Annotated in this window: 49 protein-coding genes and 1 rRNA gene; 38 read left to right on the top strand and 12 right to left on the bottom strand. The window is 44.0% G+C overall.

The genetic code is table 11. The features are described from left to right. The first annotated feature begins 69 nt into the window (after positions 1–69). Positions 70–183 (top strand): 5S ribosomal RNA (gene rrf, locus H150_RS0106165). Positions 184–373: 190 nt separating this feature from the next. Here the strand turns inward: rrf and H150_RS0106160 are convergent. Next, positions 374–631 (bottom strand): DUF2513 domain-containing protein, encoded by a 258-nt coding sequence (locus H150_RS0106160; protein WP_019958185.1) that lies wholly within the window; start codon positions 629–631, stop codon positions 374–376. A 196-nt stretch (positions 632–827) separates the two neighbouring features. Here H150_RS0106160 and H150_RS0106155 point away from each other — a divergent pair, with 196 nt between their 5' ends. The 4 genes from H150_RS0106155 (at position 828) to H150_RS0106140 (ending at position 3652) form a co-directional block, all read left to right on the top strand. Beyond that, positions 828–1313 (top strand): Fur family transcriptional regulator, encoded by a 486-nt coding sequence (locus H150_RS0106155; protein WP_019958184.1) that lies wholly within the window; start codon positions 828–830, stop codon positions 1311–1313. Then, on the top strand, positions 1289–2230 hold the full coding sequence (locus tag H150_RS0106150; protein ID WP_019958183.1) for a CobW family GTP-binding protein: 942 nt from the start codon (positions 1289–1291) through the stop codon (positions 2228–2230). Before H150_RS0106155 ends, H150_RS0106150 begins: the two co-directional genes overlap by 25 nt. Before the next feature lie 128 nt (positions 2231–2358). Then, complete coding sequence (locus H150_RS0106145; RefSeq protein WP_019958182.1) at positions 2359–3297, top strand: 3-hydroxyacyl-CoA dehydrogenase NAD-binding domain-containing protein; 939 nt, start codon at positions 2359–2361, stop codon at positions 3295–3297. 145 nt (positions 3298–3442) lie between these two features. Beyond that, positions 3443–3652, top strand: a complete 210-nt coding sequence (locus H150_RS0106140) for a copper ion binding protein (RefSeq protein ID WP_019958181.1) — start codon at positions 3443–3445, stop codon at positions 3650–3652. Between the two features lie 64 nt (positions 3653–3716). Here the strand turns inward: H150_RS0106140 and H150_RS0106135 are convergent, their stop codons facing one another. From H150_RS0106135 to dnaA, 6 genes are all read right to left on the bottom strand, one after another. After that, on the bottom strand, positions 3717–4703 hold the full coding sequence (locus tag H150_RS0106135; protein ID WP_019958180.1) for a cation diffusion facilitator family transporter: 987 nt from the start codon (positions 4701–4703) through the stop codon (positions 3717–3719). 18 nt (positions 4704–4721) lie between these two features. Beyond that, positions 4722–7970, bottom strand: coding sequence for an AAA family ATPase (locus H150_RS0106130; RefSeq protein ID WP_019958179.1), 3249 nt, complete (start codon positions 7968–7970; stop codon positions 4722–4724). Next, positions 7967–9196, bottom strand: coding sequence for an exonuclease SbcCD subunit D C-terminal domain-containing protein (locus H150_RS0106125; protein WP_019958178.1), 1230 nt, complete (start codon positions 9194–9196; stop codon positions 7967–7969). Before H150_RS0106125 ends, H150_RS0106130 begins: the two co-directional genes overlap by 4 nt. 163 nt (positions 9197–9359) lie before the next feature. Next, complete coding sequence (gene gyrB, locus H150_RS0106120; RefSeq protein ID WP_019958177.1) at positions 9360–11747, bottom strand: DNA topoisomerase (ATP-hydrolyzing) subunit B; 2388 nt, start codon at positions 11745–11747, stop codon at positions 9360–9362. A 76-nt stretch (positions 11748–11823) separates the two neighbouring features. Then, positions 11824–12930, bottom strand: a complete 1107-nt coding sequence (gene dnaN / locus H150_RS0106115; RefSeq protein ID WP_019958176.1) for a DNA polymerase III subunit beta — start codon at positions 12928–12930, stop codon at positions 11824–11826. Between the two features lie 15 nt (positions 12931–12945). Then, complete coding sequence (gene dnaA / locus H150_RS0106110) at positions 12946–14595, bottom strand: chromosomal replication initiator protein DnaA (protein ID WP_155970445.1); 1650 nt, start codon at positions 14593–14595, stop codon at positions 12946–12948. 237 nt (positions 14596–14832) lie between these two features. Between dnaA and rpmH the strand changes: the two genes are divergently transcribed. The 25 genes from rpmH to H150_RS0105985 all read left to right on the top strand — a co-directional run bounded on the left by rpmH (position 14833) and on the right by H150_RS0105985 (position 38595). Continuing rightward, positions 14833–14967, top strand: coding sequence for a 50S ribosomal protein L34 (gene rpmH / locus H150_RS0106105; RefSeq protein ID WP_019958174.1), 135 nt, complete (start codon positions 14833–14835; stop codon positions 14965–14967). Positions 14968–14970: 3 nt separating this feature from the next. Further along, entirely contained in the window at positions 14971–15312 is a 342-nt protein-coding gene (gene rnpA, locus H150_RS0106100) for a ribonuclease P protein component (protein ID WP_026353519.1), read from the top strand. A 2-nt stretch (positions 15313–15314) separates the two neighbouring features. Continuing rightward, positions 15315–15524 (top strand): membrane protein insertion efficiency factor YidD, encoded by a 210-nt coding sequence (yidD, locus tag H150_RS0106095; RefSeq protein WP_019958172.1) that lies wholly within the window; start codon positions 15315–15317, stop codon positions 15522–15524. A gap of 26 nt (positions 15525–15550) precedes the next feature. Further along, positions 15551–17209 (top strand): membrane protein insertase YidC, encoded by a 1659-nt coding sequence (gene yidC / locus H150_RS0106090; protein ID WP_019958171.1) that lies wholly within the window; start codon positions 15551–15553, stop codon positions 17207–17209. 132 nt (positions 17210–17341) lie between these two features. Then, positions 17342–18337, top strand: a complete 996-nt coding sequence (gene dusB / locus H150_RS0106085) for a tRNA dihydrouridine synthase DusB (RefSeq protein WP_019958170.1) — start codon at positions 17342–17344, stop codon at positions 18335–18337. 34 nt (positions 18338–18371) lie between these two features. Further along, a complete protein-coding gene (locus tag H150_RS0106080; RefSeq protein WP_019958169.1) occupies positions 18372–18611 on the top strand; it encodes a helix-turn-helix domain-containing protein in 240 nt (79 codons plus the stop codon). 20 nt (positions 18612–18631) lie between these two features. Then, a complete protein-coding gene (gene purH / locus H150_RS0106075; RefSeq protein ID WP_019958168.1) occupies positions 18632–20212 on the top strand; it encodes a bifunctional phosphoribosylaminoimidazolecarboxamide formyltransferase/IMP cyclohydrolase in 1581 nt (526 codons plus the stop codon). 75 nt (positions 20213–20287) lie between these two features. Beyond that, a complete protein-coding gene (locus H150_RS0106070) occupies positions 20288–20665 on the top strand; it encodes a protease inhibitor I42 family protein (protein WP_019958167.1) in 378 nt (125 codons plus the stop codon). A gap of 55 nt (positions 20666–20720) precedes the next feature. After that, complete coding sequence (locus H150_RS0106065; protein ID WP_019958166.1) at positions 20721–21368, top strand: MBL fold metallo-hydrolase; 648 nt, start codon at positions 20721–20723, stop codon at positions 21366–21368. A 56-nt stretch (positions 21369–21424) separates the two neighbouring features. Then, positions 21425–22699, top strand: coding sequence for an OmpA family protein (locus H150_RS14750; protein WP_019958165.1), 1275 nt, complete (start codon positions 21425–21427; stop codon positions 22697–22699). Between the two features lie 141 nt (positions 22700–22840). Then, a complete protein-coding gene (locus H150_RS0106055; RefSeq protein WP_019958164.1) occupies positions 22841–24979 on the top strand; it encodes an AmpG family muropeptide MFS transporter in 2139 nt (712 codons plus the stop codon). After that, a complete protein-coding gene (locus H150_RS0106050; RefSeq protein ID WP_211206674.1) occupies positions 24976–25428 on the top strand; it encodes a hypothetical protein in 453 nt (150 codons plus the stop codon). The genes H150_RS0106055 and H150_RS0106050 overlap by 4 nt, the downstream gene beginning before the upstream one ends. A gap of 544 nt (positions 25429–25972) precedes the next feature. Continuing rightward, positions 25973–27187: an MFS transporter gene (locus H150_RS0106045; RefSeq protein ID WP_019958162.1), complete on the top strand. Its 1215-nt coding sequence runs from the start codon at positions 25973–25975 to the stop codon at positions 27185–27187. A 102-nt stretch (positions 27188–27289) separates the two neighbouring features. After that, a complete protein-coding gene (locus H150_RS13880; protein ID WP_019958161.1) occupies positions 27290–27997 on the top strand; it encodes a type 1 glutamine amidotransferase in 708 nt (235 codons plus the stop codon). A gap of 309 nt (positions 27998–28306) precedes the next feature. Then, positions 28307–29512 (top strand): cytochrome P450, encoded by a 1206-nt coding sequence (locus H150_RS0106035; RefSeq protein ID WP_019958160.1) that lies wholly within the window; start codon positions 28307–28309, stop codon positions 29510–29512. Positions 29513–29514: 2 nt separating this feature from the next. Next, a complete protein-coding gene (locus H150_RS0106030; RefSeq protein WP_019958159.1) occupies positions 29515–30765 on the top strand; it encodes an FAD-dependent oxidoreductase in 1251 nt (416 codons plus the stop codon). A gap of 14 nt (positions 30766–30779) precedes the next feature. Next, on the top strand, positions 30780–31241 hold the full coding sequence (locus H150_RS0106025) for a flavodoxin domain-containing protein (RefSeq protein ID WP_019958158.1): 462 nt from the start codon (positions 30780–30782) through the stop codon (positions 31239–31241). A 9-nt stretch (positions 31242–31250) separates the two neighbouring features. Continuing rightward, positions 31251–31991 (top strand): type 1 glutamine amidotransferase, encoded by a 741-nt coding sequence (locus H150_RS13875; RefSeq protein WP_019958157.1) that lies wholly within the window; start codon positions 31251–31253, stop codon positions 31989–31991. A 60-nt stretch (positions 31992–32051) separates the two neighbouring features. After that, positions 32052–33464, top strand: coding sequence for a glutamine synthetase family protein (locus H150_RS0106015; protein ID WP_019958156.1), 1413 nt, complete (start codon positions 32052–32054; stop codon positions 33462–33464). A gap of 88 nt (positions 33465–33552) precedes the next feature. After that, entirely contained in the window at positions 33553–34272 is a 720-nt protein-coding gene (locus tag H150_RS0106010) for a substrate-binding periplasmic protein (RefSeq protein ID WP_019958155.1), read from the top strand. 93 nt (positions 34273–34365) lie between these two features. Further along, positions 34366–35397, top strand: coding sequence for an NAD(P)H-dependent amine dehydrogenase family protein (locus H150_RS0106005; protein ID WP_026353516.1), 1032 nt, complete (start codon positions 34366–34368; stop codon positions 35395–35397). 241 nt (positions 35398–35638) lie between these two features. Further along, positions 35639–36925 carry a phosphopyruvate hydratase gene (gene eno / locus H150_RS0106000; RefSeq protein ID WP_019958153.1) on the top strand — a complete coding sequence of 429 codons (1287 nt, stop codon included), beginning with the start codon at positions 35639–35641 and terminating at the stop codon, positions 36923–36925. A 25-nt stretch (positions 36926–36950) separates the two neighbouring features. Next, positions 36951–37274, top strand: a complete 324-nt coding sequence (locus tag H150_RS13870) for a septum formation initiator family protein (RefSeq protein ID WP_019958152.1) — start codon at positions 36951–36953, stop codon at positions 37272–37274. A gap of 60 nt (positions 37275–37334) precedes the next feature. Beyond that, the gene (locus tag H150_RS0105990) at positions 37335–38195 is read left to right on the top strand and encodes a DMT family transporter (RefSeq protein ID WP_019958151.1); all 861 of its coding nucleotides are present in this window, start codon (positions 37335–37337) and stop codon (positions 38193–38195) included. A gap of 28 nt (positions 38196–38223) precedes the next feature. After that, positions 38224–38595, top strand: a complete 372-nt coding sequence (locus H150_RS0105985; protein ID WP_019958150.1) for a SpoIIAA family protein — start codon at positions 38224–38226, stop codon at positions 38593–38595. A 42-nt stretch (positions 38596–38637) separates the two neighbouring features. Here H150_RS0105985 and H150_RS0105980 read toward each other — a convergent pair whose 3' ends face one another. The 3 genes from H150_RS0105980 to ppsR all read right to left on the bottom strand — a co-directional run bounded on the left by H150_RS0105980 (position 38638) and on the right by ppsR (position 40728). After that, entirely contained in the window at positions 38638–39060 is a 423-nt protein-coding gene (locus H150_RS0105980) for a hypothetical protein (protein WP_019958149.1), read from the bottom strand. Between the two features lie 100 nt (positions 39061–39160). Further along, positions 39161–39898 carry a UDP-2,3-diacylglucosamine diphosphatase gene (locus tag H150_RS0105975; RefSeq protein ID WP_019958148.1) on the bottom strand — a complete coding sequence of 246 codons (738 nt, stop codon included), beginning with the start codon at positions 39896–39898 and terminating at the stop codon, positions 39161–39163. A gap of 8 nt (positions 39899–39906) precedes the next feature. Then, positions 39907–40728: a posphoenolpyruvate synthetase regulatory kinase/phosphorylase PpsR gene (gene ppsR, locus H150_RS0105970; protein ID WP_019958147.1), complete on the bottom strand. Its 822-nt coding sequence runs from the start codon at positions 40726–40728 to the stop codon at positions 39907–39909. Between the two features lie 316 nt (positions 40729–41044). Between ppsR and ppsA the strand changes: the two genes are divergently transcribed. From ppsA to H150_RS0105930, 8 genes are all read left to right on the top strand, one after another. Next, on the top strand, positions 41045–43432 hold the full coding sequence (gene ppsA / locus H150_RS0105965; protein WP_019958146.1) for a phosphoenolpyruvate synthase: 2388 nt from the start codon (positions 41045–41047) through the stop codon (positions 43430–43432). A gap of 184 nt (positions 43433–43616) precedes the next feature. Then, positions 43617–43973 (top strand): hypothetical protein, encoded by a 357-nt coding sequence (locus tag H150_RS0105960; RefSeq protein WP_019958145.1) that lies wholly within the window; start codon positions 43617–43619, stop codon positions 43971–43973. A gap of 160 nt (positions 43974–44133) precedes the next feature. Continuing rightward, entirely contained in the window at positions 44134–44490 is a 357-nt protein-coding gene (locus H150_RS0105955) for a hypothetical protein (protein WP_019958144.1), read from the top strand. A 203-nt stretch (positions 44491–44693) separates the two neighbouring features. Further along, positions 44694–45050 (top strand): hypothetical protein, encoded by a 357-nt coding sequence (locus tag H150_RS0105950; RefSeq protein WP_019958143.1) that lies wholly within the window; start codon positions 44694–44696, stop codon positions 45048–45050. Between the two features lie 484 nt (positions 45051–45534). Continuing rightward, complete coding sequence (locus H150_RS0105945; protein ID WP_019958142.1) at positions 45535–46968, top strand: solute carrier family 23 protein; 1434 nt, start codon at positions 45535–45537, stop codon at positions 46966–46968. 124 nt (positions 46969–47092) lie between these two features. Then, complete coding sequence (locus tag H150_RS0105940) at positions 47093–47509, top strand: DUF6232 family protein (protein ID WP_019958141.1); 417 nt, start codon at positions 47093–47095, stop codon at positions 47507–47509. Positions 47510–47574: 65 nt separating this feature from the next. Continuing rightward, positions 47575–47928, top strand: a complete 354-nt coding sequence (locus H150_RS0105935) for a hypothetical protein (protein WP_019958140.1) — start codon at positions 47575–47577, stop codon at positions 47926–47928. Between the two features lie 132 nt (positions 47929–48060). Then, positions 48061–49245: an MFS transporter gene (locus tag H150_RS0105930; protein ID WP_019958139.1), complete on the top strand. Its 1185-nt coding sequence runs from the start codon at positions 48061–48063 to the stop codon at positions 49243–49245. A 49-nt stretch (positions 49246–49294) separates the two neighbouring features. Here H150_RS0105930 and H150_RS13865 read toward each other — a convergent pair whose 3' ends face one another. Both H150_RS13865 and H150_RS13860 read right to left on the bottom strand, forming a co-directional pair. Beyond that, positions 49295–50383, bottom strand: coding sequence for an enoyl-CoA hydratase/isomerase family protein (locus H150_RS13865; RefSeq protein WP_019958138.1), 1089 nt, complete (start codon positions 50381–50383; stop codon positions 49295–49297). 171 nt (positions 50384–50554) lie between these two features. Continuing rightward, positions 50555–51664: an enoyl-CoA hydratase/isomerase family protein gene (locus tag H150_RS13860; protein ID WP_019958137.1), complete on the bottom strand. Its 1110-nt coding sequence runs from the start codon at positions 51662–51664 to the stop codon at positions 50555–50557. Positions 51665–51682: the final 18 nt, after the last annotated feature.

The raw sequence follows: 51682 nt of genomic DNA, 5'->3' as shown, positions 1-51682 counted from the left end.
TAGACAGTATAATACAGCCCTATTTCAAAGCTCTGTAACACAGACGGCTTTCTGATTTTAAAGTTTATGTTTGACGACCATAGCGAGTTGGTCCCACGCCTTCCCATCCCGAACAGGACCGTGAAACGACTTAGCGCCGATGATAGTGTGGATTACCCATGTGAAAGTAGGTCATCGTCAAACGCCCCATTCTAAAGCCCTGATGCAAACGCATCAGGGCTTTATTCATTCTTAAAGATAGCTTTAAATATAATACACATTCACATAAACAAGCGTCCTGTAAACTTTACAGGACGCTTGTTGGTTTAAATACAGATTATATTAATTCAATATTTTGGTATTTAATGGTAATGTAGCTGCATGCCTGTTTATTTCATATTGGTTCAGCGCGAAGGCTGTCTAAGAACTCATGTCCTTCCCATGTCATATTGATGATGTTAATATATTTTTCATTGCCATTAGACATCTTTTTACCGCTGATGAATTCCCGTTCGTATAATAATTGGCAATGATAATGAATTTGTTCAGTGCTAAAGTTCTCAATTTTAATTTGATTGGATGGAAGGGCGGCTGAGCCTTTCTCTTCGAGTATTAATAATATGGCATAAATTAAATTCCAATCACATTTCATATTGGCTCACTGGTTTAAAAATTAATGAAGTTAAAGTCTTTTTAAATTAAAATCAGATAGATTGATGGTTATTATAAAAGAAACAATGAGTCTGATATGTTGTTAAGTATCAAAATCATCCTTAGTGATTTGTCAGAGCAAGGGTGAAGCGGTATCATCTTTGGTTTGTGATCTATCTTGAAAAGGCTGTTTTGATTTGAATCCGAATCAGTTAAAGCAACAAATTTTGGCCAATTGTCGGCATCATAAAGCCCAAGTCACTGCATTGCGTGAGCAAGTCTTGGATTTGATTTTGGCAAAACATGGTGTCATTAAAGCATATGATATTTTGGCACAATTACAGGCTGCTGCTACTTCTATTGTGGCGCCGCCGACGGCTTACCGTGCTTTGGATTTTTGGGTCGAGCAAGGTGTTTTGCACAAAGTGGCAGCGGTCAATGGTTACATTGTGTGCCGCCATAGTGGTGAACACGAGCATCATGCCAGTGGACATTGTACACATGAGCCGCATGAGCAAGCGATTATTTTAGTATGCACACAATGTCATTCAGTCGATGAACAAAGAACACATGAATGGCAGCAATTACAACAAGGCCTGCAACGCACAGGTTTTCAATTAGATGACGAACACGTCGTATTAACAGGAATATGTCAGCAATGTCAGCAGCAAAACCCGAATTAAATACTATTGTCCATTTGTTCTCAGGATTCTTGGGAACGGGTAAAACTACCGCTATCAAATCTTTGTTGGCTCAAAAACCCGAACATGAAAAATGGGTCATTATTGTCAATGAGTTTGGAGAAATTGGCATTGATGGCGCGGTTTTGAGCGGAGATGAAGTGCCTGTGGCAGAGATTTCAGGCGGTTGTTTGTGTTGTGTGGCGGGACCACAAATGACTGTGACTGTGACCAAAATGTTGCGTGAAAACCGTCCTGATCGTTTAATCATTGAAGCGAGCGGTTTGGCGCATGCGGCCAGTGTGATTGATGAGTTGAACACACCACCATTGGCCAATTCTTTGACCGTTGGCGCGGTGTTTACGGTGGTGGATCCGAGCCAATTTATCGATTCTGATTTTAATTTGCAGGCTTTATACCAAGACCAAATTGGTGTGTGTGATGTGTTGGTGGCGAGCAAAGTAGATTTGTGCAGTGATGATGTGATGAACCGTTTTCGTGAACGTGCGGCAAAATTGTTCCCACCTAAGGCTTTTGTTGCTGAGGTGGACAATGCGCAAATGAAATTGGCATGGCTCGATACTGAAGTGATACAAAAACCACGTTATCGCATCACCTCTTTGCCTGACAATACGATGGGTTATCAAACTCAAGGTTTTACTTTCCCGCACACCAGTGATTTTGACGGTGAGCGTTTGACCCAATTTTTTGATGCGTTGCCAAGCATGACTGAAGGATTGGTACGTGCCAAAGGCGTGTTTCGCGTTTTGGGAACGCATGTATGGCTCAATTGGGTGGATGGTCATTGGGGTGCCAATCAAGTGTCGTGGCGACGAGATAGCCGTTTTGAGTTGATTGCCAAATCATTTGATGCGGATAAAATTGAAAAAGCGTTACAGGACGCTTTGGAACACCGTTAAATAAGAATCACAACAGGTCAGTGGGTGCTGACCTGTTTTTTTATGTCTGCGTTTTGAAACAAAATCATCATAAGGCTTTTCTGCAAGCCCTTAACAAAAATCTTTTTACATTTGTATGAGGAATTTCTATGCAATTTGAATCTATTAAAACAGTAGCGATTGTCGGTTGTGGTGTGATTGGAGCCAGTTGGGCGGCTTTTTATTTGGCAAAAGGTTTTGATGTGGTGGCCTATGACCCCGCAGAAGGTGCGCAACAGCGTTTGCAAGAATGGGTCAACACATTTTGGCAAGATTTGAGTGAAATGGGTTTGGTGGCAGGAGCCAGTTTAAACCGTTTGCGTTTTGAAACCGATTTGAGCCAAGCCGTACAGCATGCGGATTTTGTGCAAGAAAATGGTCCTGAACGCTTAGAATTGAAACAGGCTTTGTATACGCAAATGGACGCTGCCGCACCTACACAGGCGATTTTTGCGAGTTCTTCTTCAGGCTTGAAAATTTCAGACATTCAAAGCGTGTGCCAGCATCCTGAACGTGTGGTGTTAGGACACCCGTTTAATCCGCCACATTTATTACCGCTGGTAGAAGTCATTGGTGGTGCGCAAACCGATGCGGCGGTGGTGGAACAAACCATGGCGTTTTATCAAAGCTTGGGTAAAAAAGCGATTCGCATTCACAAAGAAGTGCCCGGACATGTTGCCAACCGTTTACAGGCCGCTTTGTGGCGTGAGGCGTTTTATTTGGTCGAGCAAGGCGTATGTTCGGCACAAGATGTTGATACGGCTATTACTGCAGGACCGGGTTTGCGTTGGGCATTGTTGGGTCCTTATTTGAATATGCAATTGGCGAACAATGCAGGTTTTGCCCATGCGATGGAACATTTGGGTCCACCGATGACCTCTTGGTGGAATGATTTGGGTTCGGTGACCGTGGATGAGGCTTTGATTGATACTTTGGATACCCAAGTTGGTGCTTGGTTAGAGAGTTTAGGCGGTGTGAATTTGCGCCAAGAGCGTGATACGGCTTTGCTGGGATTATTGAAATTGCGTGAAGCATCTCAGCTACCATAATAGTTTAAGATAATTTAATATATTGCTGGTATGCGTACCTCTTTATATGCAGTTATGATATGCTCAAAGCTCAAGAAGTCGCCATTCATATAATCAATGGTGATTGTCAATACACCACGTTAATGGCATTGTAAAGGATTTTAAAATGAGCAGTCGCATCTTGAAAGTACAAGGAATAACGTGCCAACATTGCGTTAAAGCCATTGAAAAACGTGTGAGTAAGCTCGATGGCGTGAGTGCGGTAGCTGTGAACTTGGCCAATGCGCAAGTGGATGTGCAATTTGATGAAAGCAAGGTCAGCTTGGCCAATATCCATGATGCGATTGTGGATGAAGGTTATGTAATCAATGATTAAATAAGTGAATGCCAAAGTTTGAACCATGAAAAAGCGACTTTTAAAGTCGCTTTTATTGATGGGGTTAATGTGTATGAGAATGTTCGTGTGTGGTTTCGTCATGTGAGTGGGAAGGGTTTTGGGATGCGGTGTGGCTGCAAAGAGCAGCTTCGTCATGCCCATGATGCAAGCTTTCGGCTTGCAAGGTCACATGTTGAACGCCTTGCGCTTGTAATAATTTTTCTAAACGGTGCAATACTTCTTGTACTTGGCTGATGCGTACATCTTCACGCATCACCAAGTGGCAAGTTAAAACGTGTTGACCGCTGGTAATGCTCCACAGATGCAAATCATGGATGTTGGCGATTTCAGCTTGGGACAATAAATTTTGGCGGATGACATCCATGTCCAAATTTTTGGGCGTGCCTTCCATTAAGACATGCAATGCCTCTTTCAGGATGCCATAGCCGCTTTTTAAAATCAAAATCGAGACCAACACACTGATTAATGGATCTGCCCAAGCCCAACCATAAAACTTGACTGCCAAAGCGGCAATGATGGCGGCTACCGAACCCAATAAATCGCCCAAAACATGTAAAAAAGCCCCGCGCATGTTCAAATTTTCTTCGGTATCACCACCTTTGAACATCATCCATGCCACAACAATATTGACGATTAAGCCGATAGTCGCGATGATGAGCATGCCTGTACTTTGTATGGGTAATGGATTGACAAAGCGACCTATCGCCTCGTAAATCACCCACACCGCGACCAAAATCAAGGTCAAGCCATTTAAAGCTGCCGCCAAAATTTCGAACCGTTGGTAGCCAAAAGTTTTGTTGGCATTGGCTTGTTTGCTGCCAAATTTAAAAGCCAATAAAGCGATGCCCAAAGCGATGGCATCGGACAACATATGTCCCGCATCTGACAGCAAGGCCAAACTGTTGGTCAATACGCCGCCTACTGCTTCAATCACCATATAGCCGCTGATGATTAAAAATGAATACCACAATATTTTTTGATTGTTGGTATGAGCGTGTCCATGATGGCTGTGGTCGTGGGAATGTGCCATAACAGCGTCCTGTAAAAGTTACGACAAATGGCTGATACCACTGCCTCGCAATGAGCTGACACCACCTTGACGTGGTTCAACCTGAATTTGGGTGCTGATGCGCTCTTTCAAAGCCGCAACGTGTGAAATGATGCCAATCATCTTACCGTCTTGTTGCAAGCTTGCCAAAGCATTCAAAGCCACCTCTAGCGCATCTTCATCCAAAGTGCCAAAGCCTTCGTCTAAAAAGAGTGATTCTATGCGAGTATTGTGACCTGAAAGCTGCGACAAGCCCAAAGCCAGTGCCAAAGACACAATAAAGCTTTCTCCACCAGAAAGATTTTTAGCCGACCGCACTTCATTGCCTTGAAATTGGTCAATGACATCCAATTGCAATAAAGCCTCGCTGTTTTGTTTGAGCAAATAACGCTCATTCATTTTTTGCAATTGGCGATTGGCTTGTTGCACCAAATGGTTGAAAGTCAGACTTTGCGCAAACACACGGTATTTTTTGCCATCGCTGCTGCCTATCAATTTGTAGAGATTTTGCCAACGTTGACACTCTTGCTGCATGGCTTGGATGCGTGCGTGGTGTTGGGCGAATTGCTGCTTGGCTTGCTCTTGTTGCTGTATTTGCTGCGCTAAAGCACCGATACGCTGGTTTTGGCTTTGATTTGCGTCCTGTAAACTTTTTAACTGTTGTTGTAACGTAGACAAATCCGTATTTTTGAGCGTCTCCATATTCAAAGCATCCAAAGCAGCTTGGTTGTGATGCATGCTTTGTTGCAATTGAATATGGGTATGCTCCCATTGTTTTTGTTGGGTGCGTAGCGCTTCCATCATATGCAAACTCAAGCATAAGCTTTGCCACTGCGCTTCGTCTTGAAATGCATGTTGTACCAGCAATTGTTGCCATTGATGCTGGGTTTGCTCCAATTCTTGTTGCCAAGATTGGGCTTGGGCTTGGGCATTGGTTAGGCGTTGTTGGGCTTGTGTGAGTTGATTGAGCGCCAGCTGCCAAGTTTGGTATTGCTGCTCTTGCTGCTTTTGAGCGTCCTGTAACATGGTTTGCCATCTATTTTGGGCTTGTTCTATGCTTTGCGTTCCCAATAATTGTTGGCGTTGTTGCTGTAAATCTTGTTGCTGATTTTGGCTGTCTTGCATCTGGGTTGCCAATTGTTGCAAGCGTTCACTATCTTTTTGCAATTGTGGCAATAAGTGTTCAAGGTCTTTGTTTAACAAAGCCAATTTTTCTTTGTAGCTTTGTTCTTTTTGAGCATGATTTTGATATTGTTCGATGCGTCGTTGTAGTTGCTCAAAAGCTTTATTCCAATCAACATGTTCAGGCAAGCCTATTTCTTGCCATGAGTGTTGCAATTGATTGAGCAGATGATCGGATTGTTGTTGGGTGTTTTGGATTTCTTGGTGAATACTGAGCAATTGGATACCCCACTCACGTTGCTCTTGTTGCAATTGTTGGGTTTGTATTTGTTTGAAATCGTATTGTTGTTTGAGCGTGGCATAATTGGTTTGTTTACCGTGAATACGGCGCTCGTGTTCTTGTAGATGTTTAAAAAAACTGTCTAATTCTTGTAAGCGTTCTTGGGTGGCAGACATGCTTGGAATCACATGTTCATTGTGAATATAAGGATGGCTGGTCGCACCACACAAAGGGCAGGCGTCACCATCGCTTAGATGCTGGCGTTCGGCTTCAAGTGATTCAATTTTGTGTAGCAATCTTTGCTGTTGTAATAATAAATCTTGCTCGGTTTGGTATTCAGAAATGGTTTTGTCGCCCAGTAACAGCGCAATGGCTTGCTCTTCTTGCGTAATTTCTTGTAATAATTGCTGTTTGCGATCAAATGTGTGATGAATGAATGTTTGCAATTCGTGTTGCGAACTTTCATGTCGGGCAATATTTTGTTTGAAAAAATTTTGTTGTTGTTGCCAAGACTCCAGTTTAGACGCCAAAATTTGAATGTCTTGCCATTGTTTTTGCCCTGTCGGCAGCCATTTTTGGGCTTGCGACAAATATGGATGTTCGTTTGCCCAATCATGAACCGCTTGCAATTGTTGCTGTGCTTGTTCACATTGTTGACGCAAATTGATTTCGGCTTGTTGCTGTTGTTTATGATGTGTTTTTAAATCTTGTTGCTGCGCAGTGATTTGGTTTTGTTGTTGTGCTTCTGATCGCAAAGCCGCATCTAAAACCGCTGCGTGTTGCCATTTTTTTTGTTGAGATTCCGTTTGTTGAGCATGTTCTTGGTATTGTTGCAGTGTCTTTTGGTAATGCGTCAGCGCAACATCAATTTGTTCTTGTAAAGGTGGCAATGCATTTTGTAATTGCGCCATATCGGTTTGAGCCGTATTTTGGCGTTGGCGCAAATGTTCTAGGTGTTGAAAATCCGCTTGCAACACTTGCGCTTTTTCAGCGACCTGTAAACGCTGTACATCTGCTTGCATCGCTTGTTGGGCTTGTTCGTGAGCTTGCCATTGTGCGGTCAATAATTGCTGTTGCGTGTGCAGTTTGGCGTGTTGTTCGTGGGTATGAATGTGTTGGCGTGTTTGCTCTAAGGCATACTCGGTTTGGGCATTGTCTTGTTGGGTTTGTTGCCATTGTTGTTGAATCTGTTGCAGCGCATCATCGTCGAGCAAAACCACCGCATTGGCAGCGGCCTGTAATAATTGCAACTGGCTTTCAGCTTCGCGCTTATTCATATGCACTTGCTTGGAAATGGTTTCGTAGATTTCTGTGCCTGTGATTTGCTGCAACATATCAGAACGTTCATCTACGCTCGCTTGTAAAAAAGCAGCAAAACTGCCTTGAGCCAACAAAACTGAGCGGGTGAAGCGTTTGAAATTCAAATGGGTGATGTCTTCGATGGCGGCAATGGTGCGGCTTTTCTTGTCTTCAATGATGTTGCCGCTGATGGCATCGGCCAATTCGTGTTTGCTGTCTTGCAATTTGCCGGTTTTGAGCTTGCGTGCGCGGGTTTGGCTCCACGTACTGCGGTATATTTTGTCGTCTACTGCAAAAGTCACTTCTGCCAAACATTGTGCTTGGTGGCGTGACATGATTTCATTTTCGCTTTTGCTGATATTGGCTAGGCGTGGTGTTTCACCAAACAAGCCTAAGCAAATGGCATCTAAAATAGTCGATTTACCTGCACCTGTGGGACCTGTAATCGCAAACAAACCGTTTTGTACATAATCTTCATGTTCAAAATCAATGTGCCACTCACCGACCAAAGAGTTGAGGTTTTGGAAACGCAAACGTAATATTTTCATGAATCAGCATCCTGTTGCTGAATTTGTTGTAACACCTGTTGGTGGCTCAGACGCAAAGCGGTTTTTTCAGTATCAGCAATGTCGTGTTGCTGCAAACAAGCATCAAACACTTCTTCTGGGGTCAAATCGGGTAGGGCGTAAACCTCGGTTTGGTGTGGTAAGACTTGGTGTATGAATTGGCGATTGTGTACACGTAAAATCGTCACCACACTGTTTTTCACCAAATCATGCAATTGTTGGCTCAAATCCGCCACCATTTCATTGCCTTGGTAAACCGCTTCAATATAGATAGGCTGCGCTTGGGCTATCAAATATTGTAATTGTTGGCGCAAGCTCGCTTCATTGCCGGTAATGCGTTTTAATACATGAAACACAGGAATGTCGATGCAATGAATTTGAGGTGAGCGTCCTGTAAAAGTCACTGACACCACTTGTTTTTGTTGTCCAGCCTCGCCAAAACCCATGGCAATAGGAGAGCCGCAATAACGAATGTGTTCGGTCTTGGCGACGGTTTGTGGCACGTGCAAATGACCCAATGCCACATAATCAAAACCTGCAAACACATCCACGCCAATATGAGCGAGCGTGCCCACATACAATTCACGCACACCATCGGCATCTATCGTCACGCCGCCTTGGGTGAACAAATGCCCCATCGCGATGATGGGAATGTCTGCTGCCAGTTGTTCACGTATGTTTTGGGCATGTAGATAAATGTTTTGGTAATGCTGACGTATGCCTTGTAATAAAGCTTGTTGTTTGTTGTCTATGCTTTGGTTTTCTAAATTCAAACGCACATCTCTATCACGCAAATACGGTACGGCGCATACAATGGCCATTGGTGTATGGTCGGTGTGCCGCAATACCAAGACTTCATCTTCCAAATGTTCGGTCGCAGCGCCAATCACCGTTACGTTCAAGGCGCTTAATAATGATTTGGGCGCATTCAAAAAGCTAGCTGAATCGTGGTTACCACCGATAATCACAATATGTTGACATAAATTTTCAGCGGCGCAATGGGCTAAAAATTGGTAATACAATTCTTGGGCAGCATGATTGGGTGTGATGGTATCAAACACATCGCCTGCAATGAGCAAAACATCGGTATGTTGAGCTTGCATGGTTTGTTGTAGCCATTGTAAAAAGGCTTGAAATTCAGCGTGGCGGTTTTGACCATACAATTGACGACCCAAATGCCAATCTGAAGTGTGCAAAATATGAAGCATGGCAGCCTTTGAAAATATTGAATAAAAATATTATGGGAGCATGTTGTATAAGCTTAACAGCATTATGCAGGCTGTCAAAGCTTACTTAAGCTTTTATCCTAAAAACATAAAAAGCGTCCTGTAAATGTTTTACAGGACGCTTGATGACAGTCTGAATAAAAGATTAGATATCGATTTCCGCGGTCAAAGCATTGTTTTCAATGAAGGCGCGGCGAGGTTCTACTTCATCACCCATTAAGGTGACAAAAACTTCATCAGCAGCAATGGCATCGTCGATTTTCACTTTCAACAAGCGGCGCACGTTCGGATCCATAGTGGTTTCCCACAATTGTTCAGGATTCATCTCACCCAAACCTTTGTAGCGCTGAATCGATAAACCACGTTGTGCATCGGCCAATAACCAATCCAAAGCTTGGGCAAAAGAATCGACAGGGATGGTTTTATCACCTTTGTGCAAAACCGAACCGCTTTGAATCAAGTCTTTCAAAGTGACCGCCATTTGTTTGATGGACTGGTAATCTTTGCTTTCCAAGAAACCTTGGGTCAAATAAGTGACCATGGTATTGCCATGTAAACGGCGGGTGATTTTGATTTTGCCAAAGTGTTGCTCATCGCCTGCAATCGCATCAAAATGGATATCAGGGTCGGTAACATGTTGCTTTAACAACGCCTCGGCCTGTACCAAATCTTCGTTGGTGGCAAAGGAAATCTCAGGCATGTAAACCAATTGTGTCAACACAGCATGGTCTACTGCACGGCTTTCGCGATTGATAGCGCCACGAGTGAGCATGAATTGTTTGGCAATAGTCGCCAATGCTTCGTCTTCTAAGACTTGTTCGCCTGAAACAATTTTGGCGTTTTGCAAAGCGGAATTGAGCAAAAATTGGTTCAATTCAAAATCGTCTTTCAAATAACGCTCTTGCTTGCCGTGTTTGGCTTTGTACAACGGTGGCTGAGCGATATAAATATGACCACGCTCGACCAATTCTGGCATTTGACGGTAGAAGAACGTTAACAACAAAGTGCGAATGTGTGCGCCATCGACGTCGGCATCGGTCATGATGATGATGCGGTGGTAGCGCAATTTTTCGATATTGTATTCGTCTTTGCCAATGCCACAGCCCAAAGCGGTGATTAAGGTCGCCACTTCTTGGCTGGCAAGCATTTTTTCAAAACGGGCTTTTTCCACGTTCAAAATCTTGCCTTTTAAAGGCAAAATGGCTTGGAATTTGCGATCACGCCCTTGTTTGGCAGAGCCGCCCGCAGAGTCACCTTCGACCAAGTACAATTCTGACAAAGCAGGGTCTTTTTCTTGGCAATCTGCCAATTTGCCTGGCAAGCCCAAACCGTCCATCACGCCTTTGCGACGGGTGATTTCACGTGCTTTGCGCGCTGCTTCGCGCGCACGAGCGGCATCCACGATTTTACCCGTGATGATTTTCGCTTCGTTTGGATTTTCTTCCAAAAATTCTTTTAAGGACGCATTGATGACTTCGTTGACCAAAGGACCAATTTCGCTGGAAACCAATTTGTCTTTGGTTTGTGAGCTGAATTTCGGATCTGGTAATTTTACCGATAACACGCAAGTTAAACCTTCGCGCATGTCGTCACCCGAAGTTTGTACTTTGGATTTTTTAGAAATGTCGTTGTCGTCAATGTACTGATTCAATGTGCGTGTCATCACTTGGCGCAAAGCGGTTAAGTGTGAGCCACCATCGCGTTGTCCGATGTTGTTGGTGAAGCACAAAACTTGCTCTTGATAAGAGTCGTTCCATTGCATCGCTACTTCCACGCTCATGCCATCTTCAGATTCTCCTGTGGCGTAGAAGATTTTTTCATGCAAAGCGGTTTTGGTGCGGTTGATGTATTTGACAAAGCCCGCGACACCACCTGAAAACGCAAAATCTTCATGGCGACCATCACGTTTGTCGAGCAACTCAATGGCCACGCCATTGTTCAAAAATGACAATTCACGGATGCGTTTTGCCAAAATATCAAAATTGAACACCACTTTGCCAAAGGTCTCTTCGCTGGCTAAAAAGTGCACGCGCGTGCCTTTTTTCTCGGTGTCGCCAATCATTTTGGTTGGTTGCACCGTTTCACCACGGTTAAACTCAACAAAATGTTCTTTGCCATTGCGATAAATATTGAGGGTCAACCAATCGGACAAGGCATTGACCACAGACACGCCCACGCCATGCAGGCCGCCTGAAATCTTGTAAGAGTTGTTATCAAACTTACCGCCTGCATGCAAAATCGTCATGATGACTTCAGCAGCCGAGCGGTTTTCTTCAGGGTGCATGTCGGTTGGGATGCCGCGACCGTTGTCTTCCACAGAAATGGAATTGTCTGCATGAATCGCCACAGTGATGTGGTCACAATGGCCTGCTAAGGCTTCGTCGATGGCATTGTCCAATACTTCAAACACCATGTGATGTAAACCACTACCGTCTTGGGTGTCGCCGATGTACATGCCCGGACGCTTGCGTACTGCGTCCAAACCTTTTAATACTTTGATACTGTCGGCACCGTATTCTTCTGGTTGAGTCATAAGTCACTTTTTCTCTAAATCAATAAACCACAAAGGCGTCCTGTAAAGGTTTACAGGACGCATGACTTCACAAAGTTTAGATGCGCATTGGCATTACGATGTATTTGAAGTCAGGATTGCCTGGAATGGTAAATAAAGTTGATTGGTTGGCATTGCCAAATGCCAATTGGAAATCTTCTACTTGTACGTTGCGCAATACATCCATCAAGTAAGTGATGTTAAAGCCCACTTCCAAAGCTTCGCCTTGGTAAGCAATTTCTAAATCTTCTTGCGCTTCTTCTTGTTCGTTGTTGCTACACAAAATGCTCAATAAGCCTGGTTTGACTTGCAAACGCACGCCACGGAATTTCTCATTGGCTAAAATAGCAGCACGCTCCAAAGCACCTAATAATAAAGTGCGATTGAGCAAGAAAATTTTGTTGTTGTCTTGTGGAATCACGCGCGTGAAATCAGGGAATTTACCATCAACCACTTTGGACACAATCACCGTGTCACCACTGATGATGCGCACTTGGTTAGACAACAATTCAATGCTGATTTGTGCATCAGGATTGCCCAATTGTTTGAACAATTCCAAAATGGTTTTGCGAGGGACGATGACTTCGGTTTTAGGCAAGTCAGCGTTTTCCAATGACACACTGGCCAAAGCCAAACGGTGACCATCGGTTGAAACCAAGCGCAATTGATTGCCTTCGGTTTGCAACAACAAACCATTCAAATAATAGCGAATGTCTTGAATGGCCATCGCGTATTGCACTTGTGACAACATCAATTTTAATTGGTCTTGTGGTATGTCAAAGCGTGCGCTGATTTCTTGCGCCACGTTCATGGTCGGGAAATCTTCGGCAGGCAAGGTTTGCAAATTAAAACGTGATTTGCCTGCAGTCAATGTCAAACGGTTGTCTGCCCAGTCCAATTTGATAATGGCACTTTCAGGCAAAGCACGCAAAATGTCTTGTAACTTTTTAGCGCTGGTGGTGATGCGAAAATCTTCGGCATTGGTTGCAGGACCTGAAGTGTTGATTTGGATTTCCAAATCGGTTGCCAATAATTTGGTTTGACCTGCTTGTGCTTCAATCAACACATTCGACAAAATCGGCAAAGTGTGACGGCGTTCTACAATGCCGGTCACGGTTTGTAATGGTTTTAATAATTCGTCGCGAGTTGCTTGTAAAATTAACATAAAGTCATCCCTGATTTATTTTTGTAACATGGCAGACAAGTAATCATAATCTTGTGCCAATTTGGCATCGCCGTGTTTTAAGTCGTGTATGGTTTTGTGGGCGTGCATCACAGTGGTGTGATCGCGTCCACCAAAGACATTGCCAATGGAAGGCAAGCTTTGTTGGGTCAAATCTTTGGCCAAAGCCATCGCCATTTGGCGTGGTCGAGCAATAGGGCGAGAGCGTTTTTTACCCACCAAGTCGGCAATTTTCAATTGGTAAAAGTCGGCAACGGTTTTCATGATGTGCTCGACGGTCAATTGGCGCTGTGCCTCAACCAAAATATCTTGCAAGGCTTCGGTGGCTAAGGCAATGTCAATCGGTTTATGCTGGAACAAGCTGTGTGCCGCCACGCGTTTGAATGCGCCTTCCAATTCACGCACGTTAGAGCGAATGTGTTGGGCGATGAAAAATGCGGCTTTTTCTTGCATTTGCACATTGGCCATTTCGGCTTTTTTTTGCAAAATCGCCACACGCATTTCCAATTCAGGCGGCTCTAATTCGACAGTCAAACCCCACGAAAAGCGGGATTTCAAACGGTCATCCATATTTTTGATATTGGCAGGCAAAGTATCACACGTCATCACCACTTGTTTTTTACCATCTAAAAGGTGGTTAAACAAATAGAAAAATTCTTCCATGGTGCGGTCTTTGCCTGAGATAAATTGCACATCATCAATCAATAGCAAATCCAATGAATGATAATGTTTTTTGAATTCATCAAACGAGCTAGAACGAAACGCTTTCATGATGTCGCGCACATAGGTTTCGGCATGAATATAGCGAATTTTGGCACGCGGGTTACGTTGGTAAATGCGATTGCCTATGGCTTGTATCAAATGGGTTTTGCCGTAACCTGTCGAGCCGTAAATAAAATACGGGTTATACATGCTTGAGCCTGGATTTTCAGCAATGGTTTGCGCGCCCGCATATGCCATGCGGTTGCCTTTGCCTTGTACCAAGGTTTCAAACGTGTAACTGGAATTCAAACGGGTTTGTTCGGCATGGCTGCCAATGGCTGGCATATGGTCACTGGCAGATTTAATGATGCTCGGTGCACTGGGAGTGACAATCGGTGCTTGCGTTGGCAAGATGATACCGGCATTGCTAAGCGAGGTGCTGCCGCTGACTTCATTGGCGCGAGGTTTGCGTGGGCGCTCTAAATTTCGCTGAATAATGTCTTTGGCGCTCATGCCGCGACCTGATGTGGGTGCAGGTGTTGGCATGGGACCATCAATCACGTCGTCAGGCAATAAATCATCGGCAAACAAATCGTCAGTAGCCGCTTTTGCATTGACCTTGGCAGGTGTTTTTGGGCTGGTTTTTTGTGGTTGAGGCGTGGCAATCGGCGCAGTCGTCATTAAAGGTGCGCTGGCGATAGCCACACTTTCACCTTGGCCAATTTTTAACTGTAAGCCTGGGCTGTCTTGAGTCAAAGCGGCGACGCTCGCCTCAATGTGTTGCCAAAAATGGCTTTTGACGAAGCCAAATACGAAGTTGTTTTTGGCATACACCGTCCAAGTGTTGTTTTCGTTGCCTATGGTCAACGGAGCAATCCACATTTGGTATTGCTGACTGGAGAGGGTGTCACGCAAAGCAAGCAGCGCATGTGGCCATACGGCCATAAATTGGCTTAAATCGGCTTGGAGCATAAGTGATTTAGAGTGTTCTGGATGATGTTACAGGACGCTACCCAAGAAAAAACAAGGGGTAGCAATAAGAGGCTATTATAGCTGATGAGACACTATTTATCCACAGGCGAATGTGGATAAATCAGGTATAAAAGCATTGACAAAGCTCATAAAATCCTTTGTAATAGCACGTTTATTTATCGTCAGATTCCATTTTTAAGGAAGCAACAAATGAAACGCACTTTCCAACCTTCTGTTACCAAACGCAAACGCACTCACGGTTTCTTGGTTCGCTCTAAAACCCGCGGTGGTCGTGCTGTATTGGCAGCTCGTCGCGCTAAAGGCCGTAAACGCTTGGCTGTGTAAGCTTTGAATCAAGGCTTTAGCAAGACAGAGCGACTGTTGAAAACGGATGAATTTTCATCCGTTTTTGCATTGCGCCGCTCGCGCCATGGGCGTTATGTGCAGGTTTTGCTTGGTGAAGCTTCACCACATCCGCGTTTGGGTTTGGTGGTGGCGAAAAAAGTTGCCAAGCGGGCACATGAGCGTAATTATATGAAGCGCGTGTTACGCGAATGGTTTCGCTTGAACAAGCAAAACCTCCCAGCGCAAGATATTGTGGTTCGGACCAAATTAAAATTTGAACATGCAGAATTTGATGCTGTGTGTGCCGAAATGCAACGTTTATTACGTCATAAGTCGACTGATTGAACATGCAAAAATGTTTATTGAAATGTGTTCGATTTTATCAGGTGGCCATCAGTCCGATGTTGCCACCTCGTTGTCGTTATACGCCGACTTGTTCGCAATATGCGATTGAAGCCTTACAAAAACATGGTGCCACTCGTGGCTCTGTGTTGGCATTGCGTCGGATTTGTCGTTGCCATCCTTTTGGTGGCAGTGGTTATGATCCTGTTCCTTAAACAATAGACTTAAAGATTGATATTCGATGGAAATCAAAAGACTTTTTGCCTTTGCCGTGATTTCGTTGTCCATTTTGTTTGGTTGGAATTATATGTTCCCTCCTGCCAAAAAACCGACACCGGATGTGGCACAAACTGAAGCAGGCAAGCCCGCTGCCCAAGCAGATGCAGCTGCTCAAGGCATATTGACTGCAACCGATCCGATTAAAGTCAAAACCGATGTGTTTGACATCGACATTGACCAAGCGACAGGTGACATTCGTCACATGACCTTGCTCAAACACGATGCTACCAGTGATGCCAGCAAAAATTTGGTGTTGTTGAATGATGCCAAAGATTACACTTATATCGCACAAGCGGCTTTGTTGAAAAAAGGTGAAGCGAGTTATTTGTTGCCTGAAGGCACCAAATTTGTCGCCGATCAAAAACAATATGATTTGGGCAACAATGACAAAATCAGCGTGCGTTTGACTGCACCTGAAGTCAATGGTGTTCAAGTCAGCAAAATTTATACTTTCCATCGTGATAGCTATGCCATTGATGTTAGCTTTGATGTGAAAAACAACAGTGGTCAGCCTGTGGCTTACGATGCGATGTATCGTATGTTGCGTGATGGTTCAACGCCAGAAGGTGAGAGCTGGTTTGTACAAAGCTATACCGGCCCTGTGGTTTACACTTCTGAAAGCAAATACCAAAAAGTACCGTTTAAAGAGTTGGACAGCGATGCTCAAAGTGGCAAAGACACCGCAGATTACCAGCGCAAAACGACCGATGGTTGGGTGGGCATTATCCAGCATTATTTCGTGTCATCTTGGATTCTGAATCGCCAAAATCAACCTAGCGTGTGTGGTACTCAAGCAGATGGTTGTAATATGGTTGTGCGCAAGCGTAGCGATGGCTTGTATGAAGCGGGCGTGCGTGTGAACAGCCCTGCGGCATTGGCAGCAGGTCAAAGCAGTGTATTGCCTATGACTTTGTATGTGGGTCCTGCTGAATATAATCGTATTACCCCGTTGGCTGACAACTTTGAGTTGAGCAAAGACTTTGGTATGTTGCACGTGTTTGCTTCACCATTGTTCAAATTGTTGAACTGGTTACATGGTTTTGTAGGTAACTGGGGTTGGTCTATCATTTTGTTGACCATCATTGTGAAAGCAGTGTTGTTCCCATTGACCAATGCTTCTTATAAGTCTATGGCTAAAATGCGTGCAGTTGCACCGCGCTTGAATGAACTCAAAGCGCAATACGGTGACGACCGCATGAAGATGCAACAAGAAATGATGGCCTTGTACAAGAAGGAAAAAATCAATCCTTTGGGTGGTTGTTTGCCAATGTTATTGCAAATTCCTGTGTTCTTGGGTTTGTACTGGGCATTGTTCAACTCGGTAGAGTTGCGCCAAGCGCCGTGGATGGGTTGGATTACCGACTTGGCACGTCCTGACCCTTGGTTTGTATTGCCGATTATCATGGCTTTGACGATGTGGTTCCAAACGACTTTGAACCCACCTCCAACCGATCCGATGCAAGCGAAAATGATCAAGATTATGCCTTTGGTGTTCTCGTTCATGTTCTTCTTCTTCCCAGCTGGTTTGGTGTTGTACTATGTCGTGAACAACATCTTGTCGATTGCCCAACAATGGTATATCAACAAGAAAATTGAAAATGGCATGAAAACAAAGTCTTAATTTAGACTGAGTTTGACTGGTTACAAGCGTCCTGTAAGTTTACAGGACGCTTTTTTTATGAGTAAAAACCTTTCGAATATTGCTTAAAAAATGTACAATTGCCACCCTATTTGTTTTGATTGATAAATCCTTATGCGCATAGGCAGTATTGAGCTAAACGCGCCTTTGGCATTGGCGCCCATGGCTGGTATTACCGACAAGCCATTTCGTATGTTGGCGCGGCGTTTTGGCGCGGGTTTGGCCAGCAGTGAAATGACCACATCAGACCCGAGTTTGCAAAACACACGCAAGACTTTGCAGCGCGCCAATCACGAAGGTGAAACGGGTATTCGTTCAGTGCAAATTGTGGGTAATATTCCTGAAGTGATGGCTGAAGCGGCACAATTGAATGTGGCCCGTGGCGCGCAAATCATCGACATCAATATGGGTTGTCCTGCCAAAAAAGTCTGTAATGTTTTGGCAGGCAGTGCGTTGCTGAAAGATGAAGGTTTGGTCAAAGCCATTTTGCAAGCAGTGGTGCAAAGCGTGGATGTGCCTGTGACGCTCAAAACCCGTTTGGGCTGGGACGATGAACATTTGAATGTGCCCAAAGTGGCAAGCATCGCTATGGATGCGGGCATTCAAGCTTTGGCAATACATGGTCGCAGCCGCACACAAATGTATACAGGTCATGCCCGTTATGAATTGATTGCTGAAGTTAAAAAGCAAATTGACATCCCTTTGTGGGTCAATGGCGATATTACTTCTGCGGCAAAAGCGGTACAAGTGTTGGAGCAAACCGGTGCTGATGGCGTGATGATAGGTCGTGGTGCGCAAGGGCAGCCGTGGTTGTTTCGAGATGTGAAAGCGGTGTTGCAAACTGGTGTGTTGCCTGAGGCTTTGTTGTTTCAGGACGCTGCAAATGTGGTTTTAGAGCATTTGACGGCGATACATGGGTTTTATGGCGAGCATGGCGTGAAAATCGCGCGCAAACATTTGTTGTGGTATTTGGGTGGTTTTGAGTGTTATCAGGGTCAGCGCAGCGAGTTAAATCAAGTGGCGCAAACGTCTTTACAATATGAAAAAGTGGCTGAGTTACTCCATCAATTGTCTTTTCAGCACGATACATGGCCGCGCCGCGAACAATAACAAGCTTGGGCGGCCGCTTTTTAGGAGCACTTGAATGAATGAACGCATCGATGTCATCGAAAAATGCATTCATGCCAGCTTAGATGAATATTTTGACACTTTGGGTGGCGAAGCTGCCTGTGGTGTTTATGATATGGTGATTTTGAAAGTGGAAAAACCACTTTTGATTCGCGTTTTGGCGTATTGCGACGGTAATCAAACGAAAGCCGCTGCAGTACTGGGTTTGAACCGTAATACCCTGCGTAAAAAAATGCAGTTACATGGCTTGATTTAATCAATAAAAGGAATAGCAAAATGGTGGCAATCAAACGCGCACTTATCAGCGTGTCTGAAAAACAAGGTGTGGTAGATTTCGCTCGTGCATTATCTCAAATGGGCGTGGAAATCCTTTCAACCGGCGGTACTGCATCTATGCTTGCAGCGGCGGACATCCCTGTAATCGAAGTGGCTGATTACACCGGCTTTCCTGAAATGTTAGACGGTCGTGTGAAAACTTTGCACCCGAAAATTCATGGCGGTATTTTGGGTCGTCGTGATTTGCCAGAACATGTGGCGAAAATGGCGGAATATGAAATTGGCAATATTGATTTGGTGTGTGTGAATTTGTACCCATTTGCTGCAACCATCGCCAAAGCGGGCTGTACAGTAGAAGATGCGATTGAAAACATCGACATCGGTGGTCCAACCATGGTGCGCTCGGCAGCGAAAAACTGGCGTGGTGTGGCGATTGTGACTGACAACAGCGATTTCGAAGCGATTGTGAACGAGATGCAAGCCAATGAGGCTGCGTTGAGCGACAAAACCCGCTTTAATTTGTCTCGCAAAGCCTTTACGCACACTGCGCAATACGACAGCATGATCAGCAATTACTTGACCAGCTTGGACGATGAAGTATTGACTGGCGAGCCTAAAATTGGTGAATTTCCACAAAGCTTGAACGCCAATTTTGTCAAAGTACAAGATTTGCGTTACGGTGAAAACCCGCATCAACAAGCCGCTTTTTACCGTGATTTGCAACCTGCACAAGGTTCTTTGGCACGTTACAAACAATTGCAAGGCAAAGAATTGTCTTACAACAATATCGCTGACGCGGATGCAGCTTGGGAAGCGGTGAAATCATTCGACACTACCGCTTGCGTGATTGTCAAACATGCGAATCCTTGCGGTGTTGCAGTGGCTAAATCTACTGAACAAGCTTATTTGAAAGCGTATTCAACCGACACCACCAGCGCTTTCGGTGGCATCATTGCGTTTAACCGCGAAGTCGATGCTCAAACAGCCGAAGCCATCACTTCTCGCCAATTCATGGAAGTATTGATGGCGCCTAAATTCACTGACGAAGCATTGGCAGTGTTGGAAGCGAAGAAAAACGTGCGTGTATTGGAAGTGGCTTTGAGCGAAGGCGCGAACCGTTTCGAAATCAAACGTGTGGGTGGTGGTTTGTTGGTACAAACGCCTGATTTACATGTATTGACTCGTGAAGATTGCAAAGTCGTGACTGAGCGTCAACCAACTGAACAAGAATGGAATGATTTGTTGTTCGCTTGGAATGTGGCCAAATACGTGAAATCCAACGCGATTGTATTCTGTAAAGATGGTCAAACTTACGGCGTGGGCGCAGGTCAAATGAGCCGTGTGGATTCAACCCGTATTGCTGCTCGCAAAGCTGAAGATGGCCAGTTCTCTTTAGATGCAGCCGTTGCGGCATCTGATGCATTCTTCCCATTCCGCGATGGTATCGATGTGATTGCTGAGCAAGGTATTAAAGCTATTATTCAGCCAGGTGGCTCTATGCGTGACGATGAAGTCGTTGCCGCTGCCAATGAGCATGGTATTGCCATGATTGTGACTGGCGTGCGTCATTTCCGTCATTGATTTGATTGAATGAAAATGGTCGCTGTTGAGAACAATGGCGGCCATTTTTGTTGATACAACAGAAAAGAGATTCAGATGAAGTTTGTCAATCGTTTGGCGGTTTTAACTTTAGCCACTGTGGCCGCAAGTCAAGCTTATGCTGCGGATGATGCAAAATGTCCTCAGACTATGAAAGTGGGGGATACTTTTGAAGTATCTTTGGAAACCAATGCTAGTACTGGGTTTCAATGGCAAATCCATGAAAAAACCGACAATGTGACTGTGGTTAGCAATCGGATTCAAAGCAGTCCATCTGATTCTAATATGCCCTTAGTCGGCGTACCAAACCAACAATTGTGGGTATTTAAAGCCGATGCTGCCGGGCATGCGAAAATTCAATTGGTATATGTTCGTTCTTGGGAAGCAGACCAAGTGGCCAAGCAATGGGTATGTCAAAATACCATAACAGGTTAAAATCAGCCCACAGCGTCAGTCAACATGACACGAGACATGAAATAGGAATGCAATAATGGCATTGAAAATAGAAATAATTCCTGTGACGGCATTTCAGCAAAACTGTTGTTTGTTGTGGGATGATGTGAGTTTGGATGCGGTTTTGACCGATGTTGGTGGCAATGCGGATATGTTGTGGCAACGTGTGCAAGATTTGGGTTTGAATTTGCAAGCCATTTGGTTGACGCATGGGCATGTCGATCATGCCGCTGGCGTGGCGGATATGTGTGCTTATCAAGAAATGCCTGTATTGGGTCCTCATATTGACGATGATTTTTGGTTACAGCAATTGCCAGAAGTGACGGCCAAATATGGTTTCCCGCATTCACCGATTGTGGTGCCAAGTCAGTGGCTCAATGAAGGGGATGTGTTAAGTGTGGGCAGTCACCAATTTAAAACCTTACACATTCCCGGACACACGCCGGGGCATGTGGTGTTTTATTCAGAAGAATATGGCGTCATTATTGGTGGTGATATTTTGTTTGCTGGCTCCATTGGCCGTACCGATTTTCCACGTGGCAATCATGCGGATTTGATTCAGAATATCCAACAAAAATTGTATATCTTGCCTGATGAAACAGAAGTGATACCAGGCCATGGACCGATGACCACCATCGGGCGTGAAAAAGTCAGCAATCCTTACGTACGTGCTGACAGTAAATAGTATTTAAAATCAGATAATCGTAGCGTAAAGCGTACTCATTTTAAAAGGAGAACTCAGTGGCTGCACACTTGCAAGAAGTGTTGGCGCAATATGTGGGACCAATTTTGGTTCAATATGCGCAAAACCATGTGGGCTTAGAACAAGCCGCCTCATTTAAAGCTGTTGAAAAAAGCATTCCTGCTGTATTAGCTGGTGTGATTAGCCATGTGCGTGACGAACATGCTGCCAAGCGATTTTTCAATTTGCTCACTGGCACCAATGTCGATACACAGTGGTTAAAACCAGAGATTTTACAGCACGAAGATGTGAAAAAAGTGGTGGCTGTGGGTCGTCAATGGATGGGTTTATTATTCGGTCATCAAGCAGCAGAAGTGCAAAATGCTGTGGCGCAAGACGCAGATTTGAATCCAGATCAAGCGGGCGATGTGTTGGCATTTGCCATTCCTGCTGTTTTGGCTTCGCTTAAGCAATATATTCAAAGCAATCAATATGGCCAACATCAGTTTTATGGGCAGTTGGTGGCGCAAGAGTCATTTTTTGCGAAGATTTTCAGCCCGAAATTGTTGGCAGCCATTGGTATTCCAAGTGCTTCGGCATTGGTCGCTGGCGTGCGTACTTGGGGTGACAGTTATTTCACCAGTCGTCCAAGTGGTGTGGCTGCGCAACAGGAAGAAATCATTGAAACTGCGGCACGTACGACGCCACCACCTGTGGAAGAAACCGTGGCGACTGTGTCTGAATCATCCAACAATGGCTGGGTGAAATGGTTATTGGCTTTGATGGTTGTGGGTATTGCAGCTTGGTTGGCTTATACCTATTTGTTGCCACAGCCGCAAAACAATCAAACAGCGACACCTGTGGCGGCTTCTGCGCCACAAATCGCACCAAAAACCATCGCCAGTGATGTGGTGGCAGCTTCTGCGGTAGCGGCATCTACACCTGTAGCGGCCAGTATGCCTGCAGCTGCCAGTGCGGTGGTGGACGAGCACAATCCTATCGATCGTGTGGTTGCTGAAGCTGATGTATTGAAATTTTATTTTGCAACAGGCAGCGCCAAAATAGCCCCTGAAGCCAAAGAAGCAGCAGCTGCAATGTTGGCAGCGGCTAAAGAAGGCAAAAAATTGGTCGTGAGTGGATTCAATGATGCGACAGGCAAAGCAGAAAGCAACGAATGGTTGGCGAAAAAACGTGCGCAAGCGGTGCGCAGTTTCTTGCGCAATTCAGGCGTGCCTGCAGCACAAATTGAATTGGTGAAACCACAAAAAATGGAAGGTCAAAGTGGTGCATCAGCAGAAGAGCGTTGTGTAGAAGTGCGTATTGCGGCTGAATAAGGCAGCGGTATTGATTCAAAGCGTCCTGTAAAATTTACAGGACGCTTTTGTTTTGTGTAAAAGTGTCGAGCATAAAAGATGTATTGACTGGTGTTATGGCTTACAATCGCAGCCTAAGTAATTTTTCTAAGACCGTGTTCAATGACTGTACAAACCAATCAATGGCGCAGCGCGTTTGCTGCTTTTTTAGACCGCCGTGCCATCATCATGCTGTTCTTGGGTTTTTCTGCGGGTATCCCGATTTTATTGATTTTTTCGAGCCTGTCATTGTGGTTGGGCGAAGCTGGTGTCAATAAAAGTGCGGTGACGATGTTTTCTTGGGCAGCTTTGGGCTATTCGTTTAAATTTGTGTGGGCACCATTGATTGATGCGTTGCCTGTGCCTTATTTGACCAAGACTTTAGGGCGGCGTAGGGCGTGGTTACTGGTGGCGCAACTTTTCATCATTGTTGCCATTGTGATTATGGCCATGACCGATCCCGCCGCAGGCACCAATGCTTTAATACAAATGGCAATTGGCGCGGTGTTGTTGGGTTTTGCTTCGGCGACGCAAGACATTGTGATCGATGCTTATCGGATTGAGTTGGCAGACACGAATATGCAAACCGTTTTGGCATCCACTTACAATGCAGGTTACCGCATTGGCATGATTGTCGCGGGTGCAGGCGCATTGTTTTTAGCCTCAGGGTTTGGGACGGCAAAAGGCAATTATGTCTATCAAGCATGGCAACAAACCTATTGGATTATGGCTGCGGTCATGCTCATTGGTGTGGCCACGACTTTGTGGATTCATGAGCCTGGGTCAAAACGTGTCCGCAAGCATTACCCAAAACGTGAATATGGTCGTTTGGTTGGCGTGTTTGCGTTGGCAGTGGTGGCGTTTGTGGTGTGTTTTATGTATTTGGGCAATTTGACTGCGCATTTCAATGTCAAAGACCCATTTTTAGCATTTTTAGTAGAGAGTGTGCGTTTTATTGGTGCGGCGGCATTGGCATTGGCTGCGGGTTGGGGCATGGTTAAGTTTGGTGCGGTCAACAAAGAGATGGCGCTAGAAACTTGGGTTGTACCCGTGAGCGATTTTTTCAAACGCTATGGCACCAAGGTGGCGTTGGCATTGTTGTTGTTAATTGGCTTTTTCCGCATTTCAGATATTATTGCGGGCGTGATTTCCAATGTTTTTTACCAAGACATGAATTTCACCAAAGAACAAATTGCCGAAGCGGTGAAAATTTACGGGGTAATTTTTTCGTTGGTGGGTGGTTTTTTAGGCGGTTTGTTGTCGCAGCGTTTTGATATTATGAAAGTGATGTTTGTCGGTGCGGTTTTGGCAAGTACCACCAATTTGGCGTTTGTTGGTTTGGTTCATTCTGGTAGCAAAACCACTGATGTTACTGTCAAAGTGGGCTCGTTTGAAGCCTTGGTGCCGACCGATGAAGTGGGTTTTTGGAAAGTAGATGTACCAAGCCAATATTTGTTGGCAGACACTCAAATACAGACCCACGTGGCTTTGCAAAATGGAGCAGTGTCTTTACAGCAAGCATTGCCGTATTTGAAAGCAGACAAAGACATGCCAGTACAATTGCAATTATTGCCATTGACACAAGACGGTGTTTTAACTCCTCATGAGCAAGCTGAAAAATTCATCGTGCTGGAAGGTCAGTTGTTAGGTCAAGGCGTTGCTACTGCATCTGGTATGTTGGACATTGTATTGGATGGCGAAGCCCATGCCGCTAAACTAGAGCCCAATGGGCGTTTTAGTGTGGCTTTGAGTGGTGAAACTTTGGCTACTGCCCAACACCCACAATTAACTGCTCGCTATCAAAATCAAGAAGGACAAGTGTTAGAGTCGTCATTGGCATATGAAGTCGCTGACAAAGCGCCGAGTGAGCGTTTAGAGCAACATCTGGATGCTTTGCCTTTGATTGAAGCTGGGGAGTATATGTATACCGTATCGGGCAAAGTGATTAAACAATACAGTGATGTGTGGTTGTATGCGGCAATCATTATTGATAATTTGGCAGCGGGTTTGGCAGGAGCCGCGTTCATTGCCTTTTTGTCTAGCTTGACCAGCGTGTCATTTACGGCGGTGCAATATGCTATTTTCAGCTCGCTAATGACGTTATTGCCTAAAATCATTGGTGGTTATTCAGGGGCGATTGTCAGCAATATTGGTTATCCGAATTTCTTTTATTTGGCGATGTTGGTCGGTTTGCCAGTATTGGTATTGGTATGGTGGGTCAATCGCTTGATGAAGCAAAAAACGGAAACTTCGGCATCGTGAACGTTGGGCGATGGTGGCAAGGTTTACAGGACGCTTTCAAAAGGAATAATGTGCAAACAATTTTATTGGATTTTGATGGTACGTGTGTGGCACACCAATATCCACGTGTTGGGCATGACATTGGGGCGCAGCAAGTATTGCGTGATGTGGTCGCTAATGGGCATCAATTGATTTTGTTTACCATGCGCTCGCCGATGAATTATTTGGACGATGCATTGGCATGGTTTGCGCAAAATGGCATTGTTTTGTATGGCATACAAACCCATCCTGAGCAATCGGCATGGACAGCTTCGCCCAAAGCTTATGGCAATATCATCATTGATGACACCATGTTGGGTGCAAAATTGATAGATGGATTGTATTTGGATTGGCAATGGGTGGCGCAAATATTGTGTCAACGAGGGGTCATTACGCAGACACAATTGGGCGCATATTCATTTGAGTGCTAAATTTATCCTACTTGCATGAAGATTACAGGACGCTTTGAAAGCGTCCTGTAATCATTTGGGCGCAATAGAATGTGTTTGCTTACATTAAGATGATAAATGATTAAGCTTGAAAATAAGATTAGCCGTTTCAAAGCATGATGTTTGTTATGGTTATAAGGTTGGTTTGATTTTAATGAAATCACAGGCATTTTAAGCCATACCAATTTTGAGAGTGATGGTGTTGAAGTATTTGATATTTATGTGATTTTTGAGATTAATTTGCGCTGTGTTGTTGATGCAACACCTGTGAAAATCGGCGATTTATGAAATAAATTTTCCTATGATGCAGCTTTTTTTCCATATGTGAAGCAAAAATCGGCGGTTTCATGGTGTTAAATAGCGTTAATTGACTTTATCCTATGGTACAAAAAAATGAGATTTAGCTTGTTTAAAGATTTTAGTTGCAGCGCTACCTTGAATTTAACAAAATGATTGCGTGGTATTTGTTTGTAATCATTCTTTTGGGTATTTAGAAACACGCACATCTTTGAACAAGGAGATCGCAATGTCACGCATCAAATCTTTGATGCCCAGTAGTTGGGGCATCGTGTTTGCAGCGTTTTCGGCTGCATATGGGGTGGGCTTGATTTGTTTGATTGCGCTGCCATTCATCATCACGGCCATTATCAGTGATTTGGGTTTGAATGAAGCGCAAGCAGGTTTTTTGGTGTCGGCTGAGTTTTTAGCCATGATGGTTTCGTCTTTGTTGTTAGCACCGATTATGGGGAAAGTGCCTAAGCGCAATTTGACTTGGCTCGCTGCGGTCATTGTATTGGTGGGCAATGTGGCTTCAGCCAATATTACGGATATTTATTTGCTGACTTTGGTGCGTTGTGTGGTGGGTTTTGCATGTGGCATTGCGTTGGCGTGTGGCAATGCATGTGTGTCTTTGTCATCAGACCCAGATAAAACAGCGGCATATATGAATGTGTTGTTTGTGGCTTTGATGATTATTGTGATGTTGTCGTTTTCTAAAGTGATGACTGCTTATGGTCTAAGTGGGGTGTATTACGCTTTGGCAGTGAATACTTTGGTGATGATGGCGTTCATGTTTGGTATGCCCAATCGCATTGAAGCGCTACAAGAAAATAGCGATGTGGTGGCAGAAGAGAAAGTCAAAATGATTACGCCTGTTGCCATCAGTATGATGATTGCGATGTTTTTGTTTTCGATGCGCGACACTATGGGATGGGCATTTTCATGGCAAGTGGGTTTGAATGTTGGTTATAACGATGAGCAATTGGGGCAATTGTTTTCTACGCAAGCGTTTATTGGTTTGGCAGGACCTTTTATTGCTGCATTGGTGGGGGCGAAATATGGGCTGAAAACGCCATTGATTATTTCGATTGTGACCACAGGTGCTGTCAGCTTGGGCTATGTTTTGGGTGAATATTCCAAAACCATGTATACCATCGCAGTATTGTTAATCGTTTTGACTTACTTCTATGCTTTGGCATATTTCACCAGCTTGGCAGCACAATTGGATAAAGAGGGCAAGATTGTGGCGGCCAGTAGCAGCTTTTTGACTTTGGGCATTGCTGTCGGTCCTGCATTTTCAGGCTGGTTGTTGTCTGTCGGTGGGTTTGCTGCTGTGGCGATGTCGATTGTGGTGTTGGTGATTTTGACGTATGCAGCTGTGTTGTTGCCGCTGCGCGCCAGAAACCAAAAACCACAAACCCAAATAGACAATTCAGCAGTAGCGGTAACACCTGCGGAGTAATGAGTGTTTTGGTCATACCGTGCCAACACTGATACGGCGTGTCAGTGTTGGTTGTTTTTTGATGTCAATCCATATCAATATGAAGAAAGTAGTAGGTTTTGAATGATGCAAACAGTCCATATTTTCAGACATGGCCCACAAGATTCTTTGGGTTTATTACCGCAAGCATTGGCGCAATTGGGCGTGAAAACCCATGTCCATGACATTACCGATTTGTCACAAGATTTACCGCCATTGCATGCTTTGGAGTGGGCGATGTTTTTGGGATGCACTGAAGCCGCTTACGATGATACTTTGCCATGGCTAGGGCGTGAGATGGCTTATATTCAGGCTTTACAGGACGCTCAAATTCCAATGTTTGGTATTTGTTTTGGCAGCCAAATCATTGCGCGAACTTTGGGTGGCAGTGTGCAAAAAAACACGGATTTTGAAAATGCTTGGGTGCAATTGAATGAGGCAGCACAAGCGCTGGGTTTGCCTTCAGGACCTTGGTTTTCATTTCACTTTGATGCATTTGAATTGCCGCCACAAGCCAAATTATTGGGCGCAACGTCATTGGCCAATCAAGCTTATGTATTGGGAAAAACCATGGCTGTGCAATTTCATCCTGAAATCAACAGCGATATGTTTGAGGGTTGGTTGAAAATTTGGCAACAAAGTCAAACAGGACAACATTTTTTAGAACTGTATCAAACGGAAATTTCTTTGTTAAAACAAAAATTTGTCGATGATGAAAGCATTGCTTTGGCACGTTTGGTGGCTTTGTTACAAGCTTATATGCACATGGTGAAGGCGGAAACTGTGTGTTGAAATTTGATAACAAATTATATTGTCGTGAAAATGAAACATTTCTCACAGTGAGTTTTTAAAAAAAATTCAAAAAAATAAAATGATGATTTTTCAGTAGAAAAATTATTCATTCTGTTAAAATAAGATTCCTAATGCGAAACTTTTTGCGAAAAACGCAGCAGTTTCGCATTTTTTGTTTCTTAAAGCAGGGTTTTATCTCTTTTTTAGAATAATGTCATTTTGCAATTTTTCAGTGCTCTCTTGTATAGTGAATTAACAAGTGGTTACGCAGTTTTCTGAACCAGAACCCAATACCAACGAGGTCATGACATGGATAACAGTTTGATTGTAGAAGTCCCGTTTTTGAATTTTGCAGATCCGAGTTTTTCTATTCGTTCTGATGCAGTCAAGCAAGCGCAAGATGCCAGTTGGTATGCCAAAACCCCTTATGGTTTGGCCATTTTACGTTATGACGAAGTCAATGCTTTGGTGCGCGATCAACGTTTGCGCCAAGGCAGTTATGCATGGCCCAAGCATTGTAATGCCACAGGTGCTTTTGCCGATTGGTGGACACGCATGTTGCTCAGTAAAGAAGGTCCCAATCATTCACGCTTGCGCCGTTTGGCCAATCCTGCGTTCTCACCAAAATTGGTTCGCTCGATGCAACCTGTATTTTTTCAATTGGCCAATGACTTAATCAATCAATTCATCGATCAAGGCAAATGTGAATTTGTGGGTGATTTTGCTGCGCCGTATGCCACGCAAGTGATTTGCTGCCTATTGGGGATTCCGCTGAGTGAAGCCAAGCGATTGGCTGAATTGGCGGTAGACATGGGTGTGGCTTTGGGTGTGACGTATGAGCGTGATCAAAACTTGGTCAATGGTGCTACTGACGAAATGTTTGAGTATTGCTACGAAGCTGTGCGCCGCTTGAAAGAAGAGGGTTTGGGTGACAACTTTTTGAGCATGTTGGTTAAAGCCAATGAAAATCAAGCCGATTTAAGCGATGAAGAATTGTTTGACATGATGGTTTTGGCGATTTTTGGTGGCATCGATACCACGCGCAACCAACTGTCTTTGGCGATGGACACGTTTGTACAAAACCCTGCGCAGTGGCAAATTTTGGGTGAGCAACCTGATTTGGCTGCCAATGCGGTGGAAGAAATCATGCGCTTTAGACCAACGGTGACGTGGGTGACGCGTGAGGCGTTGGAAGATTTTGAATTTCAAGGCGTGTTCATCAAACAAGGCACTACCGTGCATTTGATCAGCCAAGCGGCCGACAATGACCCGCGTGCGTTTGGCGATGTGGCGTTTGACATCACCCAAAAACGCAAAGCGCATTTTGGTTTTGGCGCAGGCGCACACCATTGTATTGGTCACTTTATCGCTCGAGGCGACATGAAAGAAGCTTTGGCATTGCTTGCACAGCGTTTACACAATGTGCAATACGCAGCCGAACCGAGCTATATGCCAGACAGTGGTAATACGGGTTTGAATCATTTGCACATTCGTTTTGATGCGGTGAAAGGTTAATCATGACTGCCGCTAAAATCGCCATCATCGGTTCTGGACCTTCAGGTTGTTACACGGCGCAATTTTTGAACAAGGCTTTGCCTGAGGCGGAAATTTGTGTGATGGATCGTTTGCCGGTGCCATTTGGTTTGGTGCGTTATGGTGTGGCACCTGATCATGTGGGTACTAAAAATGTCACCAAACAGTTTGAGCGTTTGTTTGCACAAGACAATGTGCATTTTATCGGTCATGTGGATGTGGGTGTTGATATCAGTTTGGCGCAATTGCAAGCGATGTTTGATGTGGTGGTGTTTGCCAGTGGCTTGTCACAAGACCGTGCACTCAATATTGAAGGTGAATCATTGCAAGGAGTCATCGGTTCGGGGGTATTGACACGTTGGAGCAATGACCATCCTGATACACCAGAATTCATTGATATTGGTGAGCGTGTGCTCATCATTGGTAATGGCAATGTGGCGATGGATGTGGCGCGCTTGTTAAGCAAAAATGCAGCGGATTTTGAAGGCAGCGAGATGCGTCCTGAAACGGTGGCACACATTCAAAAAGCAGCAGTGAAACACATTGACATTGTGAGCCGTTCCGAGATGGATGCAGCCAAATACGATGCGGTGATGGTCAAAGAATTGCTCAAAACCGAAGGCGTGCGTTTGGTGTTAGGGCACAACGCTCAAGGTGAGCATGAAAAAAGCATGTTGTTGACGCAATTGGCAGAACAAAGCCATGACCAACAAGGCACAGACATTGTGTTTCATTATGGTTTGACGCCGCAATATTTACAGGGCGATGCACATCTTCAAGCGGCAGTTTTTACCAATGCACAAGGTGAAGAAATCGTTTTTTCTGCCGATACTTTAATCAGCGCCATTGGTTTTGAAGCGTCCTGTAAACATCCTTTGCAATTGCGTGATTTGCATACGGATGACACCGATTTGAATTGTGGTTTCTTGCAACACAATGTGTATTGCGTCGGTTGGGCGCGTCGTGGTCCTGTGGGAACGATTCCTGAAAACCGCAAAGATGCAAAATTGGTTGCCGATGTGATTGTCGCGGCTTTGCAAACGCAAGACATTGGCAATAAAGGCGGCCTGAAAGATTTATTAAGCAATTTACACCAGCCTCATACTGATTTTGATGATTGGTTGCGTTTGAATCAATTTGAAATCAGTCAAGCGGTTACAGGACGCCACCGTTTGAAAATCAAGTCTACTGAGCAAGTTTTACAATGGCTGAATATTGCCAAGCAATCTGTATAAGAAAGGATATCGTCATGATACATGTGTTATTTGGAACAGAAACAGGCAATGCGGAGTTGGTTGCAGACGATATTGTCGATTGTTTGAAGCAGTCTGATTTGGATGCTGATGTGGCTGATATGGCTTATTTTTCAGCAGCTGATTTGAATGTTGGTGATACTTATGTGTTGGTTTGTTCGACCTATGGTGATGGAGAGTTGCCTAATAGTGCGCAGCCATTTTATGGTCAATTGCAAGAACAAATGCCTGATTTGAATGGCATTCGATTTGCGGTGTTTGGTTTAGGCGACAGTTATTATGCAACGTTCAATAATGGTGCCAAAATATTCAAAGAGCATTTATTATCATTGGGTGCACAACAATTGGGTCAAGTCGGTGTGCACGATGCGTCTTCTGGCGAAATTCCCACTGATGCGGCTTTAAGTTGGGCTGATGAGCAACTGATTCCTGCATTGACGGCATTGGCACAATCATAAGGTGAAATGATGAAGACACACATCCATATTGCTGTATTGGAAATGGGCATTTTGCCTGAAGCCTTAGAAGAAAAGCATGGTCATTTCTTTAGCATGATTCAAACATGGTTGGGCGCAGCAGCCCAAGAAGCTATGGTTGAAATCAGTTTTCAGCGTTTTAGTATTTGTAATCGTGATGATTTGCCGCAAGCGGAGGCATTCGATGCCTATGTGATTTCAGGTTCTAAGCACAGCGTGTATGAAGATTTACCATGGATACATGATAGCAAACTGTTTTTGAATGAATTAAGACACAAAAATATTCCGATGTTTGGTATTTGTTTTGGGCATCAATTGATGGCAGAAGCTTTTGGTGGCAAAGTCGAAAAATCATCTAAAGGTTGGGGTTTTGGTACCGATACATATCAATTTGCCGATGGTCAGTCACAAGAAGTATTGGTGGTTCATCAAGACCAAGTGGTGGTGTTGCCTGAAACTGCCCATGTCATAGGACAATCTGCGCATTGTGAATATGGGGCTTTGGAATATGATTTTGCGGCCAAATCGACCCAATTTCATCCTGAATTCAATCCAGCTTTGGTACAAGACTTATTGCTGCAATACCAAGACACCGTTGGCATCGACCAAGCCCAAGCCGCTTTGGCACATTTACCTAGTGCTTGCTTGAACAATCAAGCTTTCGCTCAAGAAGTTATCGCATTTTTTCAAACGAATCTGGCCAACTTAAGTTGTGCTAACCGCAGTCAGTAATGGAGCAGTATTTGATCGCATTGAGTTAAAACCACACACATCTATTTCGGAGGCAACACCATGAGTACCACCGTTTTGAATCAACCTACTTCTATATCCAACACCACTGCATTGGATGTACACAAACATCTGAATACCCAATCGCAAAAGACCGAAGACATTTTGAAAAAAGTCAAAGATTCGGGTGTGGACTATATTTACTACCAAGTAGTGGCCTTATCAGGTCGAGTGGTGGCGAAGGCTGTGCCAGCCAAACAATTGATGCGCAATTTGGAAAAAGGCATTCAGTTTCACCGCACAGCCATGAGTGATTTACAGGCCACTCGAGCGGGGGTGTTGTTAGGTGGTGGTGTGCAAGCTTCGGAATTGATTGCCTTACCTGATATTGATACCTTCAATGTTCTGCCTTGGGACAAGCAAATGGGTTCGTTTTTCTGTACCGCTTATGAGCCTGAGCATGTACCTGAAATCGGTGGTCAAATTTTGGGTACGGATGCGCGTGCCAATTTGCGTCATGTGCACCAACAATTCAAAAACAAACATGGGTTGACGTTGAAAACAGGTTGCGAGCCTGAGATGAGTTGGATTGGCGATGATATCAAAGTGCATGTGCGTCCAGGTGCGAGCCCAGCTTACCATATGGGCAGTTTTGAAATCATGCGTCCGATTTACAAAAAAGTGATGGAATATGCCAGCGCAATGGGTTTGGACATGATTGAAGGCGATTATGAAGACCCAACGCAATTGGAATTGAACTGGATGTTTGACGATTGCGAATTGACCGCAGACCGTTTGATTACCTACCGTTTGATTTGTCGCCAAGTGGCGCGCGAACATGGTGTGATTGCCAGCTTCATGCCAAAACCTTATACCAGCTCTATGGGCAATGGCTGCCACCACAACTTCAGTTTGTGGGATGCTCATGGTGACAATGTATTGATGGAAAAAGGTCGCCGTGAATTGCATTTAACCGATGTTGGTCATCATGCTTTGGGTGGCGTCCTGAACCATGCTTCAGGCGCGATGATGGTGATGGCTTCTACGGTTAACTCTTACAAGCGTTTTTGGGACACAGGTTTGTTTGCGCCGAGCATTGTCAATTGGGGCATGGACAACAAGAGTTGTACGGTGCGTTTGTCTGCCAACGGTCGATTGGAATACAAAACACCTGACTCTAGTGTGAACCCTTATTTGTCACATGCATTGATGCTTGCTGCGATGGATGACGGTATTGTCCATAAAATGGATCCTGGCATGCCTAGTAGCCGTGACAGCTATGCAGAATCAGGTCGCGTGTTGCCATTGACTTTGGGGGATGCAATCAAAGAGTTTGAAAATGACAGCGTGATGTTTGGCGCTTTGCCTGCTGAAATGGCGAATTTATACCGTGATTTGAAGGCGGATGAATGGGCACGTGCTTGTAGCGCGGTGACCGACTGGGAATACAATATGTACTTGGAATACTTGCCATAATTTGGATTCAAACTGCAACATCTAAAGCACATGGGTAAGCGTCCTGTAACTTACCCATGACCAAACCACACTAAAATAGGAGTCAAAAATGAGTGATTCATCTGTATTGAAAGTGATTTGTGCTGATTTGCCTGCGCCGCCGTTGTTTTGGCGAGAAGGCGAAACCCGTTTTGGTTATGAATCGGATGTGGCGCGTGCCATTGCGGCCAAATTAGGTTTGGAATGTGAGTTTGTGTACCAACAATGGGGCGATTTTTACCCAAGCTTGAACGAAAACAAAGGCGACATTTTGTTGTGTGGCCAAGGCATTTCTGAGTATCGCAAAACTTTGGCAAATTTCACTGCGCCTTATGGTGTGTTTGATGAAGCGGTGATGGTATTGAACGATTCGCCATACAAATCTATGGAAGATTTGAAAGGCAAACGCATTGGTGCCATTGCCAATAGCATGAATATGACGTTGGTAGAAACGTTTGATGGCGTGATTGCGGTGCCATTTGTGGGTACGACTGACGACATCATGGGTGAAATGGTGGCGGCGTTGCGTGCAGGCGAAGTGGATGCGTTTGTGGACGATGATGTGGCGTTGGTGCCTTTGGCCAATGAGCCTGATTTGGCGATTGTGTACACCGCGCCTACGCAAAACAAATGGGGCATTGCCATTTCTAAAGAGCGTCCTGAAACTTTGGAGAAAGTCGATGCTGCTTTAAAAGCTTTGAAAGAAGACGGTACTTTGAAAGCTTTATGGCAACAATGGATGCCGAATTTGCAATATCCGTTTGAGCACGACACGGTGAGTCCTGCTTGATTTGATTGAAAATCAGCCCTGATTGTGTTGGCAATGAGGGCTTTTTCATATGTTGATGCAGTCTTTTTAATGTTCACACAGAAGGTTACAAGCATGGTCAATGAAAAAGTACGAGTGGTGTTATACGGATGCGGCAAAATGGCGAAAGTGATGGCCAAATATTTGCATGATCACGGCGCAGAAATCGTGGGGGCGATTGGGCGCAATGCCAAAGTGGTGGGCAAAGATGTGGGTGAATTTGCCGAGTTGGGTTTCAAAACAGGTGTGATTGTCAGCAATAATGCTGATGAGGTTTTGGATGCGTCAGATGCGCACATTGCCATTGTCGCGATTGCAAGCTATATGGAAGACTGCACTGAATTTTTTGAAAAATGTTTGTCACGCGGTATCAACGTCGTGACGACATCGGAAGAGGCGATTTATCCTTGGAATACTGCGCCTGCCATTGCCAACCGTTTGGATCGTTTGGGCAAAGATTATGACGCAACCTTAACAGGCAGCGGCATGCAAGACATTTATTGGATACACATGCCGGTTTTGGTTGCAGCTGGCGTGAATAAAATCACCAAAATTCAAGGTTCAGCCAGCTATAACGTCGAAGACTATGGTTTGGCTTTGGCTGAGGCGCATGGTGCAGGTTACGATTTGGACAAATTTGAAACCGAGATTGCGCAAGCTGAAAGTTTGCCTTCTTATATGTGGAATGCTGCCGAAGCCATTTGTGCACGCATGAATTGGACGATTGCGTCGATTTCACAAAAAAATGTCGCCATCACTTTGGATGAGCCGATAGAGTCCTCGACTTTGGGACGCACCATTGAGGTAGGTCAAGCCATTGGCATGTCGGCAGTGACCACGATTCATACCCATCAAGGCATTGAATTGGAAGTGCAGTGCATTGGTAAAGTGTATAAGCCTGGCGAAGGCGATTTGTGTGAGTGGAAATTCACAGGTGAGCCAGACATGCATTTTCAAGTGCACAATCCTGATACGGTGGCGTTAACGTGTGCTTCTGTGGTCAATCGCATTCCAAGCGTGTTGACAGCACCTGCGGGTTTGGTGACCGTAGACAAGCTCGATGGCATTTCGTATTTGACTTATCCGATGCATTTGTATGTGAATTGATGGATTCAATCTTATCGAGCAGCCATGTTCATTCAAACATGGCTGTTTTTTTTCGTTACTCAAGAATAAATGTTGAGGAAGCGTCCTGTAAATTCAGTCTAGAAAATATATTTTTACTCAAATCATTCAATGTGGATTCTGAGCCTTGCCAATTTCTGCTAAAATGTCGCCCACGTATCTTTCAGGCCGCTTCCTCAGGGCACTCGCTTTTTGACTTTAAATACAGTAGGAGTTTGACGCAATGTCAGCCATTATCGATATTTTTGCGCGTGAAGTTTTGGATTCTCGTGGTAACCCAACCGTTGAATGTGATGTTTTGTTGGAGTCAGGTGTGATGGGCCGTGCAGCCGTTCCATCTGGTGCATCAACTGGTGAAAAAGAAGCTTTGGAATTGCGCGATGGCGACAAAAGCCGTTATTTGGGTAAAGGTGTTTTAAAAGCGGTTGAAAACGTGAATGGTCAAATTGCAGAAGCTTTGATTGGTTTGGATGCGTCTGAACAATCTTACATCGACCAAGTGATGTTGGATTTGGATGGTACTGACAACAAAGGTAACTTGGGCGCAAACGCGATGTTGGCAGTGTCTATGGCAGTGGCTCGTGCTGCGGCAGAAGATGCTGGTTTGCCTTTGTACCGTTATTTGGGCGGTGCAGGCCCGATGGCGATGCCAGTTCCAATGATGAACGTGATCAATGGCGGTGCGCATGCGAACAACAGCTTGGACATCCAAGAATTCATGATTATGCCTGTGGGCGCAGAAACCTTCCGTGAAGCTTTGCGTTGTGGCGCTGAAATTTTCCATCACTTGAAAAAATTGTGTGATGACAAAGGTTATTCAACCACAGTAGGCGACGAAGGTGGTTTTGCACCTAATTTGGAAAGCCATGAAGCGGCCATCAAATTGATTTTGGAAGCGATTGACGCAGCAGGTTACACCGCAGGCGACGATGTGGTGTTGGCTTTAGATTGCGCTTCTAGCGAATTTTACAAAGACGGCAAATACCATTTGGCAGCTGAAGGCTTGCAATTGACCAGCGAACAATTCGCGTCTTATTTGGCAAACTTGGCTGAACAATATCCTATCGTGTCCATTGAAGACGGTATGAGCGAACACGACTGGGCAGGTTGGAAAATCTTGACCGACAAATTGGGCAAAACCGTTCAATTGGTGGGTGATGATTTGTTTGTGACCAATCCTGCGATTTTGGCTGAAGGCATCGAACAAGGTTTGGCGAATGCATTGTTGGTGAAAGTGAACCAAATCGGTACTTTGACTGAAACTTTGAAAGCCGTTGATTTGGCCAAACGCAACCGTTACACTTCTGTGATGAGCCACCGCTCAGGCGAAACCGAAGACAACACGATTGCGGACTTGGCTGTGGCGACCAATTGCATGCAAATCAAAACAGGCTCTTTGTCTCGTTCAGATCGTATGTCTAAATACAATCAATTGTTGCGCATCGAAGAGGAATTGGGTTCAGCAGCTTACTACCCAGGTCGTGCTGCGTTTTACCAATTGACCAAATAATCACAGACGAATGGTTGTGAATTAAATGAAGTGGGTTTCACTGGTATTGATTGCCGCATTGGCATATGTGCATTTTCATTTGTGGCTAGGCAAAGATGGATGGGATCACCATCTGCATTTGCAAGAGCGTTTGAAGGTTCAATTAGCGACCAATGAAGACGCTGGTCAACGCAATGCTACGTTACAAGCTGAATTGGAAGATTTGGGCAGTGGTGGCGATGCGATTGGTGAGTTGGCTCGATTTGAGTTGGGTTATATTGGCGATGGTGAAGTTTTTTACCGTATCGTTCCCAAAGTCACATTGGAAGATCCACATGCTGATGATATAGATGCAACCACACAACCATGATATGAGAATCAAACAGCTTTCAGGGCGACCTGAAAGCTGTTTTTACATAGATAAAAAGGAATGACAGTGATAAAACGTTTGGGCTCAGGGTGGATGGTCATCGCTGCTTTGTTTTTTGCCATTATGGGCGCATTGGTTAAGATTGGCGCACCGTATTTTTCAGCGATGGAAATGGTGTTTTATCGAACCATTTTATCGGTTGTGGTTTTGGGTGGTGTGGCGGTGGTGACAGGTAAATCTTTGGCAACACCATACATCAAAGCCCATTTGGGACGTGGCGTGGCAGGAACCATGGGCATCATGTTGTTTTTTTACGCTTTAATCCATTTGCCTTTGGCAACTGCGGTCACATTGAATTACACTTCACCGATTTTCTTGGCGATTTTGTCGTTTGTGATTTTAAAAGAGCGTATCAATCGAGCAACGGCGGCAGTATTGTTACTGGGCTTTATGGGTGTGATTATTTTGCTGCGTCCGAGTATTGGTGGTGAGCAATTTGTCGCAGGATTGGTAGGCTTAAGCGCGGGTGCGTTTGCTGGTTGGGCTTATTTGCAAGTGCGTGAATTGGCTTTGTTGGGTGAGCCTGAATGGCGGGTGGTTTTTTATTTTTCAGCTGTTTCCGCATTCATTGCAGGCATATTGGCGTTTGTAGATGGTTGGCATATGCCACAAAATGGGCAGCAAGTTTTGATTTTATTGGGTATTGGTGTGACCGCGTTGATTGCCCAATTGAGTATGACGCGAGCTTATAAAGTCGGACGCAAATTTGTGGTCGCTTCGTTTTCGTATTTGACAGTGGTATTTTCGACTGTATTGGGTGTGTTGTGGTTTGCGGAAGTCCTACATTGGCAGGAACTTGTCGGAATTGCCATTATCATTATTAGTGGTATCCTTGGCAGTGTATTACCTAAGAAAAAATAACAAAATTTTGACAGAGGGAGGTGTGGCAATGATTTCAATCAGACAACAATCGTATGGTTTGAATGTGGCTTTGTTCAATGAATTCACCTTGGATGATTTCAAATTGTTAGAGCAAAGTGTTTTGGAAGTTTTGAAAGCCCAAGACAAGCCTGATTTGTTATTGGATTTGTCTTTGATGAAAGACTTCACCATCGACATGGCATGGGAACAAGTGCGCTTTACCCGTCAACACATTGGTGAGTTTGGTTTGTTGGCCATCGTGGTTAATGATTGGTGGATAGAGTTGGGCACTCGTTTGTCTAATTTATTGTCATTGCAACATGCCAAATACTTCAAAACTGCCGAAGAAGCTCAAAAATGGCTGCTTTCTAGCCCTGAAAAACAAATGGAAGATTTGTAACAAAACAAGCGTCCTGTAAAGCTTACAGGACGCTTGTTTGTATTAAGGTCTGTCGCTATATGACTTTTCAGATTGATAACAAATCTCACGATGACTTTGCATATCGCTATGCCAATAGCCCATCATGGTATTGAAATCCATGTCTTTGAAATGCTGATTGAATGCCGATTGGTAAGCGGTGTTGTTTTGAAACAAAGTATGCAATTGTTGAATGCGCACACAGACCCAATAATGGGCTTCATCGGCAATGTTATCGTCTTGAACCTCAGCACGGTCTTCTTCTAATAAGCTGCGCAGCCGTATGAATTGTTGGAAAAACCGCTCTACGCTGGCTTGTTTTTGCGTGATTTTCTGCTCATAAGCTTGATCGGGATGGGTGGAAACATAATGTGGTGGTGCGCTGTCGGCATGGGCCATGTTCATACTTAAACCCAATAAACCGATACTGATAATACGACGAACCATTCTGTATCCTCCTTGTTTTGATATTTTAATCAATACAATAGCATGAAAAAGCGTCCTGTAAAGATTTACAGGACGCTAATGAATTGGATGATGATTGGTGTTAAAAGTGCCAAGTGCTCAATTGTATCGGTGCTGGTTGTGTGGCTTGTGCATCTAGCCACAAAATTTGTGCCTCGCCTGTTTCTTCACGCCAATCACCCAATACTATGCGCACAGAGCCATTTTCAAAATATTCTATTTCAGGACGGTGTGTGTGCCCATGCAGCAACACATCCACACCTTGCATTTGCTCGCGCACATAAGCTTTGTTGACGTCCACAGGTTGGTAATGTTTGTGGGTTTGGCGTTGGCGACTTTTGCGGCGCAAAATGTGGGCAATGCGTTGTTTGATATGAAAAGGCAAACGTTTCAAACTGCCCAATAGCCAAGGATGGCGAATGATGCGTTTGAAACGTTGATAAGCAATATCATCCGTACACAAAGCATCACCGTGTTCTAAGCGCCAAATTTTGCCTTGGTGTTGCCACAAATAAGATTCTGGTAATAAAACACCGCCAAAACGGTCTAAAAAGCCTTGTCCCAATACAAAATCCCGATTGCCGACCAATGCAAATATTTGATTGCCTGAATGGGTGAAATCTTGTAATGCTGTCACGATGGGGATTAACCACTCATTATCGTCTTGGTCATCTAACCATGCATTGAACCAGTCGCCCAAAATATACAAATCGATGGCTTGGGTTTTGTAAGTATTTAACAAAGACAAAAATCCTCGAGTCAATCGAGGATGTTCGCAAGACAAATGCAAATCGGCAATGAACAAAACACTTCTGCTCATGGGCTTCATTAAGAGCGGCGCTTGATGCCGGTTTCAATCAAAATATTGGCGGCCAATTCTTCTACCGACTTGTGAGTGGTACTTAAAAACGGGATGCCATGTTGGCGGAACATCGATTCGGCTTCGCGTACTTCTGAGCGGCAGTTTTCGATGCTGGAATATTTGGAATTAGGGCGACGTTGTTCACGAATATGATGTAAGCGTTCGGCATCGATGGTCAAACCAAACAGTTTATTTTTGAATGGCTTGAGCATGCGTGGCAAGTCGGTGCTGCCCAAATCATCTGGTGTGAGCGGATAATTGGCGGCACGCAAACCATATTGCAATGCCAAATACAAACACGTTGGGGTTTTGCCTGAGCGAGACACACCGACCAAAATCACATCGGCTTTGCGCATTTCTTTGTCTGTTGCGCCATCGTCGTGTGCCAAGCTGAAATTCACCGCTTCCATGCGTGCATGGTATTTTTCTTCGTCAGTGATGCCGTGAATGTTGCCAACAATATGAGACGCTGCGGTTTGTAATTCTTCTTCTAATCTGCTGATAAATGCATCAAAAAAATCCAAATGCAAACCATTGCTTTGGTGTACGACTTCACGAACGTCTTTGTCTACGATGCTAGAAAAAATTAATGGACGCGCAGTAGATTCGGCAGCAGCTTGGTTGATGATGTCCACCATTTTGTCGGCTTTTTCGACTGTATCAATGAAAGGATGCATGCTGCGTTTGAATTCAATATGAGAAAATTGATTCAATAAGGCTTGTCCCATACTTTCTGAGGTAATGCCTGTGCGGTCTGAAATGATAAAGGCATAGCGAGTGTGGCTCATAAACAAAACTTCCGATAAGAGATTATGAACATAATATCACACTGTTTTATGGTAACAAATTGAATGTGGTTGTGAATTTAAACATTTTAAATTTCGTTAAACTGCGTATTAAATTCTAAAAAAATTTATTTTCGATTGTATAAGTTCTAATCCGTAGAAAAATATGTGGTTTTATGGCAAAATTATGGATAAGTGTCGGTTGTTTAAATAATAAAAGCTGACATGTTAGGGTTGTTGCGGCTAAAATACGCAGGAATTTTTAGGCCGTTAAAGGCACCTCAACTTTTTTTATCAATGTATTTGGAAACAATATATTATGTCCGGTAATAACGTAATCTGGTTCGAAAATCTGCGCATGACCGATGTGGAGCAAGTAGGTGGTAAGAATGCTTCTTTGGGTGAAATGATTAGCCAATTGGCTTCGAAAGGTGTACGCGTACCTGGTGGTTTTGCGACAACTGCTGATGCTTTCCGCAAATTTATCGCACATGAGGGCTTAGACACTCGTATCAATGCGGCTTTGGACGCTTTGGATGTTGAAGATGTGAATGCCTTGGTTGAATGTGGTAAAAACATTCGCCAGTGGATTATGGATACTCCATTTCCAGCTGAGTTAGACGAAGATGTTAAAACGGCTTGGGAAAAAATGGTTGCTGATGCAGGTACAGAAGAGATTTCTGTTGCGGTTCGTTCCTCTGCTACCGCAGAAGACTTGCCAGATGCTTCATTTGCCGGTCAACAAGAAACATTCTTGAACATTAAAGGTTTGGATAACGTTAAAGAAGCGATGCACCATGTATTCGCTTCTTTGTACAATGACCGTGCGATTTCTTACCGTGTACACAAAGGCTTTGCGCACGCTGATGTGGCTTTGTCTGCTGGTGTACAACGTATGGTTCGTTCTGATTCAGGTGCGTCAGGCGTGATGTTCACCATCGACACCGAATCTGGTTTTGACCAAGTGGTGTTTGTGACTTCGTCTTATGGTTTGGGCGAAATGGTTGTTCAAGGTGCGGTGAATCCTGATGAATTCTACGTACATAAAAACAACTTGCGTGAAGGTCGTCCAGCCGTTTTGCGCAAAGTGATGGGTTCTAAATTAATCAAAATGGTCTTCACGGAGGATGCTTCTGCAGGTAAATCTGTCAAAGTAGAAGACGTAGAAGCCAATTTGCGCAATGAATTTTCTATTTCTAATGCAGAAATCGAAGAGTTGGGCAAATACGCTTTGACCATCGAAGAGCATTATGGCCGCGCGATGGACATCGAATGGGGTCGTGATGGCATTGATGGCAAAATCTACATTTTGCAAGCACGTCCTGAAACAGTGAAATCACAAGAAGGTCGTCAAGACACTTTGCGCCGCTACCGCATCAACGAAAAAGGCACTGTATTGGCTGAAGGCCGTGCCATTGGTCAAAAAGTCGGTCAAGGTCAAGTTCGTTTGATCAAAGATGCTTCTGAAATGGACACCGTAAAAGCTGGTGACGTTTTGGTAACAGACATGACTGACCCAGATTGGGAGCCAGTGATGAAACGTGCGGCTGCGATTGTGACCAATCGTGGTGGCCGTACTTGTCACGCAGCGATCATTGCGCGTGAATTGGGTATTCCTGCAGTAGTCGGTTGTGGTAACGCAACCGAATTGTTGACCGAAGGCCAAGAAGTGACTGTGTCTTGTGCTGAAGGTGACACTGGTTTGGTATACGAAGGCAAATTGGAAGTGGAAATCATCGATTTGCAATTGGATTCTATGCCAGAAGCACCTGCTAAAATCATGATGAACGTCGGCAACCCTGAATTGGCATTTGGTTTTGCCTCTTTGCCTAATGAAGGCATTGGTTTGGCGCGCATGGAATTCATCATCAACCGTCAAATCGGTATTCACCCACGTGCGTTGTTGGATTTGGCTGAACAAGAAGCTGATTTGCAAGCGACCATCAAAGAACGCATTTCTGGCTACGCGTCTCCACGTGATTTCTACATAGACAAAATCGCTGAAGGTGTGGCGACTTTGGCTGCGGCAATGTACCCGAAAAAAGTCATTGTTCGTACCTCAGACTTCAAATCAAATGAATATGCTAACTTGATTGGCGGCAGCATTTACGAGCCTCACGAAGAAAACCCAATGTTGGGCTTCCGTGGTGCGGCGCGTTATGTTTCTGAAGAATTTAAAGACTGTTTCGCGATGGAATGCGAAGCGTTGAAACGTGTTCGTGATGAAATGGGCTTCACCAATGTGGAAATCATGATTCCTTTCGTGCGTACTTTGCGCGAAGCGGAAGCTGTGGTGAATTTGTTGCGTGAAAATGGTTTAGAGCGTGGCAAAAACGGCTTGCGTTTGATCATGATGTGCGAATTGCCAACCAACGCGGTTTTGGCTGAGCAATTCTTACAATTCTTTGACGGCTTCTCTATCGGCTCTAACGACATGACCCAATTGACTTTGGGCGTGGACCGCGACAGTGGTGGCCCAATTGCTTCAACATTCGACGAACGCGATCCTGCTGTGAAAGTCATGTTGAGCTTGGCGATCAATGCTTGCCGTAAGTTGAACAAATACGTGGGTATTTGTGGTCAAGGTCCATCGGATCATCCTGATTTGGCCAAATGGTTGGTTGAGCAAGGTATCGAAACCATTTCTTTGAATCCAGACACTGTGATTGAAACATGGTTGTACTTGGCTAAAGAATTGAAAAAATAATCACTTGATTTAAGCGATGAAATACAAAGCGTCCTGTAAGGTTTACAGGACGCTTTTTTATGCTTTTGTGGTATGAAAATCTTTTTTGATATGTCAGATGGAATATCAATCAATATTCTAAATCAATGGTTTGTGATGATGTTAGAATGAGGACTCTTATTTTTAAAATTCAAAGGGGAATGGAATGAAAAAATGGTTTTTAGCTTTGTTGTTGGGGGTTTCATTGACCATGCCTGTGACTGCATCGGCTAATGAAGTCAATGAATTGTGCCAATCTTTAGGTGAGTTTGCTGGTGAGATTTTAGATGGTCGTAAAGAGGGTTTGAGTCGGTCTGAAGCGATGGGTATTGTTCGTGAATCTGTTGCCGATTTGCGTGGCGAAGAGAAGCAAATGGTCAATGAATTGCTCACTGGGGTGGTACAAAGCGTGTATGAATTGTCATCATCTGAAATTTCAACCTCTAATGCATCTGAAGCCCGTATTTTCAAGCGTGAATTTGTTAAAGGTTTTGATTTAGAGTGCCGCAAGCAATTGCGCTAATTAAAAATTAATTTTGGTTTTTTAAAAGCATCTTATCAAAATGATAGGATGCTTTTTTCATGTTAAAAAAATATCTTACGTCATAGGAATATTGAAAAGGAATTTTTATGAAAAGACAGAAGTCAAAAGTCATTCAAAACGAATATGATGGGAGATTCAAATGAAAAAGTGGCTTTTAACTTTGTACGTCAGTATGTCGTTATTGATGCCTATGACAGCTTCTGCCAATGAATTGAGTGCTTTGTGTCGATCTGCCAGTGATTTTGCAGGCGGCATTTTAGATGCACGCAAAGCAGGCGTACATAATACAGATGCATTGAATGTTGTTGAGCAGATTACAGTGGGTTTAAATGGGTCTGAAAAGCAAATATTTGGAAATTTATTGAGAGGCATGGTGGGGATAGTTTATAGCTTACCTTCATCTCAAGTTCATTTTAAGCATAAAACCGATTCGGATACATTCCGACGTAATTTCGTCAACAGTTTGCATGTGGAGTGTATCAGACAAAATTCGTAATCCAATATTCTCCTGTAAAAATACCAATGAGCGTCTTGTGTCGTTGCAAGGTGCTTTTTATTATTGCTTTAAGGAAATGAAAAAGTAGATTGATGTAATAAACAGGTCTTATTGAAATATTTAAAAGGAATTTTTAAGCAATATGACATGTCCAAAATAATCATTTAGCATTGATTCAAAATGGGAAAATAAGGAGGAGTCAAATGAAAAAATGGATGATGGGATGTTTGCTTAGTACGATATGGATTTGGCCCATGATGGCATCGGCCAATCAATCTGTGCAATTGTGTGGCACTGTAAGCTATTTCGGTGGTGAGGTATTTGAAGCACGTCGGGCAGGTTATAGCCGTTTGCAATCCTTGGCAATGGTTAATAGTGCTGTGGCAAATTTACATGGTAATGAAAGAGCGGTGTTTACCAATTTGTTTCAAGGTATGGTGGCTGGTGTGTATGATTTACCTGAACAAGCCACCATGACTTCGGATGCTGAGGCGGCCTTGGCATTTAAATATACATTCATGCAAGATTTTTATGGGTCATGCTTGAGATATTTAAATTGAAATTGGGAAAAGCGTGTTAAAAAGCGTCCTGTAAATATTTACAGGACGCTTTTTATTGGTTATTTCAATTTGTGAATATATGACATTGATTTTTTGATTTAATTTTAATTGTTTAATAGCGTCAGTATTATTGGGAATGGACAAAAATGTCACATATTTTATGCAAATGATTTATTGGTGAATAAAAAGAATTTATTTTGGATTTTTTTAATATAAGTATTTGTTTTTAAGTGATTTAAATTGTTCAATCAAATGTTTTAAATTGATTGATATGGCATATTTTTAGCTATATTAAAATAGTGAATCTATAAAAAATAATTGAATTTAAATTCATGATTTGATAGCTTAGCTTGGTTGTTTGCATACGATACGATATTAAAAATAACAGTTGTTTCATTGAGATTGAATGTGCAGACAAAGAGGAGCGTCGCTGTGTGCCAAAAACATGCAGCATTTACGAATCAAGCTACAAAGGAAAACATCTATGCCATTAAAAAGAGAACACGGGCAAGAACATCCATATTGGCCATTAGGACCTTTTAAAGTCAGATTGCCATTCATTCATTACCGTTGGGAGTTCCCTGAAATGATTCAAGCATTCATCATGTTTGTAGTCAGTTTGGGTATGATTCCGCTATTGCAGCAATATTTGGGTTTGCCATACGAAGCGGCTTTGGCTGGTGTTGTGGTGTGTGGTATTGGTTTTATGTTGCCAGCATTATTAGGCGTGCCTATGGTGCCCGGTTGGATTACGCCAGCGATTCCAGTGACTTTGTTATATTTGCAAAGCTTTGAGCCAGGTCCTGAAGCCATCAAAGCGATGATTGCTTTGCAAGTGATTGTATTTTTGATTTTCTTGATTTTGGGCATTACTGGTTTAGGCAGTAAATTGGTTAATGCTATTCCCAATTCTTTGAAATGTGGCGTGATTATTGGTGCGGGTATCGCCGCCATGATGGGAGAATTGAAAGCGGGTGGTCGTGTGGAGGGTGCACCAATTTCGATTATTTTGGGTGCAATTATTGCCGCTTACATTTTATTTTCACTGTCGTTTAAAAATGTGGTGTTGCGCAATGCATTTGCCAAACAGATTTCCAATTTTGGTATGGTGCCCGGTATTGTGATTGCCATGATAGTTGGTTGGAGTTTGGGCGAATTTGCATTGCCGAATATTGAATGGGGTGTCACACAGCCTGATTTTGGTTTGTTGTATGCGCATTTGGGCTTTAGTGTGGGTTGGCCTACTGCCAGTATGTTTTTATTAGCAGTACCAACAGCAATCATTGCTTATGTGATTGCATTTGGTGATATTTTGGTGGGTTCTACTTTGATTAAGCGTGCAGAGCACCAGCGTCCTGATGAAACAGTTGAAATCAATGTCACTCGTGTGCATTTGGTAACTGCCATTCGCAATGCCATTCATGCTTTGTTTGCACCTTGGCCTGGTTTAGCAGGTCCGTTATGGACGCCTATTCAGGCTTCTACTGCTGAGCGTTATGCTTTGGGTCGCAAATCTATGGATTCGATTTACAGTGGTCAAGGTACGTTTTGGATTTCAGGTTTCTTGGCTTTGTTTGTATTGCCATTGGTAACCATGTTCAAACCTGTTTTGCCTTTGGCTTTGTCGTTGACCATGATTTTGACGGCTTATATTTGTATTATGGTTGGTATGGAAGAATTGAAAAATTCGGCGGAGCGTGGTGTGGCAGGTATTGTGGCGGTGACTTTGACCATGCCCGATCCACGTGCGACCATTTATGCAATTGTGGTTGGTGTGGTATTGTATTTGTTAATTGAGCGTACCAACGCAGCAGCGCGTGACGAAGGTGATTTGTCGATTATTTCTGACAATACCGCTGCCATTGAGGCAGGTTCTAGTGATGGCGTGGCAGCACCAAATCAAAAAACCAGTTCTTAAAACTTGGGTTTTTTAATTCAGACATCCTGTATGAATACAGGATGTTTTTTTATTTGCAAACGAGGTTTGGCGACAATGGTAACTTTTGTTAAAGTAGTAAGGGTTTGAATAAGATTGAAGAACAATGGAATTAGAAAAATTGAATGCCAGTTTGGCAAAATACGATGTGCAGTTTGATGCTGTGGCGATGACTGTGGCAGGGGCGCGTTATCCTTATGCCGATATTGCCAGCATTCATTATTTGAAACCAAAAAAGCGGGCATTGATTCGCTTTTTGACGACGCTGGCAACGGTTGCATTGGCAGCTTGGATTGTTTTGGCATCGCAACACCAAAGTGAATCGATTAAATTGGCTGTGGGTATATTAATCGGTTTGACCATAGCGCGGTTTTATATGTTGGGTAAGGTTTTCCCAAAATTAAGTGTGACTTTGAAAAATGGCGATAAGGTTGAGGTGATGAAGAAATTTGATTTGATTGCAGCAGATCGTATTTATGCGCAGCTGGTATATCAAATGCAAACAGATTCATTAAAAAAATAATCCAGTCCATTGTATTTTTACAGGACGCTTGATGACATCAAGTTACACTACAAAAGGGAGAAAAAATGAAAAAATGGTTAGGCGTGGTTGTATTGTGCTGCTCTATGTCGGCTATGGCCAATGAGATGCATGAAGTTTGTACCGATTCAGCAGAGTTTGGCGGCGAAGTTTTTGAATTGCGTCAATTGGGTGTGGGACGTGATACTGCTTTGAGTTTGGTTAAAGATGCGCTCAAAGATGTTCGTGGTGAGGAGCGCATTGTGGCGGGGCAATTGTTGAATGCGGTTGTGAATGGGGTATATGACATAGATTTGGATGCAGATGAATTGGCTGCTTTAAATGAGTCAGAAGTCGCCATGTTAAAACAAGTGTTTGTAGAGACGATGCGTGATGAGTGTCAGTCTAAAATGAATGATTGATGTTATCTTTTTAATCAGCGTCCTGTCATATTTACAGGCCGCTTTTTAATGGCTTGGTATCACCATTCATCATAAAAATAAAATGAGATTGAAGCACTGCATTTAAAACACAAGCATCAAAGGAGTCGTGGTTTGAAACAACATAAATTTGCGCCATGGTTAATCATTATGGCGGGCGTGGTTGCGGCCATGCACATTGGTAAATTGCCGCCGACCATTCCGATTTTGCAGCAACAATTGGATTTGAATTTGAATCAAGTGGGATTTTTACTTTCGGCCATTCAAGCAGCAGGTATGTTGTGCGCATTGAGTTTGGGCATGGCCGCTGGCAAAATTGGCTTAAAAAAAATGTTAATGGGCGGTTTGGGAATTTTGATGGTGGCCAGTACCTTGGGCGCTTTTTCTCAACATTTTTATGCGTTGTTTGCAGCAAGATTGTTAGAAGGATTTGGCTTTTTGTGTGTGATTTTGCCCGCACCGGCTTTGCTCAGACAATTGGTCTCTTTAGACAAACTCAAAGCCATGATGGCATATTGGGGCGCGTATATGGGTTTGGGCGTGGCTTTGAGTTTGTTAATCACACCACTGGGTTTGCAAGCGTTTCATTGGTCTTATGTGTGGTTGGGTTTTGCTGCGTTGGCTTTTGTGATGGGGCTGTGGGTGTGGCGGGTGGTTCCTGTGGTGCAGGTGTCTCATCATCAGCAACAATCGCTAGGGCAATTGTTCCGTCAGATTTTGTCTCATGCACCATCATGGTTATTGGGTTTGGTATTTGCTTGTTATACCAGCCAATGGTTTGCCATTATGGGCTTTTTACCATCTATTTATATACAAGCGAATGTTGCCGCAGCACATGCGGGTATGTTGACGGCATTGGTGTGTTTGAGCAATGTTTTGGGCTCGGTGTTGTCAGGTGTTTTATTGCAACAAGGTCGCCGTGCGTTGAGCTTATTAAGCACAGGTTTTGTTGTGATGATAGTCGGTACCATTATGATGTTTGCAGGCGTGAACGACTTGCCATTTATATGGCAATATGTCGGCGTCTTGGCTTTTTCTATGGTCGGTGGTTTGATTCCCGGGGTGGTATTCGCTTATGCAGGCGTCTTTGCACCAAGCCCACAATTGGTAGCAGGCAGCATCGGTTGGATACAACAATGGTCTTCGCTCGGACAGTTTTGTTTGCCACCATTAATGGGCGTGTTGGTGACATGGTGGGGCGGTTGGGAGCAAGCATGGATGGTGTGTGTGACTTTGAGCATTCTCGGTATTTTAGGCTCATTTAAAATCCAAAGCTTGATAGACAAAGTGAGGTTTTAAAAACCATTCAAGCGTCCTGTAAATGTTACAGGACGCTTTTAAATGTGTATTACAAAATCATCTCTATGCTTAATGGATTAAAAAATGGTGTGAGCCACGCATCATCTATTTCAGCTGCGGTTTTTTGCCATTTTGGATTTTTGTCTTTGTCGATGAGCAAAGCGCGCACACCTTCGCTAAAATCAGGCATCAACACACAATGGGTTGCAACCGTATGTTCTAAATTTAAAATGTCTTTGAGCGACAAATGACGGCATTTTTGCATCAATTCCCAATGCAAAGCGGCACTGGTAGCGCAACCTTGTTCGATAAAATGAGCAGCATTTTCCATCCAATCGCTGTCGTGGCGGTGCGCCAAAATCAGATTCAAAGCGTCCTGAAACGTTGCTTGCTGGGTAATTTGGGTAATGGTGTGTTGATGGGCGAGCAAATGGCCTTCAGGTAAGGTGGCTGCGGGTAAATCCAACAAAGCTTGTTTGATGGCAACCAACGGTTTTTGATGCCATTTGGCTTGTTGTAAAGTTTGTAAAATGCGCTCTTTACTGTCGCTGGCAAAAGCAAATTCAGCCAAATTGCCCAATATGGCATCGTTGCCATTGAATCGTGCGCCACTCAATCCCAAAAATACGCCACTTTTGAATGGGAATTTTTGTAAAAAAGCATTCGCGCCGGCATCGGGAAACAAGCCTATGCTGATTTCAGGCATTGCCATTTGTGTGGTTTCGGTGACGATGCGTACAGTGGACGCTGCAGCCAAACCCAAGCCACCGCCCATGACGATGCCGCTACACCAAGTGATGATGGGTTTGGCATAATGCGCCATGTAAGCGTACAAACCATATTCATGTTGGAAAAAATGGGCAACTTGTGCTGCGGCATCTTCTTGTCCGACACATTGTTGCAATGCACGAATGTCACCACCTGCACACAAAGCCCGCTCATTGCCTTCTAACCAAACTGCTACGATGTTGGCATCTTGCTCCCATGTTTGCAATTGTGCGCGCATGGCTTGGATGACTTCTAAATTCAAAGAATTTAAGGCTTTAGGGCGATTGATACTTAAAATGCCGATGTGTTTGCCATCGAATGTTGGCAATAATTGGCTTAAAACGACTGCTTGTGAAACAGGGTTACTCATGAAAACTCCTTGATAGATGGGTCAGCACACCGTTTTTTGTTCAGTATAGGTATGGTGTGGTGGTTTGAGGATAACAGTGACCCCATCTAAATGGCATGTTGCCGCTCACAAACAAGTAAAATTGTGTGTTAGCGGCAACAGTGAAGGCGTTTCAAGATGAATGGCATGGCTTTATGCCAAAGTGACAGATTCAATCGATGTTTTGGCTAAATATTCACTGCTCTCAAAAAAAGTATCCAACCATGCTCGATTCACTTGCGCGATGGATTTGACCCATTGCGGATTTTTATCTTTATCAATCAGCAACGCACGCACGCCTTCTAGAAAATCGGGACGGGTACAGCATTGTTGCGACACGATTAATTCTTGCTCGATGCATTCAGCGAGCGATGCATGTTTCAAATCTTCCATCAAACGCCAAATCAAACCCATGCTGGTTGGGCAACCATTTTGGGTATTTTCATGCGCTTGTGCCAACCAATTATTGTCAGCGTGATTGTGTGCCAAGATGGTTAAGGCGTCCTGAAAGGTAGCTTGGCTGACAATTTCTTGCAAAACGGCATGGTTGGCCAAAATCTGGCTCTCAGGCAATGCCGCAGCTTGCAATGGATTCAAGGTCTGGCGCACCACTTGATGCGCAGGCATAGACCAATCGGCAGCAATCAAAGCTTCTAAAGTTTCTTGGCGGCTGTCGCTTGGGCGTGAATAGGCGGCTAAATTGCCCAACAAGGCATCGCGACCATTGAAGCGCGCGCCTGTTAAGCCTAAAAAGCGACCACTGCCAAACGGGAATTTTTGCAAAAACCATGTGCCGCCTGCATCAGGATACAAGCCTATGCTGATTTCAGGCATCGCCATCATGGTCGTTTCGGTCACAATCGTGTGGCTGGCGGCATTGGCCAAACCCATGCCACCGCCCATCACAATCCCGCTTGCCCAACACACCACAGGCTTGGGATAGCGGCTCAAGTATTCACACAAATAATATTCAGCAGCAAAAAATTCATGCACATGTTCGTGCGCTTGTTGTTCATTTAGCGCATCCACCACACCTTGACGCAATTCACGAATGTCACCGCCTGCACAAAAAGCTTTGTCACCACTGCCATCTAACCAAATCATGGCAATACTGTCGTCATTTTGCCAAGTTTCTAATTGTTGACGCAGCTGAATAATCAACGCTGTGTTTTGCGCATTCAAGGCTTTAGGTCGATTTAATGTTGCGATGGCAATAAATTGATTGTGGGATGTTGGAATGGTTGAAAACAAGACTAATGGCATATCCACAGTGGTTTCCTA

It is taken from the genome of Vitreoscilla stercoraria DSM 513 (assembly GCF_000382305.1).
Lineage (GTDB): Bacteria > Pseudomonadota > Gammaproteobacteria > Burkholderiales > Neisseriaceae > Vitreoscilla > Vitreoscilla stercoraria.
This window is presented reverse-complemented; position numbering and strand designations above follow the sequence as displayed.

What these genes read in the sequence shown, in the direction of transcription:
- H150_RS0105980 (WP_019958149.1), bottom strand. Translation starts at nt 39,060, where the DNA reads ATGGTTCGTCGTATTATCAGTATCGGTTTATTGGGTTTAAGTATGAAC.
- H150_RS0106035 (WP_019958160.1), top strand. Translation starts at nt 28,307, where the DNA reads ATGGATAACAGTTTGATTGTAGAAGTCCCGTTTTTGAATTTTGCAGAT.
- H150_RS0106070 (WP_019958167.1), top strand. Translation starts at nt 20,288, where the DNA reads ATGAAGTTTGTCAATCGTTTGGCGGTTTTAACTTTAGCCACTGTGGCC.
- H150_RS0105955 (WP_019958144.1), top strand. Translation starts at nt 44,134, where the DNA reads ATGAAAAAGTGGCTTTTAACTTTGTACGTCAGTATGTCGTTATTGATG.
- H150_RS0105945 (WP_019958142.1), top strand. Translation starts at nt 45,535, where the DNA reads ATGCCATTAAAAAGAGAACACGGGCAAGAACATCCATATTGGCCATTA.
- H150_RS0105950 (WP_019958143.1), top strand. Translation starts at nt 44,694, where the DNA reads ATGAAAAAATGGATGATGGGATGTTTGCTTAGTACGATATGGATTTGG.
- H150_RS0106045 (WP_019958162.1), top strand. Translation starts at nt 25,973, where the DNA reads ATGTCACGCATCAAATCTTTGATGCCCAGTAGTTGGGGCATCGTGTTT.
- H150_RS0106015 (WP_019958156.1), top strand. Translation starts at nt 32,052, where the DNA reads ATGAGTACCACCGTTTTGAATCAACCTACTTCTATATCCAACACCACT.
- H150_RS0105975 (WP_019958148.1), bottom strand. Translation starts at nt 39,898, where the DNA reads ATGAGCAGAAGTGTTTTGTTCATTGCCGATTTGCATTTGTCTTGCGAA.
- H150_RS13875 (WP_019958157.1), top strand. Translation starts at nt 31,251, where the DNA reads ATGAAGACACACATCCATATTGCTGTATTGGAAATGGGCATTTTGCCT.
- H150_RS0106140 (WP_019958181.1), top strand. Translation starts at nt 3,443, where the DNA reads ATGAGCAGTCGCATCTTGAAAGTACAAGGAATAACGTGCCAACATTGC.
- H150_RS13865 (WP_019958138.1), bottom strand. Translation starts at nt 50,383, where the DNA reads ATGAGTAACCCTGTTTCACAAGCAGTCGTTTTAAGCCAATTATTGCCA.
- H150_RS0105940 (WP_019958141.1), top strand. Translation starts at nt 47,093, where the DNA reads ATGGAATTAGAAAAATTGAATGCCAGTTTGGCAAAATACGATGTGCAG.
- H150_RS0106025 (WP_019958158.1), top strand. Translation starts at nt 30,780, where the DNA reads ATGATACATGTGTTATTTGGAACAGAAACAGGCAATGCGGAGTTGGTT.
- H150_RS0105990 (WP_019958151.1), top strand. Translation starts at nt 37,335, where the DNA reads ATGACAGTGATAAAACGTTTGGGCTCAGGGTGGATGGTCATCGCTGCT.
- H150_RS0106145 (WP_019958182.1), top strand. Translation starts at nt 2,359, where the DNA reads ATGCAATTTGAATCTATTAAAACAGTAGCGATTGTCGGTTGTGGTGTG.
- H150_RS13870 (WP_019958152.1), top strand. Translation starts at nt 36,951, where the DNA reads ATGAAGTGGGTTTCACTGGTATTGATTGCCGCATTGGCATATGTGCAT.
- yidD (WP_019958172.1), top strand. Translation starts at nt 15,315, where the DNA reads ATGCAAAAATGTTTATTGAAATGTGTTCGATTTTATCAGGTGGCCATC.
- H150_RS0105960 (WP_019958145.1), top strand. Translation starts at nt 43,617, where the DNA reads ATGAAAAAATGGTTTTTAGCTTTGTTGTTGGGGGTTTCATTGACCATG.
- H150_RS0105985 (WP_019958150.1), top strand. Translation starts at nt 38,224, where the DNA reads ATGATTTCAATCAGACAACAATCGTATGGTTTGAATGTGGCTTTGTTC.
- H150_RS0106135 (WP_019958180.1), bottom strand. Translation starts at nt 4,703, where the DNA reads ATGGCACATTCCCACGACCACAGCCATCATGGACACGCTCATACCAAC.
- gyrB (WP_019958177.1), bottom strand. Translation starts at nt 11,747, where the DNA reads ATGACTCAACCAGAAGAATACGGTGCCGACAGTATCAAAGTATTAAAA.
- H150_RS0106130 (WP_019958179.1), bottom strand. Translation starts at nt 7,970, where the DNA reads ATGAAAATATTACGTTTGCGTTTCCAAAACCTCAACTCTTTGGTCGGT.
- H150_RS0106160 (WP_019958185.1), bottom strand. Translation starts at nt 631, where the DNA reads ATGAAATGTGATTGGAATTTAATTTATGCCATATTATTAATACTCGAA.
- H150_RS0106080 (WP_019958169.1), top strand. Translation starts at nt 18,372, where the DNA reads ATGAATGAACGCATCGATGTCATCGAAAAATGCATTCATGCCAGCTTA.
- H150_RS0106030 (WP_019958159.1), top strand. Translation starts at nt 29,515, where the DNA reads ATGACTGCCGCTAAAATCGCCATCATCGGTTCTGGACCTTCAGGTTGT.
- dnaA (WP_155970445.1), bottom strand. Translation starts at nt 14,595, where the DNA reads ATGGCCGTATGGCCACATGCGCTGCTTGCTTTGCGTGACACCCTCTCC.
- H150_RS13860 (WP_019958137.1), bottom strand. Translation starts at nt 51,664, where the DNA reads ATGCCATTAGTCTTGTTTTCAACCATTCCAACATCCCACAATCAATTT.
- H150_RS0106125 (WP_019958178.1), bottom strand. Translation starts at nt 9,196, where the DNA reads ATGCTTCATATTTTGCACACTTCAGATTGGCATTTGGGTCGTCAATTG.
- H150_RS0106150 (WP_019958183.1), top strand. Translation starts at nt 1,289, where the DNA reads ATGTCAGCAGCAAAACCCGAATTAAATACTATTGTCCATTTGTTCTCA.
- purH (WP_019958168.1), top strand. Translation starts at nt 18,632, where the DNA reads ATGGTGGCAATCAAACGCGCACTTATCAGCGTGTCTGAAAAACAAGGT.
- H150_RS0105935 (WP_019958140.1), top strand. Translation starts at nt 47,575, where the DNA reads ATGAAAAAATGGTTAGGCGTGGTTGTATTGTGCTGCTCTATGTCGGCT.
- H150_RS0106055 (WP_019958164.1), top strand. Translation starts at nt 22,841, where the DNA reads ATGACTGTACAAACCAATCAATGGCGCAGCGCGTTTGCTGCTTTTTTA.
- yidC (WP_019958171.1), top strand. Translation starts at nt 15,551, where the DNA reads ATGGAAATCAAAAGACTTTTTGCCTTTGCCGTGATTTCGTTGTCCATT.
- H150_RS0106005 (WP_026353516.1), top strand. Translation starts at nt 34,366, where the DNA reads ATGGTCAATGAAAAAGTACGAGTGGTGTTATACGGATGCGGCAAAATG.
- dusB (WP_019958170.1), top strand. Translation starts at nt 17,342, where the DNA reads ATGCGCATAGGCAGTATTGAGCTAAACGCGCCTTTGGCATTGGCGCCC.
- ppsA (WP_019958146.1), top strand. Translation starts at nt 41,045, where the DNA reads ATGTCCGGTAATAACGTAATCTGGTTCGAAAATCTGCGCATGACCGAT.
- H150_RS0106010 (WP_019958155.1), top strand. Translation starts at nt 33,553, where the DNA reads ATGAGTGATTCATCTGTATTGAAAGTGATTTGTGCTGATTTGCCTGCG.
- rpmH (WP_019958174.1), top strand. Translation starts at nt 14,833, where the DNA reads ATGAAACGCACTTTCCAACCTTCTGTTACCAAACGCAAACGCACTCAC.
- H150_RS0106065 (WP_019958166.1), top strand. Translation starts at nt 20,721, where the DNA reads ATGGCATTGAAAATAGAAATAATTCCTGTGACGGCATTTCAGCAAAAC.
- H150_RS13880 (WP_019958161.1), top strand. Translation starts at nt 27,290, where the DNA reads ATGATGCAAACAGTCCATATTTTCAGACATGGCCCACAAGATTCTTTG.
- dnaN (WP_019958176.1), bottom strand. Translation starts at nt 12,930, where the DNA reads ATGTTAATTTTACAAGCAACTCGCGACGAATTATTAAAACCATTACAA.
- eno (WP_019958153.1), top strand. Translation starts at nt 35,639, where the DNA reads ATGTCAGCCATTATCGATATTTTTGCGCGTGAAGTTTTGGATTCTCGT.
- ppsR (WP_019958147.1), bottom strand. Translation starts at nt 40,728, where the DNA reads ATGAGCCACACTCGCTATGCCTTTATCATTTCAGACCGCACAGGCATT.